Consider the following 57,671-nt stretch of genomic DNA (forward strand, 5'->3'; position numbering starts at 1 on the left):
TGCAGCAGCATTGGAAGCTTTTTTTGCAGTGCTCGATCAGTACACTCTGGCCGATCTACTACCAAAACAGAAACAACCTGCATTAATTAAGTTATTGGGTATCAGTTAATTAATGCTTATGCCAAGTCGTTAAATATATCGGAAGTGATGATCCCGCTTTTTTGGCGAATTTTTATAAAATCAGGAATGAATTCAAAGCTCACCAAAACACCACCAGAGGATTGGTTGGACAGCATCAGCTCGCCTCCCAAATGTTTAGCGCGCTCTTTCATGATGGCCAACCCATAGTGATTAATTTTTTCCGGCGAACCCGGAAGGCCACTACCATCATCTGCGATGGTTAAACTGATCGCTTGATCTGCATTTTGCCAAAGGCGGATATCCAAATTTTTTCCTCCACTGTGATTAATCGCATTTTGGCTAGCCTCTCGAATAATTTGCAGCAAATGAATCTCCTCGTTGGGCGTGAGGGGAATATTATTTAAGGCAAAATCAAGATGAATATTCATCGAATTCTGCGCACGTAACTGTTCTATACTGGATTCAAGCGCAACCTTTAAACCGCTGCCGTCAATTTTCAAACGGAACGTGGTTAATAATTCACGCAATTGACGATAGGCATTATTTAACCCTTCGCGCAGCTCACCTGCTACATCCTCCATAGTGATTTTATCTTCGCGATCAATGGCTTTATTGAGGCGAGTTACCTGGATTTTTAAGTAGGATAACGCTTGCGCAAGGGAATCATGCAATTCGCGCGCAATAGCATTGCGCTCTTGTAAAACCGCCAAACGACGCGATTGATCTTCATCGGTTTTTAAGCTCATACCAATCGCTAATTGATCGGTCGCTGATTGAATCAGCTGTTCCTGCCAAGGCGAGAGTAACTTTTGCTCATCCACACGACAAACAATCAACCCATAATGCCGGTCATTACGGGTTAATTGAAAACGATAAATAGCAGTTCCATCTGTTTTTTCTACGACCCCCCGACTGGATAAGCATTTCGAACAGTTCTGCTTTTTGCACAGCTCTGCATTAATTTCACTCGCCGGTTTTATTTGCAGATAAGGGCTATTGCCCTCAGTGGTCATTAAACATAATTCGAGGTTGGACACACCGATGGTTTTCCCTAAACGGGAAATAATTTCATCGTAATTAATACCCTGTGGGTTGTGTTCAATAATGAACTTGGCGGTTTCATATAAAAACTGCAGTGCACTATTAGACTGCTGCAATGCTTTGGTTTTTTCGTCTACTTGTTGTTCCAGATGATCATAACTATTAGCGATAGAGCGGCTCATGAGATTAAACGTGCTTGCAAGAACGCCTAATTCATCATTGCTTACAATAGGTATTTGATGACTGAAATCGCCTTGGGAAATTCGTTTAGCCATGGCGGTCAATTGATTGAGCGGCTGCTCTACTTTGACTCTCAATGAGTACATTACCACCGCCGATACTAACAACGTAGCAAACAGCGCAATTATCTGCACCAAACGAAAACCGCGCACCTTTTGTTCTGCATCCTGCTGAATAGTTTGTACCAGCGCATCCAATAATTGGATATGCTCATCCAACAAAACGTGTAAATTTTGAATGGTCAAAGCATTTTGATTTTGCTTGACCATGTTAAATGCTGGCAATAATTGGTCGCGCCAATTATCGGCCGCGCGGGTATATAACTCACTGATCTCTGGCTTCTTGTGCAAAAAAGGGATAAATACCGGGTTACTCCAAGTTTCATCAATTTTCTGCTGTGCACTGATCCATTGCGCCCCATCAGGAGTCTCATCTATTGCCAGCAAGCCCATGCGATAACTCTGCATACGCAAGGAGCCGGCGATATTAATAGCCAGAGAATCGTTTTCAGCACGCTCGGACAACCAATAGGAAATCAACATCGTGCTCATGCCTAATACAACAATTCCGGCAAGTGCCACGCTAATACGAACAATGATGGAGGATTTAGATGTAAGTGATTTCATAAGAGAGTTTTATTCAAAAAAAATATACCCACTTGTGAGTATTTATTTGCCCCCTACTAACCCATTAGGGAGAATTGTAAAAAAGGTTTTTTTAGCCGATAAGCTTTATTACCTAGTGCCAATTAAACAACAAGAGGCTTAATTATGAATACTACCAACACTAGCGGCTATTACGCCAAAGATATTATGAGCGACACATTATTAACCGCTTATGAGGGCTGGACAATCAGCCGTTTGGCAGACTTTTTTATTAATCGAAAAATTTCAGCCGCCCCGGTTATAGCGTCAGACCACGAATTAGTGGGCGTGGTCAGCGTAAGCGATGTATTCAAATTCAACAATCTCAACGAAGGGGATAAGAGTACTGCGTTGCGCAATCACTACCGGGATAGTTGTGGTCAGGATATCAATGAAGAAGTTCTACGCTCATGGGTAAAAGATGCTGATAAAAATTGTACCGTTCATCAAATTATGAATCATGAAGTCATTGCGATTGACCAAGGCGAATCAATAAAATCCGTAACAAAGATTCTTCTTGAACAACATATTCACCGCGTCTTTGTTACCGATAACAATAAAGTAGTCGGGGTAATTACGGCTATGGACGTGCTTGCCGTGCTAAATCAAGACTAATTTTTTCTTTTTTTGCAACAGTTTTTCGAGGCCGCCACCCGCACTCGGGAGCGGCCTTTTTCTTGGAGTACCTATTCTGTACTAAGGTTGATTTTCTCACCGCAGATGACCAGCCAATAAAAACAATAAAACCAATAAATTCAGCAACTTAGCAAACAAAATCAAATACTCATTTAGAGGTAGATCGACCACGTTCAAGCAATTTTCCCCGACTGGCAGGTGGCGGTTGAATGGCGCAGTATTCCAACATCAACCGTGAACCGAGCGCGCGCCATTAGCATAACGTCGTTGTATAGGTAATGGAGTAACGCGCACACTTTTAGGAGCTGCCATAGAATGAGTCATCTACTCGACAAATTACGTTTTTTTAAAAAACGTCAAGAACCCTTCGCTGATGGGCATGGCGTTACCACCGATGAGGATCGCTCCTGGGAGCAGGGTTATCGCCAACGCTGGCAGCACGATAAAATTGTGCGCTCAACTCACGGCGTAAATTGCACCGGCTCTTGCAGTTGGAAAATTTACGTGAAAGACAGCTTAATCACCTGGGAAACCCAGCAGACAGATTACCCGCGCACTCGCCCCGATTTACCTAATCATGAACCGCGCGGCTGCCCACGGGGCGCAAGTTACTCCTGGTATATTTACAGCGCGAACCGTTTGAAATATCCCAAAGTACGTCAGGCATTAATTGAGTTGTGGCGCGAAGCTCGGCAAGAATATTGCGACCCTGTACAAGCTTGGGCTTCCATTGTTGAAGATGAAACGCGTGCAAAAAAATATAAATCTCGACGCGGCTTGGGTGGATTTGTACGCGCGCACTGGGGCGAGGTTAATGAAATTATTGCCGCCTCCAACATCTACACAGCCAAAACTTATGGCCCCGACCGCATCAACGGTTTCTCCCCTATTCCCGCCATGTCGATGGTGTCCTACGCTGCCGGTTCACGTTATCTATCGTTGATTGGTGGTAACTGTTTAAGTTTTTACGATTGGTATTGCGATTTACCTCCGTCATCACCTCAAGTCTGGGGCGAGCAAACAGACGTACCCGAATCCGCCGATTGGTATAACTCCAATTACATTATTGTGTGGGGTTCTAATGTTCCCCAAACGCGCACGCCAGATGCTCACTTCTTATCAGAAGTTCGCTACAAGGGCACCAAAACCTGTGTCATTACTTCCGATTACTCCGAAGCGTCTAAATTTGGTGATACCTGGTTATCGCCGAAACAAGGGACAGATGCTGCACTAGGTATGGCTTTTGGCCATGTTATTTTAAAAGAATTTCACATCGACAACCCAAGTACTTATTTTACTAACTACGTAAAACAATATACCGATATGCCCATGCTGGTGTTGTTGGAACGGCAGGGTGAGCATTTAACACAGGGGCGGTTTTTGCGCGCTGCCGATTTAATTGACAATCTTGGCCAGGAAAATAATCCAGATTGGAAAACTATCGCGATCAATTCACAAACCCAGGAATTAATCAGTCCCAATGGTTCTATTGGTTATCGCTGGGGCCAAAGTGGCAAATGGAACCTTGAACAGCGCGACGGAAAAACCGGGACCGATGCAGATGTACTCTTATCGCTAAAAAATGATTGCGATGAAGTTTTGGATGTTGCTTTTCCCTATTTTGGGGGCAACGAACACGAATACAATTATTTCCATCACACGGACCACAGTGATATTCAACTGCATAAAGTACCTGCACGCAAAGTCGTACTGGCCAACGGGGAAACCGCTTGGGTGAGCAGCGTATTCGATTTAATGGTGGCCCACTACGGCGTCGATAACGGTCTGGACGATGTAAATGTCGCTAAATCATTTGATGATGACGCGCCCTACACTCCTGCATGGCAAGAAAAAATTACCGGTGTGCCGCGCGCCGATGTCATTCGTGTTGCACGCGAGTTTGCGCGCACCGCTGACAAAACCCACGGTCGTTCAATGGTGATTGTTGGTGCAGCACTCAATCACTGGTACAACATGGATATGAATTACCGCAGCCTGATTAACATGCTGATGATGTGCGGCTGTGTAGGTCAAAGTGGCGGCGGTTGGGCTCACTATGTCGGGCAAGAAAAATTGCGCCCGCAAAATGGTTGGCTGCCCCTTGCCTTCGGATTGGATTGGCAGCGCCCTGCCCGTCAAATGAATGGCACTTCATTTTTCTATAACCATGCCAGTCAATGGCGCTACGAAAAACTCGACATGAGTGAAGTAGTTTCACCACTCGCCAATAAAGAAAAATGGAGCGGTAGCATAATTGATTTTAATGCCCGCGCTGAGCGTATGGGTTGGCTGCCCTCTGCGCCACAGCTCGGCACCAATCCCTTACACATTGTTGCCGCTGCAAAAGCGGCCGGTAAAGCACCCAAAGAATATGTTGTCGAACAATTAAAAACGGGCGCAATTGAATTCGCTTGCCAAGACCCGGATGCACCGCAAAATTTTCCGCGCAACTTATTTATCTGGCGCTCGAATTTATTGGGCTCCAGTGGCAAAGGACACGAATATATGCTGCACCATTTACTGGGCACCAAACACGGTTTGCTCGGTAAAGATTTGGGTGCTGACGGAAAAAAACCGGAAGATGTGAAATGGCATCAAGAGGGCGCAGTCGGCAAAGTGGATTTGTTAGTAACGCTCGATTTCAGAATGTCCACTACCTGCTTGTATTCCGACATAGTTTTGCCTACCGCCACCTGGTATGAAAAAGACGACATGAACACCTCGGATATGCACCCGTTTATCCATCCGCTCACCAAAGCCATTGATCCGGTATGGGAGTCGCGCAGTGACTGGGATATTTTTAAAGGGATCGCCAAAAAGTTCTCAGAATTATGCAATGGACACTTAGGCGTAGAACAAGATTTTGTTACTCAACCGATGATGCACGACTCACCCGATGAACTCGCACAACCTTACGGCGTTAAAGCTTGGTGGAAAGGTGAATGCGAAGCCATTCCTGGCCTGACCATGCCCAATATGGTGGTGGTGGAGCGTGATTACCCCAACACCTATAAACGTTTCACCTCACTCGGACCACTGCTGGAGTCACTCGGCAACGGCGGCAAAGGCATTAAATGGGACACCAAAGAGGAAGTGGAATTTCTCGGTAAATTAAATCGCACCCACACCGAAGCAGGTGCACACCAAGGCAGACCCAAAATTGAAACGGCGATTGATGCCTGCGAAGTTATTTTATCACTCGCACCGGAAACAAACGGCCACGTAGCGGTGAAGGCTTGGGATGCCCTGTCAAAAATTACTGGTCGCGACCATACCCATTTAGCCAAACCAAAAGAAGATGAAAAAATTCGCTTTCACGATATTGTTGCCCAGCCGCGCAAAATTATTTCAGCGCCTACCTGGTCAGGCCTGGAAGATGAACACGTCTCTTACAACGCGGGCTACACCAATGTTCACGAGTTAATTCCATGGCGCACCATCACTGGCCGCCAGCAGTTTTATCAGGACCATGAATGGATGCGCGATTTTGGCGAGCAGTTGTGCTGTTACAAACCGCCGGTCAATTTAAAAACGATTGACCCAGTGATGAACCGTACACCAAACGGCAACAAAGAAATTATTTTGAACTGGATTACTCCGCATCAAAAATGGGGCATTCACAGTACCTATAGCGACAATTTGTTAATGCTGACGCTATCGCGCGGCGGCCCGATTGTGTGGATGAGCGAAATCGATGCAAAAGCGGCAGGCATTGAGGACAACGATTGGATCGATATTTTTAACGTGAATGGCGCAATTTCTGCGCGCGCCGTAGTGTCGCAACGTGTGCCGCAAGGCATGGGTATGATGTACCACGCTCAGGAACGCATTATTAATATGCCTGGATCGTCGCTCACAAAAACCCGCGGTGGCATGCACAACTCAGTAACACGCGCGATTATGAAACCTACACACATGATTGGTGGTTACGCGCAACAGGCTTACGGCTTTAATTATTACGGTACCGTCGGCTGCAACCGCGATGAGTTTGTAGTGGTGAGAAAAATGAAAGAAGTGGATTGGTTAGATACACCTTAACCCCACCCTAACCCTCCCCTCCTACAAAAGGGGTAGGCCCTGGGGGGATTCTTCCACAAAAAATTTCTCGAATTTACAGAGGCAAAAAAAATGAAAGTTCGTGCCCAGATCGGCATGGTGTTGAACCTGGATAAATGTATCGGTTGCCACACCTGTTCTATTACTTGCAAAAATGTTTGGACATCACGCGAAGGTGTTGAATACGCCTGGTTTAACAATGTAGAAACCAAACCCGGTATCGGCTTCCCCAAAGAGTGGGAAAATCAGGATAAATGGAAAGGCGGCTGGCAGCGTAGTGCGGATGGAAAATTAACGCCGCGCATCGGTGGCAAATTACGGGTACTTGCCAATATTTTCGCCAACCCGGACCTGCCGGAAATTGATGATTATTACGAACCCTTTGACTTTGATTACCAACACTTACACACCGCCGGAAAAAGCGAGCACCAACCTACTGCGCGCCCTCGGTCATTAATTACCGGCCAGCGCATGGAGAAAATTAATTGGGGGCCAAATTGGGAAGAGATACTCGGCACCGAATTTGCCAAACGCAAAAAAGACAAAAATTTTGATGACGTAGTACAAACTGAAATTTACGGTCAATTCGAAAAAACGTTTTTGATGTATTTGCCACGGTTGTGCGAACACTGTTTAAACCCGGCTTGTGTTGCCTCTTGTCCTTCCGGTGCGATTTATAAACGCGAAGAAGACGGCATTGTATTAATCGACCAGGATAAATGTCGCGGCTGGCGCATGTGTGTATCGGGTTGCCCCTACAAAAAAATCTACTACAACTGGAAAAGTGGAAAGTCAGAAAAATGTACGTTTTGTTATCCGCGCATTGAAGCGGGTCAACCCACCGTTTGCTCGGAAACCTGTGTGGGCCGTATTCGCTATTTAGGTGTACTACTGTATGACGCTGATCGTATAGCAGAGGCCGCCAGCGTCGCGAGCGAAAAAGATTTATATCAGGCACAGCTGGATATTTTCCTGGACCCCAATGACCCTGGCGTTATTGCGGCGGCGCAAGCCGAAGGGATTCCACAAGCCTGGATCGATGCTGCGCAGCGTTCACCGGTCTATAAAATGGCGGTGGATTGGCAAGTCGCACTGCCTTTGCATCCTGAATATCGCACTTTGCCAATGGTTTGGTATATCCCGCCACTATCACCCATTCAAAACGCCGCGCAAGCCGGGCATGTGGGCATGAACGGCGAAATCCCCGATTTGAAATCCTTGCGTATTCCCCTGCGCTATCTCGCTAACTTATTAACAGCGGGCGATGAAAAACCAGTTGAACATGCCCTGGAACGGATGATTGCCATGCGCGCTTATATGCGCAGCAAACATGTGGACGGTGTGCAGGATTTGGAGGTGCTTAAACAGGTTGGACTGGATGTAGTAACGGTAGAGGAAATGTATCGCTATATGGCGATCGCCAATTACGAAGACCGTTTTGTAGTACCCACCAGTCACCGCGCCTATGCCGAAAATGCCTACGATTTGAAAAACAGTTGCGGTTTTAGTTTTGGTAATGGCTGTGGCGATGGCAACAATGATGTGAGCCTATTCGGCACTAAAGCCAAAGGGGTTCGCCAAGTCATTCCCGTTTCGATTCAGGAGTAAGGCCCATGAAATTATTAACCGTTTTATCACTCCTGATGGATTACCCGGAAGACAACTCCGACGAGCTGATAGCAGTATTGCGTATAGGTATGCAGTTAATAGAAACACCTTCGCAACACAAACAACAAATAAACACATTTTTAGATGAATTTTTAAAATACTACGCACACACGTCGCTTCTGGATTTGCAATCGACTTATGACAGTTTGTTCGAGCGAGGACGCGCACTTTCACTGCATTTGTTTGAACATATCCATGGCGAATCACGCGATAGAGGTCAGGCCATGGTGAATCTGCAACAGCAATACCGGGATGCCGGTTTGGATATAGGAGTAAAAGAATTACCCGACTATTTACCGCTGTACCTGGAGTTTTTATCGACCCAGGGTGAAGAAAATGCACGTATCGGGCTTGAGGAAGTTGCCCCAATTTTGGCAGTACTGGCATGTCGCTTGGAAAAACGCAATAACCCCTATGCCGGATTATTTCACTGTTTGCTTTTGCTCTCGGGTGCGGAGGTGAATCTCGACGAATTACATGCGCAATTAGAGCAAGAAAAACGCGATGACACTCCCGAAGCTTTGGATAAAGTTTGGGAAGAAGAAGTGGTGAATTTCGGTGCAGAAAAAAATTCCGAAAGCTGCAGCAGTTCAACCATGCGCCCGACACCACAACAAAGCCGTGATCATGTTGAATTTCTCAATGTCGATGAACTAGTTAATCTACAAGCCAGTGCGCGGTAATAGGAGCAGTTATGAATTACTTGAATACTTTTTTATTTGGCCTCTACCCCTATATTGCACTTTTTATTTGTTTTATCGCGAGTTGGATTCGCTACGATCGGGAGCAGTACACCTGGAAGGCCAGCTCCAGCCAGCTACTAGAAACTAAGCAATTAAAAACCGGTAGCCGTTTATTTCATGTGGGCATCATAGTCGTTTTATTGGGTCATTTTGTCGGCCTATTAACCCCCGTTGAACTCTGGCATCTAGTCGGCATTCACGCTCATCACAAACAAATTATTGCAATGACGCTGGGTGGAATTTTTGGTGTTATTTGTTTCATTGGATTAACAATTTTATTGCGTCGCCGTTTATTTAATACTCGTATTCGAGCCACCAGCAGTAACATGGATATTGCGGTACTGCTACTACTCTATGCGCAGCTAATATTAGGCCTAGGATCAATTTTTATTTCTGCGCAGCATACCGATGGCGAAGAGATGTTGTTGTTAATGAGCTGGGCACAAAACATTGCCACTTTTGATCCAGCGCAAGCGGCAAGTGCAATTTTATCCGTACACTGGATTTTCAAACTTCACATATTTTTGGGCATGAGCTTATTTGTGGTATTTCCCTTCAGCCGTCTGGTTCATGTAGCAAGCGTACCGGTTAAATATATCGGCCGGAATTATCAAGTAGTGCGCAAGAAAGCATGGCGTTAATGCACAGCGTTTTTTACCGGTGTTGGAGAAAATTATGATTCAGGTTAATCACACTACAATTAATGAACAGGCTGTACTGGCCGAAATGCAATACCACCCGGCAGATTCACAGCGTGAAGCGATGATTAAAGCCGCCGAAGCGTTAATTATTAGCGAGCTGTTACGCCAACGCGCGGAACAACTGGAGTTGCAAGTAGGAGACAACAACGCAGAAGCCTCAGATGAAGATTTTATAGAGGCCTTACTTGCTCAAGAAGTGCAATTACCGACTGCCGACGAGCAGGCGTGCCAACAATACTTCCGCGCCAATGCCCAGCGTTTTATGAGTTCACCACTACTCGAATTGCAACATATTTTAATTGCTGCAGCACCAGACGATGAACCCGCGCGTATTACCGCAAAACAAGATGCTGAAGCCTTGTTGATAAAATTGCAATTGGGACAGGATTTTTCCCAGCTTGCACAAGAACATTCCGCCTGCCCCTCTAAACAAGAAGGCGGAGACCTGGGTGTTATCAGCCGCGGCCAAACCGTGCCTGAATTTGAACGGCAATTATTGCTCTTGCCAGTCGGTTTACATCATCAACCACTTGAAAGTCGCTACGGCTTTCATATTGTTAAAGTCAATCGCATCACCCCAGGCCAAGCACTGCAATTTGATGATGTAAAAACCAAGATCGCACAGTTTTTACAGGAGCGAGTTCGCCACAAAGCCATAGCACAATACATTCAGCAATTGATTAACGATGCAAAAATAGAGGGTTATGATTTTTCGGTACCAACATCAACGCTAATGCAATAAACCGTTTTAGCTTGCGAGGGTTACACCATGAGTTTAGAAACAGCACACGACTTGCTCAACAGAAGTCTGGGGCAACTAGCACGAAAAATTCCCGGCGCTACCGCTATTTTTCATCACCATGGATTAGATTTTTGCTGTGGTGGCAATAAAAGCCTGCTTCGTGCAGCGGAAGAGAAAAATCTGGACAGTGAAACTATTGCAAATGCGCTATTAGCAATTGCCAATAAAGGCGAAACACCTGCAACAGAAACAATGCCCTTGGCCGAGTTAATTGATTACATTCTGGAAAATTTTCATCAAGTACACCGCACTGAATTGCCTGAACTGTTGCGCTTGGCCAATAAAGTGGAACGTGTACATGCGGACAAACCCGACTGCCCCCATGGCTTGAGTGAGCATTTGCTACTGATGGCACAAGAATTAGAGCAGCACATGCAAAAGGAAGAAAATATTCTTTTTCCCATGATCAAACGCGGCACCGGCTCAATGGTGCTTGGCCCTATTAGTGTGATGCGCCACGAACACGACGACCACGGCGCGGCGCTGCGCGAATTGGAGCGGCTCACCAATAATATGCACCCCCCCATAGGGGCCTGCAATACCTGGCGCGCACTCTATTTAGGTTTGCAGAAATTGCACAATGATTTAATGGAACACATCCATTTGGAAAACAATTTGCTGTTTGTTAAACAGGAGAAGCAATTTAGTAAGTCGCAGCACAATTCAACTTGCTGCGGCAGCTGTAGTTGATATGAAAAAACCGGACACCACCAGCGCAATGCTCGACTTGGTGCAGCAGATACGTGCACATATCCCCTTTGATGAACTGGATGATGCACGTGTCTGCTCCGGTGCCTGTATTGGCTGTGCAAAAAATTTGCTGGAATATTTAGAGCAGGAAATTATTTATTGGGAATCCAGCCTTGCGCGCGGCGAAACACCCAGCCTGGGTGACATTAATAAACTGGCGCGCAGTGCCAAAAAAATTTACAAAGTGTTGCAGTTAAATAATCTAGTTTAACTATTTTCGCGTAATTACCCATTTGCCGTGAGCGATAAAATTCCACCTTGCTTATCAAATACCAAATACTGCTGAATCATACCGGTGTTGATGCCTGCAATCATGGCATCAAGTGGTTTATTGGCATCGGTGCTACTTGGCGCCTGCGCACCTGTTCCGGCGAGGCTGGCCGCAAATATTAGCGACCAATCCTGACCGGTTTTCGTCGCTTCAACGACTAGCTCAGTGAAGCTGGTAATTTCATCCGGCGTTTTATCCACACACATTTTCGGCGTAAGAAAACCGCCCGCCTTGGCATCGCCACCGGCCACCTCATCAATATCCACAAACACCAGCAATAAACGTTGCGCATCTGTTTGCGCGCGTGCTGCTGTTAAAAAATCATCAAAGTGTTCCATTGCTTAACCTCATTTTATTGCCCAATAGCACAATTTACGCATTACACGTTCGCGATGAAATACCCACTAAGGCTTAGCCACCCTCTTGCCACCCCCCCCTACCCCCTTGTGGGTAGCCCTGCGCAAAGCTTGATATAGATCAAATATCGAAGCCCATTCACACACTAGCCTTGCACCACATATAGATACAAAAGAAAAAATAAGTACTAGATATGGTGTTTTATGAAATTTATGCGCTTTGTGAATGAACAAGTTGTATGGCAGGAAGTACCTGGTGAAACCTCACTCGCCTACACCATTACTGGCTGCCCGCTGCGCTGCAAAGGCTGCCATAGCAGCGAGTATCGCAATCCCAAAGTGGGTGAACCACTCTATGGTGATTATTTCCAGAGCCGTTTGGACGCTTATCGCGGCCTGATTAGCTGTGTTGTCTTTTTTGGCGGCGAATGGATACCGGGTTTATTGCAGCCTCTGCTTGAACAAGCGCGGCGCGCCAACTTAAACACCTGTCTATACAGCGGTTTTGATCTGATACCCGATTGCTTGTTACCGCATTTGACCTATGTGAAAACCGGGGCTTGGGTTGCAGCGCGCGGCGGTTTAGACAATCCCAACACCAATCAGCGCTTTATCGATTTGCGCACAAACGAATTACTGAATTACAAGTTCCACACTAGCGCCAATTGTTAATCACACACTAGTCATTATTCATAACGAGGAGTTTTTATGCTGCGTCTGAACCCTGCCCAACTCAATGAAAAATTAGATTTTATTCAGCATTATTTGGCGGCAGAAAATGCAGCCGACGGTTCCACTATGGACGCCAATGCCAATGTGACGCAAAAAAATATTGCGACATTGGAGGCGGAATTAATGAAAGATTTTTTTGTACAAGTCAACCGCGAACAGGTGCGCCGAAAGATTGCGGAATTATTTGGTGATACTATGGCAGCAGAATATATCCGCCAGATTGAACAGCATGAAATTTATGTGCACGATGAAACCAGCCTAAAGCCCTACTGTGCATCACTCACCATGTATCCATTTTTGTTAGATGGATTAACTAAGCTGGGCGGTGAATCGCGCGCACCACAACACCTGGAATCCTTTTGCGGCACGTTTGTGAATTTTGTATTTGCCGTAAGCTCACAATTTGCCGGTGCCATAGCCACCGTCGAATTTCTCACCTACTTTGATTATTTCGCCCGCAGAGACTATGGTGACAACTACCTGAACACCCACACCAAACAAATCGCCAATCATTTACAACATGTGGTTTACGCGCTTAATCAACCAGCAGCAGCGCGCGGCTATCAAAGCGTGTTCTGGAACATTTCTATTTACGACCAACATTATTTTGATTCGATGTTCGGTGAATTTGTATTTCCGGATTTCACCAAGCCGGAATGGACTAGCGTTGCACAACTGCAAGATTTTTTCCTGCATTGGTTTAATGCCGAGCGCAGCAAAACCTTGTTGACCTTTCCGGTAGTGACAGTGGCGATGCTCACCGAAAATGGTCAATGTAAAGATCACTCCTTTGCCGCGTCTATTGGCTCACATCTGGCTCAAGGTAGCGCGTTTTTCATGTATCTTTCCGACAATGCCGATTCGCTCGCCTCCTGCTGTCGCCTGCGCAACGAAATTAGCGACCACACATTTTCTTACACACTGGGAGCTGGTGGAGTTGCAACTGGTTCGATCAATGTGATCACAATTAATATGAATCGCCTGGTACAGGATAAACGCGACTTACTCACCGAAGTGAAAAAAATTCACTGTTACCAAGTCGCCTATCGTCAATTAATGGAAGGCTATTTAGCCGCTGGCATGCTCAATGTGTATTCCGCCGGTTTTATCAGCCTGGATAAACAATTTCTCACAATCGGCATTAACGGCATGGTAGAGGCGGCCGAGTCGCAAGGCATTCGTGCCAGCAATAATCCACAATATATTGAATTTGTGCAAAATCATTTAAAAGTCATTTACAACGCTAACCGAGCTGCCAAAGAAGAATTTGGCTATCTATTCAATACTGAATTTGTTCCGGCCGAGAACTTGGGGGTTAAAAATGCCAAATGGGACAAAGCCGATGGTTATAAAGTGGAGCGCGATTGCTATAACTCGTATTTTTATGTTGTGGAGGACGATCATACCAACCCACTCGATAAGTTTATTATGCATGGCCGCGAGCTAATTGATTATCTTGACGGTGGTTCCGCGCTCCATTTGAATCTTGATGAAGCATTAAGTGCAGATGCCTACATAAATCTTATCAACATTGCGGCTAAAACTGGCTGTAATTATTTTTGCATCAACGTAAAAATAACTATCTGTAACCAATGCCAGCAGATTGATAAACGCACCTTACATAAATGCCAGGCTTGTGGGTCTGATGATGTGGACTATGGCACCCGGGTGATTGGTTATCTAAAGCGCATTTCCTCATTCAGTGCCGGACGCCGCAAGGAACACAAATTACGTCACTATCATTTAAGAAAAGCGAACACTGCTGCAGATGAAAATAAGAGGACAATCACTAACAAACCGCAATCGGTGCTTGCAGCGGTATGCGTATAAGATTGAAATCCCGAGCAAGTTGATCACCCAACAATAAAATCTCCTCAACCCTTTCTGCACCCGGTACCCCTTAGCCGGTGTGCAGTTTTTTATAGGAATAATCTAGCGATAATGCGCAACATATCCAGCAATTTGTTGTACGGCCGCACCGATACGCGGTGGTAATTGTGTATTTAACTCAATACTGGCCAATAAGTTTTTAATCCCCAAACCCAATTCAGTATCACCATTCATTTCCAGCCGCCGCTGAAAAAACAGCATGTCAGGATCGAGCCTCTGGGTTGCAATCAGCAACAGATCGTAACTGTTTGCACTAAAGCGCAGATCGGGTTCGGCCTGAGCGTCCGCCACAACCAGCTTATGATTGCAGTAGCGAACGCTAAATTGAACACCTATGTCCTTGACACAAATATTCAGTAATTTATTGCAAAAAAAATCCAATTCGCCTGCAGCAATTGCCTCGCGCAAGGCATAGTTAAGGCTGCGCGCCAGTGTCAATTGCTGCAGCCTGTCAGGCACCACGCGCGCAGCCCGACTCATTGCGCCAGGCAAATGTGGAATCACTTTTCGTGCGAGAGCTTCTACCCCTTTGCTTACCCTTTGTTGGTATAACATTTTTGCACCTCATGATCGACAATAGAGCTTTACCCATCATGACAAGCTAACACCAGGCTGGCTATAAACCATTGGAGGTAGGCGATGGAATTGTTATGCCCCGCAGGCAATATCCCTGCACTCAAAGCCGCCATTGAAAATGGTGCCGATGCGGTGTATTTAGGGCTGCGCAACGAAACTAACGCGCGTCACTTTGCCGGTTTGAATCTGGACGCCTTAAAACTGAAAGAAGCCGCACACTATGCGCACCAACACCGATGCAAGGTACATCTGGCGATTAATACCTTTGCGCACCCAGATACCTGGCAGCATTGGACAAGCGCAGTAGATGAAGCAATTGCTTGTGGAGTTGATGCGCTGATTATTGCTGACCTGAGCATTCTGCAATATGCCGCCGAACGCTACCCACAGACAGAACTGCATTTATCGGTACAAGCATCGGCAACTAACGCGGCCGCCATCGATTTTTATGCACAGCAATTTAATGTGCAGCGCGTGGTATTGCCTCGGGTACTGTCTATCGCACAAGTAAAAAATCTGGCGCGCTCATGCACCACGCCCTTAGAAGTGTTTGCGTTTGGCAGTCTGTGCATTATGGCGGAGGGGCGTTGCTATTTAAGTTCTTATTTAACCGGGCAATCACCCAATACATTTGGTGCCTGTTCACCTGCCGAATTTGTGCGCTGGGAAGACCGCAATGGCGTGTTGGAATCCCGTTTAAATAATGTATTAATTGATCGCTTTGGCACTAATGAAACAGCAGGCTACCCAACACTGTGCAAAGGCCGCTTTACACTCGCCGATGAACCCGGCTCAACGCCTTATCATGCATTGGAAGAGCCCACCAGTTTAAACACGATGGAATTATTGCCGGAACTTCTCGCACTGGGTATTCGCTCATTAAAAATTGAAGGGCGCCAACGCAGCGCGGCTTACGTCGCACAAGTTACACGCGCATGGCGCGAAGCCATCGATTGCTGCCGCGCCGACCCTGAAAAATTTTTAGTTAAAAATGAATGGCAAGCTGCACTCACGCAACTGGCTGAAGGCAGCCAAACCACACTGGGTGCTTACGAACGTCAGTGGCGATAAAAACAAAAGGTTTTATTATGAAATTTTCACTCGGACCGATTTTATATTTTTGGGATAAAAATAGCGTGCTGGATTTTTACCGCACTGCCGCCGAATCCTGTGTAGATATTATTTATTTGGGTGAAACCGTATGCCCCAAGCGTCGCGAATTGCGCCTGGAAGATTACATCGACCTTGCACACCAATTGCGTGAAGCGGGCAAAGAAGTGGTGCTCTCCAGCATGACATTGTTGGAATCCCCAGCAGATTTACGCGAGTTAAATCGCTACTGCGACAACGGTGAATTTTTAATTGAAGCAAATGACATAGGCGCCGTGGGTTTACTGAACGAGCGCGGGCTGCCTTTTGTGGCAGGCAATACACTCAATTGTTATAACCAACACAGTTTGCGCTATTTAATGAAAATGGGTATGCAACGCTGGGTAGTTCCCGTTGAATTACCCCTGCGCTGGATAAACAGTATGTTAGAGAGCAGTGAAATAAACGATGTACGCGAATGCTTTACTTCCGAACTGTTTGCCTTTGGGCACTTACCACTGGCTTGGTCGGCGCGCTGTTTTAGCGCACGTGCCGAGGGGAAATCCAAAGACCAATGCGATTTGTGCTGCAAAAAATATCCAGCAGGCCGAGCAGTAACCAGTCAGGAAGGCGAGACATTATTTACATTAAATGGTATTCAAACCCAATCCGGTTATCGACACAACCTCATTAACGATTTACAAGGGCTACAGCATACTATTGATATTATTCGTTTAAGTCCGCAAGAAAATGATACATTTTTGTGGCTGGAACGCTTTCAACAGCAATTACACAATCCAACAACATTTCCTTTACAAAAGCCTGACTGCAATGGCTTTTGGCATGATCAAGCGGGCAAGGAATTAATCATCGCTAGCACGGGAATCCGCTAAATGGAAAAAGGAATCGCCGTAGTATTGGCAGGTGGCCGCTCCAGCAGAATGGGCGGGCAACCTAAGTGCCTTTGCTCCTTGGGCGAGGAACGCATCATCGACTCATTATTATCAAGACTTACCCCGCAAGTAGATGAAATTCTTTTGAATATTGCCCCCGACTCTACACTGGCGGAGAATATTTTTAGACACCCCACACATAGGCCTGCACATATCAGTGTTGTTAAAGACCTATACTCGCCATTCTCAGGTCCACTTGCAGGCATCGCTAGTAGCATGCAATACCTGCGCGTGGCCAATTCAGCGGTGAACTGGTTGCTCAGTGTCGCTTCTGACACACCCTTTATACCCACTGATTTGTATAGTCGATTCTTGCAAGCAACAACGCTACACAATAATCACGTTTACGTCGCAAAACACAATCACCAACAGCAGTATGTTTTTGCACTCTGGAATATCTCACTTCTTCCGCAACTGGACGCAATTTTACGCTCAACTAAAAAATACCGAATGCAAGACATATTGCGTCTACTGCAAGCAGTCACCGTTGATTTTTCTAACAGTGAGGAAAACGCTTTTTTTAACGTTAACACTCCTCAGGATTTAATTGCAGCACATTCAATATCAGCGCAATACAAAGACCCTTCAGACCTACCCCGTTATAGGTAGCGGTTACCCACTCAAACCGCCCCGCACCGATAGCAAGCCTATAAGGTGCACAGTACACTCCTATTGAATGACATGCAGTTATTTATACTCGTGTTGTGAATTATTGGTATCACTAGGAGATTAATTATGGAAAAAAGTGAATACAAATCCTGGTCAGTTGTAATCGCCAGTACGTTTTCATTTACCATTTGTTTCATGATTTGGATGGTGTTCGCGGTTATTGGAATTCCTATCAAAGAAGCATTGGCACTCAATGAAACTGAATTTGGTTTACTGATAGCGATGCCTGTGCTAACTGGATCTTTAATCCGCCTACCCATGGGCATGTGGACCGACCGTTTTGGTGGAAGAATCGTATTCTTTATTTTGATGCTTTCAACGGTGATTCCGATTTGGCTAATTTCTTATGCAACTGTCTATTGGCAATTTCTAGTTTTGAGTTTATTTGTGGGCGTCGCGGGTGGTTCATTTACCGTTGGGATTGCCTATTGCGCTCGCTGGTTTAAAAAAGAGCGCCAAGGCTTGGCAATGGGAATATTCGGTGCAGGCAATACCGGAGCAGCTGTTACCAAGCTAGTTGCACCTTTGATAGTAGTAGCGTATGGCTGGACAATGGTTCCCAAAGTTTACGCCGTGCTTATGCTAATCACAGCGATTTTATTTTGGTTTTTTAGCTTTACTGATAAATCCCACAGCGCGGCTAGCAGCATCACTATTAAACAACAACTTGCAGTATTAAAAGATCCACGGGTATGGCGCTACAGTCAATATTATTCAATTGTTTTCGGCGGTTATGTGGCGCTCTCGTTATGGATGACAAAATATTACATCACCGAATACGGCTTTGATTTAAAAACAGCTGCACTCCTGGCCGTTGCATTTAGTTTACCCGGCGGCATGCTGCGCGCATTGGGTGGATACTTCTCTGACAAATTTGGGGCTCACACAGTAACTTGGTGGGTGCTTTGGGTATCGCTCGTGTGTTTGTTTTTTCTCTCCTACCCGCCCACAGAAATAGTAATCACCACCATTGATGGTCCTAAAAGTTTTCACCTCGGTTTGGGAGCAATTACCTTCACTATTATTATGTTTACCATGGGCATTGCTTTCGCAGTAGGCAAGGCATCGGTATTTAAATATATTTCTGATGATTACCCAAATAATATTGGTGTTGTTTCCGGAGTGGTAGGTTTGGCTGGCGGTTTAGGTGGATTTATTTTGCCTATTTTATTTGGTGCGTTAGTCGATTTAACCGGAGTCCGCTCATCCGCATTTATGTTTATGTTTGGCATTATTTGGACCTCGCTAATGTGGATGTACTTTTCTGAAGTACGCCCTGTACATGCAGAGCGTGATTTTTATCGAATTCCTGGAAGTGAAAGAATTGCCCTGACAAGAAGAGAAGTGAATTGATATACATCAATCATTGCTTGCAATAAATTTCTATACTGATTAACACTATTTACTACCGCGCTAGCGAGGCAGAAATGAATAAGAAAGATGCGAACTTACCATTGGTGTATTCCTGTTCTGGCTGTTCTAATGTTGCTCAGCTCGCAAATGATCTTGCCGTCACCCTTGACCGAGAGGGACATGCACAAATGTCTTGTATTGCTGGCGTAGGTGGAAATGTAAAAAACCTGGTAAAAACTGCAAAATCTGACCGGCCTATTTTGGCTATTGATGGCTGCAAAGTCGCCTGCGTAAAAAAAGTATTGGAGAGACACCGTATCGTTCCTCAATGGCACATGGAATTAACTGAATTAGGAATCAAGAAGCGTGACCATGAAGCCTGCAGCCCAAGCGATATGTACAAATCGCTTGCGGCTGCACATAAATTGTTATCTTCAATCTAGCTGTGGGGGTATAGCAAAATGTTTAGGTTCCACTACACAACTTTTTTGCGAACCGAACCGATAGGGCAAACCGCAATACATGTTTCATGTTCATAATAATCTTTACATAGAATGCAAATATCCGTACTCACTTCATAATGTTCTACACCCATAGCGATGGCTTCGCTAGGGCATTCAGGGACGCACATATCGCAGTTGATACAACTATCATCAATCCAAATAATATAATTAGTTATTCCCGGTGCCATCACTAGAAGCTCTCTGCAATCAACATTGCATACTCAATATTGAGCAAGTAATGATCAGGGATAGAATCAGGCAAAGAAACACACACTATATGACCAGAACCCGGCGCAACGTCTATTGATTTTCCCTGAAGCTGATAGATGTGTTCCAAGGTAAAACCTATATTTCCTTGCGGCGTCATCAATAGACACTTATCTCCTATTTGGAATTTATTTTTTACATCAATAATTAATTGGCCTGAGTCGCTACGATCAATAACTTCACCTACAACCTGCTGCATTCCGATACTAAAATTACGTGTGTAATTCTGCATTTCCTGATGTTGATGACGTCGCAAGAAGCCTTCGGTATAGCCTCGGTTGGCCATGCCTTCTAACTCTGAGAGCAAATTATTATCAAACGGTTTACCGCTACCTGCATCGTCAATTGCACGCCGGTACACCTGCGCTGTACGTCCTACGTAATAAGCGGATTTGGTGCGCCCTTCAATTTTTAATGAATTCACACCAATCGCCACTAATTTTTCTACCAATGCAACCGCACGCAGGTCTTTAGAATTAAACAGATAACTGCCATGTTCATCTTCCTCCAGCAAATACTCTGCTTGTGGATCACCCGCGCTGGCCACAAATATCGAGCGCGATGCCTCCGGCTTTTCATTGACACTATAAGACCAGCGGCAAGCATTGGTGCATGCGCCCTGATTCGGATCGCGCTTGTTCATATAGTTTGATATTAGACAGCGCCCGGAATATGCCATGCAGAGAGCGCCATGCACGAACACTTCAAGTTCTATCTCCGGGCAGCGCTGTTTTATTTCTGCGATTTCGTCCAACCCTAGTTCACGAGACAAAATAATTCGGGATATTCCCAGTGCGTGCCAAAACTTTACTGCAGCCCAATTCATAGTATTAGCCTGAACTGAGAGATGTAGTGGCACCGAAGGAAATGCTTCGCGCAACAGATGGATCACACCTGGGTCGGAAACAATTAATGCATCTGGGTTAAGCTCCACGACCGGGGCGATATTTTTTATCAGATCATTAATTTTTGCATTATGGGGTAACAGGTTTACCACTACATAAAAGCGTTTATTTTGGTTGTGAGCCTCGGCAATACCAATTGCCAAATTATCCAATGTAAATTCGTTATTGCGTACGCGTAGACTATACCGCGGCAGCCCTGCATAAATCGCATCAGCACCATAAGTAAACGCCACGCGCATCGCTTTTAGGCTTCCAGCAGGTGATAGCAATTCTGGTAGTATCATAAAAAATCCACAAATAAAAAAAGTGGAGAGATTAAATTATATTTACTGAATATTATTTGATTTAGCGCAAGCTTAATCGCCTCACGCTAGCGAGAATGCATACCCAATAGGAGGTATGCCGCAACCCTATTTACGGCAATTACAACTCCAGGGAATACTAACTACCATTGATAAACGCCGAGCTTAATGACCTAAGGTCATCCCGATTATGGAATTAAGCCAATGGGTTTTTTTGGAAACGAAAATGCCTCCCGGATTTGGAAAGGTGTTTTATGTTGGTTGAAAATCCACTTACGGATACATTTGCGCGCGCATTTACCTATTTGCGGTTGTCGCTAACCGAAAAATGTAATTTTAGTTGTAGTTATTGCCTACCTGATGGCAGTGAATGTCACTCAATGAACGATGATTTAACACTCATCGAGATTCGTCGTTTAGTCACCGCATTTGCCTTATTGGGAACGCAGAAGATTCGCCTGACCGGCGGTGAACCAAGTTTACGTCGCGATCTGTGTGAAATCATCAAAACGTGCAAAGGTGTTACAGGAATTAATTCAGTAGCACTGACTACCAACGGCTTTCGACTGGAAAAAGATGTGGCTACCTGGCGAACGGCTGGGTTAGATTCACTTAATGTCAGTATTGATAGCTTGCGCCCGGAGATGTTTCAACTGATCACTGGCAGCGGAAAACTGCGCAGTATTTTAGCAGGCCTTGATCAGGCTCAGGAACTTGGTTTTAACCAACTCAAAATTAATACTGTGTTGCTACGCGAACAGAATGCCCGCGAGCTGGACGATTTTCTTGCATTTATTAAAACCCGCAGAATTACCCTTCGTTTTATTGAGTTAATGCGCACTGGCGACAACGCGGATTTTTTTGCCCGCCAACATTTAAGTGGTGAGAGTATTCAACAGCGTTTGCTAAGTGAGGGATGGACGCAAAAAATTCGCAGCGCTAATGCTGGACCCGCCAAAGAATTTATCCACCCGGATTACCTCGGCTCTATCGGCCTGATAATGCCCTACAGCAAAAACTTTTGTGCTGATTGCAATCGCCTGCGGGTTTCCAGCAAAGCGGAATTGTATTTATGTTTATTTGCCGAGCAACATCAATCCATGCGCGCATTATTACAAAGCGATGACCCGCAACCGCTGATGAATTTTTTGCGCGCCGCACTACAACATAAAACTGCCAGTCACGATTTACAGAACCAGATCACCGGTTCAACCCGTCACCTAGCCATGATTGGCGGTTAATTTTTCTATAGATAGCGAGTGTATTATTTATGGGCCACCACACCACAGAAAATATTTTACCGCTAGCGATTGCAGTACTGACCGTATCTGACACCCGCAGCATTGCCAATGACACTTCCGGTGCGGCTTTAATTGAGCGACTACAAGATGCACAACACCAACTCGCCACACGCGCTCTGGTCATCGACGATATTTATCAAATCCGAGCCCAGTGTTCGCAGTGGATTGCCGACGAAAAAATTCAGGTGATTTTAATCACCGGAGGGACAGGTTTTACCGGACGCGATTCAACCCCGGAGGCCATGACCCCCTTATTTGATAAAACTGTAGAGGGTTTTGGCGAATTATTTCGCCAGATTTCCTATCGCCATATAGGTTCTTCCACTATTCAATCTCGCGCGGTAGCTGGGCTTGCAAACAATACGCTGATTTTTTGCTTGCCCGGTTCCACTAACGCTTGCAAAACCGCCTGGGATGAGATTATTAAGTACCAACTAGATTCCACTCAAGGCCCGTGCAACTTCGTTCCGCATTTAAAAATGACCGCACGTGCTGCTTGTGAAACTCGAGGATAGATAATTTTTATGCTCAATAATCATCTGCACACTACCAGCCAATTACCCACCCTCACTCATCTCGATCACACTGGCGCTGCCTGCATGGTGGACGTGAGCGATAAAAAAATCTCCAAACGCATCGCGGTCGCGAGTGCGATTGTGAGCACGCGCCCCGATGTGATTGAACTGATCAATAATGCCGGCCTGAAAAAAGGCGATGTATTAACGGTGGCGCGTATTGCGGGCATTATGGCGGCAAAAAAAACGGCTGATTTAATTCCTCTCTGTCACCCACTTGCGCTATCAAAAGTCAGTGTAGAGTTTGATTGCAATGCTTCAGTTGGGGCAATATTTATTCGCAGCCGCTGCGTTACTAATGGTCAGACAGGCGTGGAGATGGAAGCACTAACGGCTGCAAGTATTGCCGCACTGACTATTTATGATATGTGCAAGGCCGTAGATAAAAATATGGAAATAAGCAGCATTTATTTGGAGCAGAAATCCGGAGGCAAAGGCGGCGACTGGCATAAGGATAATCGACATGATTAAAGTATTCTTTTTTGCAGAACTACGCGAAAGACTCCAGTGTGCTGAATGCTTTGTTACCGACTTTTACGGTACCACAGTAAAATCCCTACTTGAGCAATTAATCGCCGATCACCCTGAGTGGGAAAAAATATTTTCAGAAAAAAAAATACTGATTGCCGTTAATCATGCAATGGCGAACGTAAATGCTAATATCGTCGCAGGTGATGAAGTGGCTTTTTTTCCGCCGGTCACCGGTGGCTAGAGGTAAATAATGATTTTCACCATTCGCGTACAAACCGAGGATTTTGACCTAAAAACCGAATACGATTCACTTAGAGCGATCAGTGCACCTTGCGGTGCTGTGGTGTTGTTCACCGGTCTAGTACGTGACTTTTTACCACCGCAACAACTGGTCGATTTGACCTTGGAACATTATCCGGTGATGACTGAACACGCATTGCATAAACTAGTTGAACAAGCACGTAGGCGGTGGCATTTGTTAGGGGTAACTATTATTCATCGTACCGGCAGACTTATGCCGGGTGATCAGATTGTCATGATTGGAGTTAGCAGTGCACACCGAGCCAGTGCATTTGACGCGGTGCAATTCCTGATGGATAAGCTCAAAACAATTGCTCCTTTTTGGAAAAAAGAAACTATAAAACGCTATCCGAATAGCAAACTAGAGTCCTATTGGGTTTCAGCCAAAGACAGTGACGAGCAACTCGCCCAGCGCTGGTAAATCTCCCCCCCCCAGATTACCCCTCCTAACTGAAGTTTAATGGTTGTACGAGTTTCGGACGTTATTTTCAATTATGAATATAAAAAATATTTGCTATCTATTTGCAGCGCTAATCTTGTTATCTAGCAACGACACGCTATCTGACGATAATCTTCAACGAATTATTGGTATGGCAAAGGATTACTGCGGATCATGCCATTCAATGCCGAACCCTAATGTAGCCCCCAAAAAAAGTTGGCCAAGAATAATTGAGACCATGAATGAAATTGCCTTAAAGAAATACGGGAAGGCAATCATAGACGCTAATCAAACGCGGGATATTACGGCATTCTATTATGGCACTGCACCTGAAAATTTGCCCGCCCTGCCTTACAACAAACCGTCAGACAGGCTGACATTCAAACAGCATGTAGTTGGCGCAACTCAAGGTATGCCCCTTATCACCAATATCAAACTGGCAGCTATTAATGGCAGTAAGAATCCCGATTTTATAGTAAGTGATATGAGCAATAATGCGGTATTTTTACTATCAAAAGATAACGGAAAATGGAATGAGCAAAAAATTGCTGACATAAGCACATCTGTTTACGCCGATATTATTGATTATGATGGTGATCTTGATAACGATATGCTTATTGGAGATATTGGCGTTCTTCCGTATACCGATAAACAGGTAGGGAAAATTTTTCTACTCAGAAAAAAAACCGGCGGAACATTTTCCAAAGAAATGCTTATGGATGGCATAGGCCGTATTGCAGAAGTCAGAGCCATCGACGTAGATAAGGATGGCGATCTTGACATAATAGTTGCAGCCTTTGGAGGAGGTAATAGCGGTGAAATATTCTGGTTAGAAAATCAGGGTAACAACAAGCATGCAAAACGAAGCCTATTAAACGTGACCGGTGCACTCAACATAATTCCTTGGGATATAAACAACGATGGGCACATGGACTTCATTAGCCTCATATCTCAAGAGCATGAATTATTTATGGCTTTTATTAATCAAGGCAACAAACAATTTACTCAAAGTGTGCTCGCACGCGGCCCACACCCCATGTTTGGCTCCACCAGTATGCGCTTGGTTGATTTGGATTTAGATGGCGACATGGATATTTTGTTTACCAATGGCGATGCTTACGACACTCAAAATGATTTAAAACCGTATCATGGCGTTCAGTGGTTAGAAAACCTTGATGGTAAAACATTTAGATACCGCGATATAGGCAGGTTTTATGGAGTAGCCTTGGCACTAGCCGGCGATATGGATAATGACGGCGATTTGGATGTAGTGGCGAGCAGCTTTATGAATGATTGGAATGATCCAAAACGACAAAGCATGGTTTGGTTTGAAAATGACGGCAAGCAGAACTTTATTCAACACGACCTTATCGCCAAACCAGCGAGCATTGCATCATTTGAATTAGCCGATGTCACCGGAGACGGATATCTGGATATTATCGCCGGTAGCCTTAGGTTGGATCTTTTATTTAAAATGAATAACTCAAGTGATAAAAGTAAAGACGCAAAGCCAAGTCCTACACCAAGAATTGTGATTCTTGAAAATATGGGGAGAAAATAAAAAATTAGCTGCAAAAAATCAGCCTCACCCTAAAAACATCTTTCCTCCGGCAACCAACAGTACCACCGCCATTACTTGGCGAATAACGGTAACACTAAAACGTTTGCTGCCGAATTCCGCACCCAACCAGCCACCCAATATGGCGGCAACTGCCCAATAGCCAATGCCCTCTGGCAATACCGGATGCATGGACATGACCCCTAGCAAGCCCGCTACGGAATTTACCAAAATAAATACTGCGGCTACACCCGAGATTACGCGAGTTTCCCCCCAACACAGAAATAACAATAGAGGGCTCAGGAAAATTCCCCCGCCGACACCGACTAACCCCGACAAGAACCCAATAATTAACCCCGCACACATTAACAACCATTTTTTTGGTGCCTGTATTTTTTGGGTAGGCGCTTTTTTAGCAGTTAAAAACGAATGGAATGCCGCATAAATTAATACAGCACCCAGAATAGGTTTGTAATAATCACTTGGAAGCGTTAGTCCGCCACCGAGATAAGCGCAGGGAATAGAGGTGATAATTAATGGCCACAGCAGCGACCAGGAAAATGCATCAGTGCGAATATATTTAGTACTGGCGATAGTGGCGACTAAAATATTTAACGCAAGTGCGGCCGGTTTCAAACTTTCCGGGGCGAGCCCTGCAAGCGCCATAATTGCAATATAGCCAGAGGCACCCGCATGTCCCACTGAAGAATACAAGACGGCCGCAAAAAAAATACCGCAAGCAATTAACAGCGATAGTAAATCCAAAAAAACCTCACCGTAATTAGCGAATAAAGCTATCGAAAGGGATAACGGTGACCGTTTCACCTGGCAGTACTGTCCCCCGCTCTGCCTCCAGGCGAATATAACAATTAGCCTTTGCCATACTGCTTAACACGCCAGAGCTTTGCGAGCCGGCGCTAACGACAGTATTCACACCTTGCTCACTCGCTAAAACTCCTCGCTGAAAATCCATTCGCCCAGGATGCTTTTTAAAGGATTGTTTTGCGATAGCATTCAGTTGCACTGATTCAACCGATTTCTCACCCGCTAGATATCGCACCGCAGGCACAACAAGCTGATGATAAGTGACCGCAGTTGAAACAGGATTGCCCGGCAACCCAAAGAACCAACCTGCTCCTAAACGGCCAAAAGCAAAAGGTTTTCCCGGCTTCATCGCGACTTTCCAGAAGTCAATTTGGCCTAACTCTTCCAATATTGTTTTGGTGTAGTCCGCATCACCCACGGAGACCCCACCGGTAGAAATGACGACATCAGCCCATTGTGCAGCCTGCATAAACGCTGCGCGAAGACCTAGCAGATCATCGGCGATAATACCGATATCTTTTATTTCGACGTTTAATCGTTGCAAGAGTGCGCATAGCAAAGGGCGATTGCTGTCATAAATTTTATCCTCGTCGTGCGCACTGCCAAGTGACAATAACTCGTCGCCCGTAGATAACACAGCGATACGCAACTTCCGCCAAACCTTGATGCGCGCAATCCCCAGCGATGCTAGCAAACCAATATCCAGCGCACTTATACGATGTCCTTTACTCAGAACTTCACTGCCCTTTTTTATATCGTCACCGGCGCGACGAATATTTTCGCCTTGCACCACAAGTTTGTTCAGATGCAGTGTTTGAGCAGTACGCGTAACATTTTCTTGCATCACCACGGCATCGGCACCACCTGGAATCATCGCACCGGTCATAATGCGCACAACTTGCATTTTACCGAGCGCCGACTGCACACCCTCTTGCTCTGTAAAGCGAAAGGGGTGCCCAGCCAGAGACTGACCAATCACATCAAACACAGCACCTTCAGTTTGTGCATCACCAGTACGCAGCGCATAGCCATCCATTGCAGAGTTATCACTGGCAGGAACATTAATGCTTGCCAACACTGATTCAGCGAGCACCCGATCCAATGCGAATGCCAATTCAACCCACTCAGCTTCCTGCACTGGAGTTAATTGTTGGTGCATACGCAATAACGCGTCATGTACTGATAACAACCCAGGCTGTGAACAACAATCCATTAGCATATCTCTACTGAAGATTAGTTTTGTTGATTAATCATCCACACGGCTGCTTCTACGCGTGAGCGCAAATGCAATTTTTTCAGCAAATGTTTAACGTGCACTTTGACTGTGCCATCTGAAATATCCAATTCGCGGGCAATGACTTTATTACTCATGCCCTTGGCAATTAATTTCAGAATTTCCAATTCACGCTGGGTAAGACTGTCGCTACCCACAGCACCTTTTGTGGTGGGATTGCGAATGGCGGTGGCCAGTACCTGCGTGACCGCTTCACTCAACACCATTTTGCCGGATAAGGCGCGTTCGATTTGCACCAGCATATCTTCCGGTTCCATGTCTTTTAGCAAATAGCCATCTGCACCCGCTGAAATTGCACTGAGCACATCCTCATCGGCATCGGACACAGTGAGCATCACAATGCGCGAGGTGACACCTTCATCGCGCAAATGGCGTAGTGTTTCCAAACCATCCATGCCCTGCATATTCAAATCCAATAAAATTAAATCAGGGTCTAGTTCACTCGCCAATTTAATCGCATCTTTGCCATTGCTCGCTTCGGCTACGACTTCCATCTCACCCGACAGTGTTAAAAGTTGACGCAACCCTTTACGCAATAAAGGGTGATCGTCCACCAACATAATGCTCGCGGCCGTTTCTGTCACAAGACTCTCCTCAATATCAATACATCATCATCTGCAGTTTAACTGCTTACAGAACCTAAGGGCAGCGCATGCCCCTTTGTGGGTAGATAGATCAAACGCACCTACCCCTATTGGGCAGGTCGGGTAACACTTCTAATACCCCAACTTAACACTGAGGTTGAATAGTTTCCATGTCTGCGCAAAGCCATAGTGATACTTGTGGGAAAACAACTTTTTGACCGAGGGCTTCACATGTCTGACCTAAAACAATGGGAACCGGAACAGCAAACGTTCTGGGATTCACGCGGGAGAGCAATTGCCAATCGCAATTTGTGGATCTCAATTCCAAGCTTACTCTGTGGCTTTGCCGTTTGGATGCAGTGGAGCATTATTACCGTGCAAATGCTGAATCTTGGCTTTCCCTATCAGGCCGGCGATTTATTCAGCCTCGCGGCAATTGCCGGTTTAACCGGAGCGACACTCCGCATTCCAGCAAGTTTTTTTATTCGCTTGTGCGGTGGCCGCTACACCATTTTTTTAACCACCAGTTTATTGATGCTACCTGCAATTGGAACCGGTCTGGCTTTGCAGGATCAAAACACGCCGTTTTGGGTGTTCCAATTAATGGCGCTGCTCTCCGGAATTGGCGGGGGTAATTTTGCAGCGTCTATGTCTAACATCAGTTTTTTTTATCCTCGTAAGCAGCAGGGATTAGCACTTGGCCTAAATGCCGGGTTAGGTAATTTCGGTGTGACCAGTATGCAAATTCTGGTACCGCTGTTTATGACATTTGGCGCCTTTGGCGCATTGGGTGGCGACCCAATGGTGTTGAAATCTGCAAGCGGCACTTTAATCGGTGCCATCCCTGCGGGTACCGAAACCTGGATTCAAAACGCGGGGTTTGTCTGGTTACTGCTGCTCATCCCACTCGCTTTTGCGATTTGGTTTGGTATGAACAACATCAACACCGCAGAGGTAAGTCCCAATCTGGCAGGCGGAGCGCCGCGCTCTTTTGCGATCATTATCGCAATGATGTTAATTGGCTTCGCAACCTCGGCGCTGGGGCTGTGGCTAATCATGCCTGCCAGTGTCAATGGCTCCGGCTTTGGGATCCCCAAAGAACTGGTACTGGTGCTGGTATTGTTTGCCACAGTGATGTTACTCAAAGCGCTACCAGGGACTATTCGCACCAGTCTTGATCGCCAATACAAAATTTTTAACAACAAACACACCTGGGTAATGAGTGTGTTGTATGTGATGACTTTTGGCTCATTTATTGGTTTTTCAGCAGCCTTCCCGCTGTCTATTCAAGTCATTTTTGGTTTTAGTCATGTAACTATCGATGGAGTGATGACCCACAATACCCTCAACCCGAATGGCCCAAGCGCTCTGACTTACGCATGGATCGCCCCCTTTATTGGCGCACTCATTCGCCCGGTAGGAGGTTGGGTATCTGACAAGTTTGGTGGTGCACTGGTCACACAAATGTGTGCGATTGCCATGGTTATTTTGTCGATAGTTGCGGCTTATTACATGCGCATGGCCTATCAATCCGCCAGCCCTGAGCAGTATTTTGCGCCCTTCTTTTTAGTGTTCTTGGGTTTGTTTGCCGCAAGTGGTATGGGTAATGGTTCAACCTTCTGCTCCATCGCCAATATTTTTCCTAAAGAACAAGCGGGCCCGGCACTGGGATGGACCTCTGCGGTAGCGGGTTATGGGGCATTTTATATTCCGCAAGTATTTGGCGAGCAAATCAAAGCTGCCACACCGGAATATGCGATGCTGGGTTTTGCGGTATTTTATCTGGTGTGTGTGTTACTAAACTGGTGGTTTTATTTACGCAAACAGGGTGAATTTTATAATCCCTGAAAACCTTACAACCTTGAGCAGGTAGTGCAATCCAATCACTATTGCACCCCCTGCTCACCCCCCAAAAAATATTACCGACTAAATTACCTTGGAGTAACGAATTGTTGATGCGTTGTTAAGGTACTCATCAAACACCATACAAATTCTACGAATAAGCAACCGCCCCGCATTGAGAACTTCAATGCCCTCATCGTCAATGCTGAGTAACCCATCATCAATCATTGGTTTTAATTGCGCTAACTCTTTAGCAAAATGACTGCGCGAATCCAGGCAAAATGCACTATCAACAGCAGCAAAATTTAAATTGAAATGACAAATCAACTGATTAATTACAAATTGTCGCAAAAGATCTTCGCCGGTTAATTCGATACCTTTAATAAAAGGGATTGCACCCGAGTCAATTGATTTTTGATAATGTTCAACGCGTTTTGCATTTTGTATATAAACGTTGCCGAATGCGCTAATCGCAGAGGCGCCAAAAGAGAGCAAATCACAATCTCCGTGTGTGGAGTAGCCCTGAAAATTTCGTTGTAACTTTCCTGCTCTTTGTGCTTGTACCAAACTATCATCCGGTTTTGCGAAATGATCCATGCCAACATAAATATACCCAGCGCCCTGCAGACGCTCTATCGCCATATACAAAAGTTCAAGTTTTTGCTCTGCTGAGGGAAGATCACGCTCGTTAATTAATTCCTGGCTCTTAAAAAGATGCGGCATATGGGCATAATTAAATAATGACAGGCGGTCGGGCGAAAGCTCGATCACTCTATTTAATGTTTCACCGACACTGGTCAAAGTTTGCATTGGCAGGCCATAAATTAAATCCATACTGATCGAGCGATACTCTTGTTGGCGTAGTGCCTTTACCAAGGCGCTTACATCTTCAACACTGTTATAACGATTTACTGCTTTTTGAACCTGAGAATCAAAGTCCTGCACACCCATACTGACTCGATTAAAACCAAGTTTACGTAAATGCCCCATAGTGTTAGTCGATACGCGTCCTGGATGAATCTCGATGGAGTACTCACCTGCGTCATCATCCAGCAATGTAAAGTGCTTGCGTGTCGCAGCCATCAGCCAAGACATTTCATCATCACTGATAAAAGTGGGGGTACCACCACCCCAATGTAATTGAGTTACAAGTCGCGCGGAATCAAATAACTCTGACTGCATCGCCATTTCCCGCTCCATACGCTCCAAATAAGGTTGCGCACGGCCTTTATTGTTAGTAACTACTTTGTTGCATCCACAATAAAAGCAAAGGGTATCGCAAAAAGGAATATGAAAATAAAGCGACAGCGGCCTTCCGCTCGCGTTACTCCTCTCAACCGCCGCTTTAAAATTGGACGCAGAAAAGCTTTCACAAAATTGTGGCGCGGTAGGATATGACGTATAACGCGGCCCGGTTAAATCATATCGTCTAATAAGATCCAAATTCCATTCAAGTGGAGCCTGAAAATAAGCCATAAAACAACCTTGATATCTGGTAACTCTAGTGCAGAGCTATTTGTGAGAAATAGCTTTTCAGCATACGCTTTTTATAAAATAAGCGATTGACATGTATCAATTTATTGGGCATGGGCACGCCGGATAATTTGATACATTAAAATTTATTTGATCCGAACCAATTTTATTTTGAAAGTAGCTTGGGAGTGTCAACTAGAGCCAGGGAAGTCAAACCTGGAGGTTGGCCAAACAACAAAGCAAGATCTGCTGAGACACACGGAAGATTGCGCCATCTTGTGGCTTAGCCTGTGCATTTATTGCCGATAATGGTGAGGATTGCTGGCCATCTTGTGTGTCATGCGAATTCAGCGGGTAAAGTTTTGATTCAAGCGGCTATGCCAGCTATCAGCTATCAGCTATCAAAGAGGCAATCATTAAACTTAATCTTTCTAGTGAGCCACCTGCAAATCCGACACTTTAACGTTGGAAGCAACTTGTATCGCAAAGCCCTTTATTTGTGGTGGTTGACGAAAATCAACATCCAGGCCTTTTTGCAGTACACGCGCGCGTCGTTTTTGATATTAACTCTGATACAAACAATACTGTTTCATATGTTGATCCTGCAGCTAACAACCTCAGGGCGCGGTAATGACCCAACCTCTAACCGAGTTTGTAAAATATTACGAGCAACTAGCTGGAACCGCTTGGGCAGGACTGCAGATTATTCATTATTAACAAAAAAAGCAGTGGTCATCATGCCTAACAGGCACAAATGCCATCGGCATTCGAATACTGATTATATGAAAACCCACCAAAAATCAGCTAGTTAGATATGCCAATTAATGGGTGATTATTTTCTAAAGTGTGTCATTTTATGATCCTGGACGCTTATGAAACATCCAAATAGGGGTGTGGAAACTTGGTTTTAGAATTAAAAATGACATTTTTTGCTTCAAATACTGTGTCAATTTATGAGTGAACCGACAGGAATTGCTGCAATTGCATCAAATGTATGTACGTGAATCGAGCAACCCTTGTAAACCATACACTGGCTCTCTTAATCTAGAACACTCAACCGACTTTCCAAGTTAATACCTTTAACCTACCCTCACTGTAAATCACCCGAACACTCCCATACAGCTTAGGGCAGTGTTCCGGCTCTTCTCCCGAATTTATGTTTGACAGCCACAAACTCTTTCGAGCGAAAAATAAGTCTAATTCGCTGTTTGCTAAAATATCGAAAAACCTTTCAAGTACCGTATGTCGCCACTCGCAACTAGAAAACACCAAGCCTGACAGCCACAACTTGCCTGATGGTGACACTTCAGCATTTTGTTTGAATGCAAACAAGCCGGATTCCCTTAAAAAATCAACTAGTTCCAAAAATCGTCGCTGATGATTTCGGTAAGTTCGGGTATGCAGTGTTTTTGGAATCAGGCCCCATTCGATTTGCAATTCTTGTTGTACTATTAAGTTTGGGCAATCGTTGCACTCCGATCGAGGATTGGGTTCAAAGTTTACCCAATAGTAATTTTCAAAACCTACTGGATAACGACGCCATTCGCATGGTGTATTGTGCAAACTAGCAATTTTTTGGCGATAGAGAGTAAATCGCTCTAAAGGTTTTAATGATTGTGCCTTTATTATTTTATAAGCTTCGTAAGTCGCCAAAAAAGTGTACCTATTAATGATAGGAAATATTTCTGCACTACCTTTTTTAGAGAACGGTTTAACGAGTAATTTAACTGGTAAATAGTCTGCGACTAAATATGACAGAGGAGCTGGAAGGTTTTCTATACAGCACAACCGCCCCAACCAATATTTTAGGTCTTCATTATGGGGATCCTCATAATTCAAATTGAACCATATCTCATCTTTTTGAAATTTTTTAATTTTTGAGTGCACGCCATTAATCCACTTTACCAATATCTTGGCGTAACCAAGATGCTCCTGAGACGAAACACAAGAAAGTGAAATGAATGGCCAATGCAAACAATTTTTTGAAAAAAGCTCAGTGAATGCTTGATAACGATATTTTGCACGCATTCGTCTGAGTGGAATAAGATGGAAAGGACATCGCTCTAGCCAAACCAAATCGTTAAGATAACTGTGATAACCCTCGCAGATACATCTCGGGCAATATTGAATTATTTTTTTATCAACCGGGGGCGAATTTAATCTATAACTTCCCATATTTTCCAGATCGGGTAGACCATCAAATGTTGCTTCAACCAAAACGGTATCTTCACCTAAGATCTGGGCGACGTACTCAAGATATTCGTTTCGGTTATCGAATGTACGATCCTTGAAATCTATATATTTATCGAAATTTCGCGGAACAATCCCATTCAACGCGCAAAAGTTTGCCGTGAAGGAAACCATCGACTCATAGGGGCGCAACCTGCCCGGCCACCAATTTATATTGTTGTTACTGAACCTGGCGCTTGGCCGTCTGTATGGGATTGAGCGAGGCAGTTCCAGCATTTACGCTAAAGCAGATATCGCTTTCAGGTGACCGACATACCCCGTATCGGCGATCATTTCAGTCCATGACGAGAAACTTGTCACCTTTCCCCATTCACCACCCTCAGCTAATCGCCATAGCGCTTCCTCTATACTTAGCGCTATGTGTTTCATCGGAAGCCCTATCTCCATGAATGTGGATAATGCACTCTTGTTTGTCTTTGGAATCAAATCACACAAGGCTTGCCAAAAAACTTCGTGACAGTCGGCAAGTCGATTACCGAGAGAAAAATTATCAGGACTAAAGTACTTCACGTAAGAAAGTCCAGAATCAGCCGGCCATTCTGACTCCCGATCGTACCCTTCAAGAACAAATTTTAACTCGTCTTTATCACGTATCCCGTGAAAGCGAGAATTTGCCACCAGAAATCTCGCTGAAATATGCGCGTTACCGGTCTTAGCTAAATAGTCGTGTTGATAGCCGATTTGTTGTGTTCCTATTGAAAAAACACTCAAGCGGATCCCTTGATAGTCTAAATGATTTTGCAAGCCCAACAGCCATCGCCACTCCTTCACAGTCATGTCGTGAGCTTCGTCAATTATTAACACAACGTAATTGTTGTGCGCGGATCTTGCTATGGAAATCATTCGACTCAATACTTCATCACGGTATTTGGATTTAGTCTTAACTATTTTTTCTCTGCGAATATAAAACCCGAAGCTAATAAAATTTCGTACCAGAATTCACTTTCGGTAACCTGCATATCGTTTCGACGAATCCATATTACCAGTGGAATTAGTGCTTTAAATCGCTCGTGTAGTGCGTCGCTAACGAACCACTTTATCGTGCGAGATTTCCCGTATCGAGGTGGGCTATAGAAATAACCACCGGACTCTTTTCGATTAATCCAGTCTCCAACAGTTTCAATAAGTTCATCCATGGGAGGGGTATAAATTGCGTACTCCTGCATTGCTATAGGGTGCGCGGGATCAATGTGAGGCGGCATGGTGAGTCGCATGCGTTAGTCCGCCGCTTTCCTGTGAGCAGGCAGTGGCCTCTTTCGTGCGCTTTTTTTCACACCCTCGCCGTGGCTTTCACCATTTCTCTCGCTCACCTGGATGTTGTCAGACACTTCAGGAATTATGGAAGCGGCGACTTCTGTCAAAACCCTACGAGCCTCCATATAGGCAGGGTGAACCGGAAGTTTGGCGTTCGTCTGTGACTCATAATAATCCATGAATGCTTCTACAGCATCTTGCCCAGCTGATATACGTAACTTCCCGGTGCTTATCAGGGAGTGAACTGCGTTACGAACTTCTAGACTATGTGGCAATCGTGACCAAGGCGATCTTACAGTAAGCAGACCTAAAGGCTGTCCATCTTGTGTCGACGCCATTACTATACGAATATCGTCTTCAAGATGAGTGATGATCCAAATTTTTTCCCCAACTAAATCATGTCTCTGTGCCAATATATTGCTGCCATAACGTCCGTGCTGAAAATTGATAAAAGGCAATCTACCTGATTTGTAGCCTCCCAAGACTGTACAAAGCTTTCTATATGAAACGACGTGCATAACCGAACTTTGGTCTGCGTATCGCTTCTGTTTTTCCTGCAAAAACCGAAACTTAAAATACTCTAAGGGAGTGCGCCCACCTAAACTGGAATGCGGTGTCGCGTTGTAATTCGCTATTAAGACATCCAGAAGTTCTTTTGCATACTCATATTGAAACTGGCTGGTCAACGCTATTTCTTCTGGATTTTTTGCAGGCTTCGTTTTGGGGCTGGATCCAGTCGTATTTCCTAGCTGTTGAAAGCCCCAAGATCTAAGTGACGGAAAAATGCTTCAATGAATGGCCTGTCATCTTTATTCCGCCGAACGGAAAAGCTATTTTTTGGGTGGAGTAACTTTGAACCAACAACATTTTCTAAAACTTTTTCTACCGTCTTGCATGTTTCTGCAAGCGCTCCGTCAACACTAGTTTCATCCCAACACAATCCGACATATTCCTCCGAGACAGCTGAAGGGAGATTTGCATTAAATAGATATGCATGATCCCCAAAAGTAATTCTTGGTTTTTTCCAAACAGTTAACGCCATCTTAATCGCGCGTAAGACATCAATCTTAGAGACTTCCCTCCGCATACTGAGATGGTAACCAAGCACTGCTCGAGAAACGATTTCCATTATCACCACTACCCATAGCCGGTGAACGATTTTATGTGCATGCCCTCCGGTAGGCTGAGGAATACTAACGCTGAAACGGCCATCTATTTTGTGAGCATCCATCTCCACCCTTTGAAAGAAGTGTTCTACTGGTCTAGCATTACCATCACCTGATGATAACTTTTTTAAAGCATCCACACCGCCCGTGATGAGTGCTGCTTTTGAAGGGTGCTGTTCATAAAGACTCTTAATGTACTTACTAATTGTCACGTACCCTAGTTTTTCAGTGTTGAAGGGCCATGCGTTTTGCTCTTCCAATCCGAGAATCCTCAATTCCCTCAAAAACCAATGAAAATGGTTCACATTGTTGCGATTCACAAGACCTAACTTGGTAGCTTTAGAAGCATTAAGAATTCGTTTTTCAAACTTTTCACGGAGTCCCGGATACTGATTGAAGAGCGATTTGAGAACACCAGCAGAGCCAAAGCCAAACTGATCGATTTGAATTTTTTGTTTCCGTTGATATCCATTTATTCGCAAATTAGGTATCAAGCCCCGCCAGCCCCATACCTCTCCGTCAGGATGGGTGGCCATACATCGGTTTTTTATCAGCTTATATGTTTGAGACAACGATAACCCAGCTTCAGATTTAATCACCTCATCCGTAGCTCCCTCAAAATATAAGTTTACAGCTTGCTTGCGAGCAGTATACGAATCATAAATAGCACCGGAAAAAGCGCCCTCGTCCGGGAACTTCCAGTTAGCGACCCCCAATGCCTCAACGGTAACTCGTTTATTTCCGCGAAGAGCCATACCTGGCCTCCTGCTGCAATTAGGATAGAGTTATCACCGAATATTGGTCTTACCCACAAAAAGTAGACACCCTAACTATGCAGCCAAGGCTGTCATTCGTTCAAACTCTGCTGGTGCAACATAACCAATACTGGAATGCCTGCGTAAGCGGTTATAAAAAATTTCTATGTATTCAAAGATACTCGATCTAGCATCTTCAATCGAGTGGAATTGCCGGGTATAAATCAACTCAACCTTCAGGCGACTGAAGAAGGACTCCATCGGCGCATTGTCCCAACAGTTCCCTTTGCGACTCATACTCGGAATGGCGTCATGACACCGCATAAAGTCAATATATTTTTGGGCACGATACTGGACACCTCGATCAGAGTGAATGATTAGCCCAGGTTTGACATCCCGGCGTTCAAATGCCATACGTAATGCATCAGTAATCAGCGCCTCCGTCATGCTGGTATCCAGCGACCAACCAACAATACTGCGCGAGTACAAATCCATCACTGCCGCCAGATAGAGCCACTGTTTTTCAACCCAGATATACGTAATATCCGTTGTCCATTTCTCATTGGGTTTGCTCGCACCGAAGCGACGCCAGAGTAAATTCTCCGATACATTATGCATCGTCAACGCATGGCTTCCATAATTAAATGCTTTCCCGTTGTGGGCCTTTAAACCTTGTAATTTCAGCACATTGGCAACAAAGTTAACTGAACAAGGCTGACCTATTGCATGCAACTCTTTAGCGATTCGCGGTGCACCATAGCGCGCCTTGTAAGTCGCATAAGTATCAATTATCTGGCGTTCACGGCATTCCCGTTGCAGTTGTCGTTGACTCTTTTCCCGATCAATCCAGCGATAATAACCACTGCGAGAGACAGACAGCACACGACACATCAGCGATACAGGAAAAGTCTCCCAGTGCTCACGAATTAACGCGTACTTTACTCGTGCTGGTTCGCAAAGTACGCAGCTGCCTTTTTTAAGAAGGCTAGCTCTTTTTCCAGTTCTGCGTTTCTTCGTTTTAGCTGACGTAACTCATCACTTTCATTTTTTGAATAATCAACACCAGCAATAGAATTAAATTGTTTTTCAGAAAGGCGGGTAAACTGACGGCGCCAGTTATAGATCTGTTGTGCGCTAATTCCAAGATCGCGGGCAACAGATGCAGTAGTGTTACCTTCCTTCTCTGCACGTTTAACTGCTTCACGGCGAAACTCTTCGGTGTAAGCTTGTGTTTTCTTGCGTGCCATAATGAGCACCTCCATATAGGATTTTCTAACTATACAGGGTGTCTACAGTTGGTGGGTAACTCGGATATATAACGCCCAAATTTTGTTGTAAAGTACATATATTTTCTTATTTTAGTTAAAAAAATATCAACTAAATTTAACAATATGAATTTATTATTCTTTTAAATATCAATAGGTTAGATGTAAGTAAAACTTCCAACGTTTAGTTGCATGAACGCGTGCCCTTCCGCCAGATGTACCAGCGGTAAAGGTATGCACGAGCGTTGATAGAGTTTAGAAATAGGCATAACTTTAGTTAAGTGAACACCTATGGCAAAAACTCTATCGGATAACTAACAGTGACTGGAGCCCCGGAGGTAGGCGGGAATGTAAACAGCTTAATTCGGCTCATTATTCTTGCTTCCAGGGCCGGATTATTCAAATCACTTGAAACTACTTTTACAGCAGCAACTTTGCCATTGGGCAATATGGTTAGTTGAAAAACAACTCGTCCTTTGAGGGTGGAGTTTTTTCGCCGCTCACGCTCATAAAGTGAATAAAGGCTCGATCTGTTTTTGTCAAAAACTCTTGTTAAGTCTTCTGGTGCACGCCCACCTGCTTGGCTAGTAGTATTAGTTGTAGCAATACTTTCTTTTTCAGCTTGCTCAGTGGCAGCTGTGATTTGTTTCCCGCTGTCTCGTTCTTCTAGCTTTGCCTTATTACTATTTGCGGTAATTTTTTCTGCATCGACAGTATTATTTGACGCGGTTGATTCAATCTTAATCGTATCGTGACTGGCGGCTGGTGCTGTAGCTGTGTTGGTACGCAATTTTGCCCGGACACTACTGCTAACATCACTAGTGTCAGTTAGTTCGCTCATCTCACTGGCTAATGCAAGTAAGCCACTTTGTTGCGCAACTTCTCGGGCTTGTTTTGCAGTTTCATCCAATGGTTTTTTATTTGCCTCCGATGGACGCTTCCGCTCTACAGTAACTCTGGCAGGTTGTTCTGGTTGAAGCTGTTGTGTCTGCAGTTTTCTTGGCAACACAATAGGCTTCGATTCTGGCGGAGGCACCGGTATAACTTTTTTAGGTCGCTCAGCGATAAAGTTAGCAATGCGGTCTGGAACTTTAGTTACCAAACGGCGCTCTGGTGCGGGTACCTTAATAAAAGCGACAACAACAGCAAGGACGATAACGGATAAAAAAACTACTAATGTGATCCATTTAAAATGATCAGATACCGTAGGCTTTGGCTCCCATTCAAGCGCAAGCTTTTTATAATTAATAACCTCTGACATCCTGAATCCGTAGTTAGTTTTTACGAAATGTTACATCTTTGGAATTGCTTTTTGCACGGCGGCAAATGCAATTTTTGTGTAATTTGATTGCTGACAACTGGTGAGCACTTTTTGAATTACCTCGTAAGGTACATTTTCGTCACTCATGATCGTTATCCGTCCATGTTGCCCGGTTTTCTGGGATTTAGCCTGTGCATGAAACTTCAATTCTTCTATTAACGTTGGGATAGTATTGTCTTGGCTGTGAAGTACCGCATTTACTTTTGCAACACTAACACCACTTAATAAAATATCCTTTTGGGTTATAGCAACAACCAAAGTATCCTCAGGTGCGAGCGTAGATTTAGATGTAGGTAATTTTAGGTCTTTGTTTGTCGGTAACTGATGCGTATTAGATGAGCTTACCAATAGGAAAAAAACCAGAATCGTAAAAATATCCATTAATGCCACAAGATTCAGTGGTGGAATTTTAAACTTTTTATGATTTCTCTCCATTCGACGAGCGCGACGTGACATTTTCATTGTGCGGACTCATTCACTGGTGTTGAAGGTACTTCTGATTCTGTAGCGATCGGCACAATATCGATATCCCCACTGATTGAAATATTCGGAAATAGCTCAACAGATTCAACAGTTGCTAAATTAACTACCTCCATACTCCGCACATGATCCATTACTTCTATCATCGTTTTATAGGTGATTTTGGCTTCAAATAGTAACAACATATCTCGCTCTTCCGGAAAACGAGATTTTATTTCCAGCATTACCTTTGAAAAAAGGTTCCAGTCATCTGGATTATTATTGCGTTCAATTTTGTGGATTAATCCAAGATTTGCATCCTGGATATCAAAGCTGGCTTCCCTGACAACAAGTTCTAGCATTAGGTCAATCTTCTCTGCAGAATTTTTCTGGGCTTGGTCTAATACAGGAAGATTTAACTCTAATACCGTCATTCTGGAAAACACAGCTGTGACCAATAAAAAAGGTACCAGCATTACCATGAGATTCATAAATGCAGTGATATTGAGCTCAACCACATCATGCATATTTTTCTTACGTATAAATTTCATTATTTATTCGTCGACCATCAAATTGGAGCATTTTACTGCCGCCATTTCTATAGTATCTACTAACTTGCTGGTACGTGTTGCGAGATACGAATGGATAAGCAATAAGGGAATTGCGACGATCAAACCGAATGCCGTTGTGTTCATCGCAACCGAAATGCTTCCCGAAAGTAAATCTGCTTTCTCTGCTGGATCTGCTTCTGCCACAACAGCAAATGCATCAATCAGGCCTATGATAGTACCGAGCAGACCGAGCAGTGTTGCTACGTTAGCCAAAGTGGCAAGATAATGCGTACGCTCTTCTAACAATGGCACTACTTCCATTACACCTTCTTCCATTGCAGATTCAACAATTTCTCGTTTTACCGTAGGTTTCGCGCGCGCAAAACCATATGAAAGTACCACAGCGAGTGGACTCTTGGATTCACTAATCGCACTTTCCGCACGAACTAAATCGTTTGCTTTTAGCATAGGAACAATAAGCTTCCAAAGTTTGTTAGTTGCGCTTGACATTCTCGATAGATAAAACAGTCTATCAGCCGCAATCGCCAGACCTATTGCCATTACAAAAAGAATGGGATACATAAAATTCCCACCGGTTTGAAAAAATTTTACTAATTCCATAAACCAACCTTTCACTCTTATTGAGAATAAATAAAGAAAAATAGTCCAATAGCTAGATTATTGAATCCGCTCTATTGACGTCGATATTTGTATCCAAGGATATAGTCTTTGATCCGTTAAATTCGCTATCCATCTGATCTATTAGCTGCCTCCGTCTGGTTCGATATACTTCCATAGAAATACGGTGCTCGTAGTGAGCATTAGCTAATTTTTTGATTGCCTCAATATATATATTTTCCACCAGAATTTTCCATACTTAAAATATATGTAGCTAATTTTGAATTTCACGTAATACACGAAATCCGGTAAATGGATCTGCACGCCCATCATGGGGTGATGATTTATTAAAATTACATTCGTCCATGTCTGTATCAAATGATCCGCCAACAACAGAATATGTTCCGCCCGGCAGTAGCACCCACTCTTGCGCGTTGCCTAAATGATTTACAACCCCCCACAGGTTTTGCTGGCCGAGGGAAGTTTTATTGAGTGAACTACCTTTTTTAATCCCGCGTGAGTTCAGTTTACAGTTGCGATTTGGATCGGGAATACTATTCGTTGATTTAGCAGCGTATTGCCACTCTGCTATCGTAGGTAAGCGATAGTTACGCCCTGATTTATTGGATAACCACTCAAGGTAAGCGGAAGCATTGTTAATGCTGATATTGGTGACGGGTGTTGCAGGCTCTTGTTGATTTTCAATACTACATTTACCACTCTGCTGACAAAACTCATTCATTTCATCTACTGAAACTTCATATTTTCCAATTGCAAAAGCTTTAATGCTGCCTCTACCTGGGATAACTACCATCATTGGTGCTTTGGTCGCACCATTGAGTCTATCGCGACAACTACTTCCCATACCGCGAGCACCGAGACCAGCTAATGAAATGCTACATGGGTCTTTTGCTGCGATTGTAATGCTCGCCAGCAGGCTATTACCTTCAAATAATCGTAGTGCTTGCCTTTTAATAACTTCAGCGCGATCTGGAAATGTCGCACCAATTTTTTTAATGCACAATGCCATTGAGGCAACAATACTTGGCTCTTCTTGCTTATACCTTATTAAATTCAATGAGCGCAGTTTTGCAACAGCAATTTCAAAGTCGCGCATATCAATAGTGCTATTGCACATCAGTGGTTTATTGACATTAGCGAGCGCCGCTTCAAAGTCGGAGTGTTGTTTTGCCTGTACTTTTTCTTCTTGCAACTTTACTTGCTTTTCTTTTGCTAATCGTTCCTGTTCGATCGCGATTGATACCTGTTGCTGTTCACGCTCTATTGCCTGACGCTCACGTTCCGCCAAGGCGGAATTTATTTTTTCCCCAAGCTCTGCCAATAAGGTTTGATTGCCAGCATATCGAATGGCATTGGTATGCCATAACTGTGCATTATCCAATTCATTTTTAACTAAGACTTCTTTGATTTTTTGTAGATAAAGTTTATAAAAACTATCTTCTTGCGTGATCAACCATGGATCGGTCTTGCCTAATAGTTGACGTAATTCTTGTATTTCAAGCCATACTTGATTTTCCCATTCTAAAGAAAAACTGGCTTGTGCATAAAGCTCCGCTATTGCTTTCTTTTTCATCTCAAGGCGCAACTTCTGTTCAATTTCATTGCGTACTTGATCTTCTGATAAAGTAATTGTGGGAGCAGGTTTAAATTGATAATAGGCACCTACAGCGCCACCCAATAATAGAACTGTAAATAAAAAGAAAACTCCTGCCCGGCTGGCAGAGCGAGTAAACTCCTGCCAAAAGAGCTCCACTGATTGGGTTCTATCTTCCCGATCAAATGCCAATGCGTGTTCTATTGCTTTCCACTGACGCTTGCTTAAACCAGAAATTTTCTTTGGCTTGAGTTTCTGGCGTTTAGCTTCATCCGCATGCACCCGGTTAAATGGGTGGGATCCGGTAAATAGTTCATATGCAATACACCCCAATGCATAGATATCATCGCGCACATCAGGATTTTTTCCTTCAAGCATTTCCAAACTTGCATAAGCAGGAGTCAGTGCGCCGAGGTTCCCCGCATCAAATACAGTGCGGTCATCAACACTTTCTTCGCGATGCTCAACTTTAGCCACTGCGCGTGCGATACCAAAATCAATAACTTTAGCAATGCCTTTACTATTAACAAAAATATTTCCGGGTTTGAAATCTGAGTGAATAATATTTTGTGCATGTGCATAAATTAATGCTGCACACATACCTTCAATAATTTTAATAACTTCCGGGTGAGGTAACCCAACAGAACGATACTGTGCAATTAATTTATCGAGCGGTTTTCCATCTAGGTATTCCATCGTCATAAAGACCGTATCACCATCGCGGTCAAAATCATACACAGTGACAATATTCGGATGAGCTATACGCTGGGTTTTGCGTGATTCACGCTGGAGTGCAATAAACGCTTCAGGATGTGCTTTAAATTCATCAATAAGTACTTTGATAGCTACATAGGGGTCGCGGTCCTGGGCTTCGATTTTAAGCAAATCCTTAGCTTTATAGACAACACCCATCCCCCCTGCACCAAGAAGCTCTTCTAATACGAAACGTCCTTTGAGTACAGTGTGTTCATCAGCGATGCCTTGCAGTGTGAAATTATTATTTTGTTGTTCAGAATATGGGGTACCGCTAATGCGAGTTTTTTCATCCTGCCCAAAGTTATCCGCATGCATAGGATTAGGATTAACTTTTTGTTGAGGTATAAAACGGGTTTTATCGGAACTTGGTGTAGTATTTTTTGGTTTCGATAATTGGATGCGTGTTCTCTCGTCATCCGTAATAGCGGTTTTTTTCATCGGCGCAAAACGAGTTTTATCCTCCTCGCTCGCATTCGCGGTAAGTGATGGTTTTATTTGAGTTTTGTTTTCGATTGAATCATTCATTGTAGTGTTACCGCTGTCCTATTTACCCGGTCTTGCCCTATCCCTGCGCGCTATCTGCAGCAGACACTCTACCTGGATTGCCTTTAACAACAATCACAGAAACATTATCCCTGGCGCCTTGTTCCAGCGCTTTTTCAACCAATTCATCGGTGCTTTGCTGCACATCACGAATCTTCATTGATTCTATTATGGCTTCATTACTTATAGCATTGTAAAGACCATCACTGCATAACAAAAAACTGTCGCCTACCTGTGTCGTAAAAAGAGTCATATCAACGTAAAGCGGTGTTTCAACGCCTACAGCGCGAGTGATGACATTGCGATTGGGATGATTTTCACTGGCTTCTCTTGTAATTAAACCAAGTTCAATCATTTCTTCCAGTTGGCTATGATCGCGCGATAGCTGTATCAGCTGTTGGTTACGCATACGATATAGCCGTGAATCACCGACCCATAAACAAGCGCCAATTCTTCCTTTGATAACCATAACCACCACGGTGCTACCCATAGTGCTTCCGTCAAACATGATTTGCGCATATTCCAGCATTAGCTGATTAACTTCGAGTAAACAATCCTCGATTACATCAACGCAATCGCCCAAACTTGTTGAGGCGCTAAGCGCTCCAAGTGCATCAACAATTTTGCTACTGGCAATGTCACCTACCTTATGTCCACCCATACCGTCAGCCACGGCCCACAGTCCAACTTCTGGTTTTGCGAGAACTGCATCTTCATTAATTGTGCGTACGCAACCTACATCCGTTCGCACACCGCTTACCCAACTGATCGGGCGTCTATAGGTTGTATCTGTCATTAACAGGATCACCGGAAATTGGAGACTTAGATTGACGTTGAATGAGATTTAAGTTGATAAGGTTGGTGCCAACCTCTTGCTGCCCATTGTCCGTCTAACATCGCCGCTATACCGCGCAATTGAGGCAACCCGCGGGTATAAAACAGACAAGGCTCTACCACTTGCGAGCCGTAAACAGTAGACCATACGGAATAGCTAACCAATTGCTCTTTACAAACAGCATCCATTAAAAATGGAAATGTGCTTTCTACAGGAGCCGCATCCTGTTCTAAATGAATTAGCGTACCTTGTTTTTCCAGCGACGCAGTACCCGTCATATAAGCTGACTTTACGTCAAGTGTGTGTTGATTGAGCTCCTGAGTAAGATCATCTATTTGCAACTGGCCCGCTAAAGCTTTTAATGCTATTTGTTCTATTGCTTCAAACCAGGTGTTTTGTTTAATTACATTGAATGAATTAGCATTTGCGTTGAGGCGCACTGCAACTGAAAATGGAAAATAACGACCTACACGATCTACACTAGGCAGTACAATTCCTGCCCATTGGTTTCCATCAATCACTCCATCAGATAATACAAAGCGCCAGATTGGACTAGTGAGATAAACGTCGAGCCAGGATTCACCAATTTGTTCTTGCGAGCTTCCCACAAAACCTTGTAGCCACGCATCCCAAGCGTTAATGAAATTGCTCGGTAAGTTACGATAGATAAAATCACCGTGTGCCGGCAATTTACCAAACAAACCCACGGAATTGGCATTGATCATTTAAATTGACTCCGGACAGCGGAACGATTCAAGTAAATCGTTTTTAAATGGATTATGAATGCTGGTCGCACGGCCTTCATAAACGATTTGTCGTGTATGTGCTGCCGCGACATCCATGTCATGTGCAAAGGTAATCAAATAAATATTGGATTGTGGCGTAGACTGAATTTTGGATGCATCCAATAAACGGAACCACGCCCAAGGGCCGGTATAGGCTTTATCAAATTGCGTGCCGTTCAAATCTTCGAAAATAACTCGAATACGACGGGAATCATTTTGCCCAGACCAGGTCACCGGCTTCCAAAATTTAGGGCCATGGTTATAAGTTAAGCGTTGATCACCCAAATCAAGAGTAAATACAGCATCGTCTTTATTCATTGTGAAAGGACGTAACTCTAAACTGATACTGGGTGTTTCCGGATTTTGCCGAAAAAACACATCGCGAATATTCGCTGCTCGCTGCAACTGATTAACGGTTGTTGAGGAAAACCCGATACTGTAGCCATCAACAGTTCTATTGGCCCAATTTCCACGTTTATCAATAAAGGGTTCAACAAACTCTTTTACAAATTGATCCACTGTACCTTGAGGTTTGAAAAATCCACTAAAGTCTAACAATGCGAGTTCATCTGTAGCGGCACGATTCAGTGGATAGCGCCCTGCCAAACCTTGCGAATAGGTTTGATATACACGGGCACGCCATTCTTTATTAACGTATTGGTGCGCTGAGCGCATAATCACTTGCCATGCCTCATCAGATAAAGCGGTTAGCCAACGCTGGAGAGGTTCGGGGGTAGATTTCGCATAAGCACGTAATGCCGTCACCGGGTTGGCTGCACCACTTTCGTAACGTGCTTTTGCAATCTCGAATGATTTTTGTTCTATATCAGGAGATAGCGCAATTTCTTGCACAAATATTTTTAAGGCTTCCAATTGTTGCATGGTGGAAGTAATTGGAGCTGGCCCACGCGATGATTGTTTGATGAGGGCATGTAAATCGTTAAAGCGCTTGTCGACGATCGTTCCTTCAACTTGGTTAGCAAGATAACTAACCGTCTGACCTGCGGCACCCGTAGAAATTTTATCTGCTGCTGCATCAAGCAATGGCGGAGTGAGCTGGGTATTGGTTTTTGCAACATCCAATATAGAGAGCACAGGAGAGTAAGCCGGGTCGACAAACGTTGACAATGCAGTATTTAAGTCACGCAAATTACTAAAATTCGCAACATGTAATGAGTTATGTATGGTCAGCCATACATTGCTGTAATCTGCAAAATAAAAGTTCTTAACCTGCTCGCTGATTACTTTTACATCGCGATTAACAATTGCTTGATTATCACCTCCGCCTAGTACCCATTCCTCGTCTGCCACATCAGCGAATAATGCTGAGTTGGGAGAGAGATCCAAGCTTTGATAACCCTGAATCGTAAACAGTACAGGAATTGTAAATGCAGATTGATTTTCACTATTCAGTTTAAATGTGGAGCGCACAGCCTCCCCATAGAAATTAAGCACATTCACTGTTTGATTAAATTGTGGGTCAGTTTTAATTCGGCTATAAATTCGTTGCGCAATCGGAATTCGCAATAAAGTTCCACGCGTTTGTGTAACCAACGCCTCATTTAATACTGAGGAGGGGATGTCGTTAATTAATAACCTATTGAGATGTTTTTGCAGTTCAACGCGATGAATACTGTCAGCGCCATATAATTTATCCCATTTGGTTTCGAACCATTGTTTAACAAGTGACTCATCCATATGTTCAAGTGAATTAAACATGACGTAGATGCGAAATGTTTGATACAAATCGCCTTCTGGATCGCCTTGTTGGATTACCCGCTCTAAAGTGCGTAGTAATTGTGGTAGAAAAACGGTTTTTAATTTTTGTTCATATAAAAGATCGGCTTCTTGATCCACGCGATCATCATACAACCCCATACTACTTAACCATGGATGAGACTCTTTGTCATAAACGCTGCTTGCGCTGGCAAGAGCATTCAGCGCAGGCAGGGCAGCACTGGCCTCGGTATTCCAGCTGCTGATTTTTTTCTCTTCATCCTTAAAGTTTGCAATCTGTTGTTTTACTTCGCTCATATACAGATTATTGCGCGTAACACTGCCGCTCCATAGCAATACAATTGACAAGGTTACCGCCGCAATTCCTGCATAAGCAGCATTTTGCGACCAACGAATCACGCGCTCATAACGCATATTAGTGCCGACTAATTCAGACTCTGGAAAAATAACCTCACGAAACAATCGGGCAATAAAAAAACTTTTCCCACGTTGATTAGTCGCCTGCGTAGCTTCACGCGCAAAACCAAAGTTTGCAGAGACAGATGTCATTAAGCGGTCAATAGGGGTTCCATCTTGCGTACCGCTTGAGAAATAAACACCACGTAGATAGGGTTGGAACTGAAAACGATTTTGGGCAAACGTGCGTTTAACAAATGATTCCGCCATTTGATAAAGATTTTCCATTTGCAATGGAAAGCTCTCAATCGCCGCGCAACGCTTAACATCACGTTCCTGTTGCATCCGCCAAATAACACGGTCATGCAATCGCCGCGATAATTTTTTAAATTCTTGACCTAAGAAATCAAAATCAGGGCTTTGCGATGGTTTGGGCGCGTTAGGTAGGGATACACCCCATACCTGTTCACGCTCTTCTTTACCTAAGTCTTCAAAAAATTCGCTGAAACCAGAAACGAGGTCTGATTTTGTAAAGAGTAGATAAACAGGAAACCGAATTTCCAATTTATCCATCAATTCATCCAGACGGGTTCTAATCGTTTTGGCGTGCAATAAACGCTCTTCTTCGGTTTGCAGTAACAAATCCTGAAGACTAATCGCCACAATAACACCATTAACCGGACGGCGACGGCGATTACGTTTGAGCAAAGTTAAAAAGCCTTCCCACGCTGAACTATCAACAACCTTGTGACTATCCTGGGTTGTATAACGACCCGCCGTATCAATCAATACGGCCTCATTAGTAAACCACCAGTCGCAATTACGCGTACCACCAACACCTTGTAATGCACCTTTCCCGAATTGATCGGCGAGCGGGAATTCAAGTCCGGAATTGACTAACGCTGTTGTTTTGCCCGACCCTGGCGGGCCGACAATAATGTACCAAGGCAATTGGTAGAGCGCTTTCTTCTTTCCTTTACCAGTAAATTTTAATTTGTTCAGGGTATCAAGTGCCTGATGAAAGCGATCATTAATCTGTGCAATTTCATCCGCTGCTTGCTCTGATGCAGAATCAGTCTGCGCATAGGAATTATTTTGCTGTAAATCAGTAACCAAGGTTCTGTTACTGCGATTTGTCATCATCTGCAAGCGTAAATTATTTAATCCCCAGAGAATAATTGCGGCCATGATAAGTAAGAGGCGAGTCATCGGACTCGCCAATGGTGCTTGATTTTCAGAACCAAATTTAATCTGTGGGCCGGCGAACCAAATCAGCAATGCGACAAGTACTAGGCCGATCAATGAGATCACTACCGGGTGAGTAAAAAAACGACCAATTTTCTTCATATAATCCTGAGCATTATTCAGTAGTGCCTTGGCACATGATCAATATATATCCGAGGAGCTATCGGTATGCGAATAGAGACGAAAACACTATATAAAAAATATTCAGTTATTTTTTTCTTCAACAAGTTCGGCAATATCATCTGCTACCGGGCTTGATGATGCATAAAGCCAATAGCGTAAACCGGAATAACTAAAAAATAGAATGGTTGCCATAAGCGCAACGACAACCCAGAGCGGTATATACTCGGTTAAAGGATTACGAGTCCGCCCCAAACCACTCCAGGTGGGTGAAAGGCTGCGTTCATAGTCACCACGTTGACGGCGAATTATTGAAAATAATTCATCGCGCATCTGATCAAGTGCCTCTCTGCCACGATTCATAAGCCTGTACCTGCCCTCAAAACCCAAGCTCAGGCAAACATAAAAAAGCTCAATAACATCAAGATTTTCGGATGGCGACTGGCGAAGACGATCAAGTATTAAAAATGATTTTTCTCCGCCAGAGGTTTCTCCATGGAACACACTGAGCAGAGTGCGTTGTGCCCATGCACTTTCAGTCCCCCAAGGGGTATTTAATACGGCTTCATCCAACACGGAACACATTAAATAACGAACAGATAACTGGACTTCCTGTTTGAGTCCTAAATCTCGCAACTCATTTTCCAGTTTTTTAATTTCATTAACTAAACGCTGATGCAAGCCTCCAACGTCAGGATGACTGACTGCGCTACGGGTTTTAGCAAATACTGCAATCAACGTAGAAGCTGCACTAATGATAGGGTTTAACCCACAATCTGCTTTAAAGTTTGTGCTGCCAGAATCGGAGAGAACATAACTAGCAACAGGAGCAGAATTGTATGCACCTTGTGATTTATGCTGTGCAGAGACCTGCCCCATTTCAGGATTGGGATTTCTCGCCCCGGGCATTGGACGCATAGAGGTGCGATCACCTCCTGGCATCGGCTGTTTAAAAACGGTTTTATCTGAATCATCCGTAGACATGCGGCGCTCCCTGAAGTAACAGGTTAATTAAAATTTATTGGCGGATAGCCCAAAATTCCATCTCAATTCCGGGGAAATCACCACCTAAATGCAGTGCAAAGCCACCTGATTGATTAAGCTCTTTCCAGAAATCACTGTGCTTATCTAATTCAAAATACGTATACCCGGAGCGAAAAGGAATTTGCCGAGGGGCAACAGGTAATGGCCGAAGCATTATGCCTGGCATCGCAGCATTAACCAGCTCACGGATACGCTCAACCGGCCCAATTTTAATTTGCGCGGGCAACCGTGAACGAACAGCTTCCTCTGGAATATCGGCACGCACCGCCAATATAAAACTGGCAGTGTTTAATAATGATCGATCCATAATTTCCGAAACGCGAATGCCATATTTTTTCTCAATCAATTGCAAGGAGATTGCAGTCTGCTCGTAAACCATTGATAGATATTCACGCAGGGTTGCCAATACGGGTAAAAATGTCTGTTGCAAATTGTCATGTAAATAAACGGGAAATTCCGGCGGCCTTTTCGTTTTGGTGACAAACGTAGCCAGCTCGCCCGCAAGTTGCAATAAAACTGCAAACAACTCCGTAGGATGAAACCCCCTTAGGGAAGCAAGGTGATTAACGTAAGGCTCGGCACGATTGATAAGTTGCAATAACATATAATCGGCAATCTCAGCGGTACCGCCTCTGCGAGCATCAGCTAAACGCCCAGCAATTGACTCACCTCGATGATGCAGTAATCCACCCAATTCAGTAATGAAGCTGGTGAGTTTGAGGCTAGCGCGGCAATCGAGACAAGTGGCCAGGAACTGTTCGTCTAAAATTATATTTTTATCATCGCGGGCTTCAGCGATCCGGATAAACGCAATGCATACGTAGCCGCTTAAATCATCAGTGTCCAACATCAATCGCAAACGCAGTTTCGCAATGTCGATAGCATGGTCTTCCCCACCCTCTTGGGTAACATCACGTACTGCTAATTCCGTTGGGTAGTATCTTGCCAAACCCTGAGTATTATTTTTTGATAATACATCAACTGCACCTGGTCTTTTGACTGGGACGGCTAAATATACAAGGGTATTGTGCAGCCCTGTTGGCACATCAATAACTGAAGGAGATTCGTCGGTTGCGGGAAAACTAAAAGGAGTTCCATCAGGAAATATTCCACTTGCCCTGAGCAGGGAAATTTTACCCAGCTTTAACAACTGGTGGTCAATTTCAAACTCCTGCAAGCCCCACGCATTGCTACCATAAGCAATACACTTTCGATCAATGTATCGCTCTATATATCGATCTTGTTGTTGAAAATGTTGGGGATTGAGAAACATTCCCTCTGACCATACCACCTTACTATCTAACGACATACGAATCCCACCGAATCATGAAGCAAAAGGCTTAAAAAATTATTTTTTTGCCAGAGAAATAGTTCTTCCAGAAATCTTAATAATTGCTTTATTTCTAATAATGTTATTTTCTGTTACCGGAAATATAGCTTTATATGTGGAACCAGGATACTGAGAAAATTCAGCATATATAGCAATTATTTTTGTACCAGGTTCAAGCACAAAACTTTCAGTGCGCGCACTACCTGGAAGCAGAGGTTTCAACACTTGTTTACTGACAATATCGCCACCAAAAATTTCCATATCCCGCTCATAAATATCGATAAAATCAGCTTTATCAAAAGCAGCTGCAGATTTTAACTGATAAAAGCGAACGAAGACGGGAGACGGTCGAGACTCATCATCCGGGTTGATATCAGATGCAATCTCAAATGTAAGTTTTAAATCTGTATCCAGATTAAGAGCACCTCCTACGCGGCTCTTTGACGAGCTGCATCCGCTCATAAAAGCAGTAGCGCTGAAAAAAATCATAATTGCCAAGGTACGGGAAAAGAAAACGAAAACTGAATCACTTAACGTAAGTTTATTGCGCATTATTGCTTATCCTTTTTTCGAGCTGCCGCCAGACGGCGTAATTGATCCTCATAGGCGCTGACAAAGTCGCTGCCAAATAAATGCTGAAATGAAGATTCCATATTGTCAGTAAAACCAGCGTAATAGTCTGTATAGCTACTCCAATACTTTGCCTTCTGCATACCAGGGATTACGCCTCCTCGCCCCTGTTTGTTAAAATTTTTCTCCAAATTATCCGGGTTAAACCGCTCCATCATCCGCTCAAATCCTTGACGTATTCCGCCAATCATCGCGACCTGATGCTCAGCGATTTCTTGAAATCCCTCTTTAAATGCTTCGACAGGCTTTTTATAGGAATTAGATTTTTTTAGAAACATATTTTCCAATGCGTCATCAACACTGACTGAAAACTTTAACGGATTATTTTCTACCGGCTGAATCGTTGTTACATTCATGCGGAATTCGTTTTTAATACTTGTTCGGGAACGTAGAACGCCCATCATTCCTTCTACGATTTCGCGCATCAGCTGACCGCTCATTGTTGCAATGTCAGCAACCTCAGCCTCTGTAAGGCGCGAAGAATCCAAACCCATTGCCTGAATAAAAGAACAATCAGCTAGCGTCGTATGAGGTTGATGCGATGATTCAATAGCCCCCTTCACGACATTGACAGGTACTTGAGTCGGTGATGGCTCGGGAACTAGTGGTGGCGTTGAGGTAGAAAGGATTGGCTCAGCTACCATCAAACGCTCTGCAAGTGGTTGACGATCACTCCGTGGTTTCGGTAATAGCACATCAGCAGAACGATTAATTGGTGCGGTTTGAAAAGTATTTATATCTGTTGTGGGCGCTGTAATCTGAGGACCTGTTTTTTTACCCAAGTCAGAAAAATCATCTTCCCAATCCTCAGGAATTAAATTTTCCCTCAAGGCATTAGGCCAAACTACCGCTTGATCCATGCTTTGTGACATATCCAATTGGGCGAAATCAGGTGTTGAATACTGTGGCTCACCGCCAAAGATGTCATCTATCGATGTGCTGATAATAGCGGGATTGGCGCTTGCAAAATTAGCCGGTGATTTTTGTACTCTGGCTGCTTTATCCCACATTGCCAGTGGATCAAGCGGCTGCTCAAATAGGGGAGCCGCTTCTGGAATAGACCCATGACCAAATGGTTCATCGAAAATATTTGCTACAGGAGTGTTACCAAAGAGCGGTTTATTATCAAATGGAGATGCGTTAGCCGTAGCTTCAATGACAGAGACGGAGAAACTGTAATCACCAATGTCAAAAATATCACCATGGGCTATACGGGACTTTACACCTCGCCCTATCGGCTCAGGGGCGCCATTGAGAAAAGTACCATTAGTACTTCTGTCGAGTAAATAATATCCGTCGGCGATCCACAAAATTTCACAATGGCAGGAGGATAAAAATTTCTCGGGATCAGGTAGTGCCCAGCTGTTGGTGTCGGCCCTACCAAAGGTTCCCCCTTGCTCATCAAATAAATGACTAGTTCTGGATAGGGAAACGCCTCCCGGTGTTTTCACCAAAGTAACCTGTAACGCCATTTGACTTTCACCCTTAACGATCCATCAGGAGTAATACTTAAATTTCAATAAGTTATGATAATTTAATGCCCGCATCTCTTTTCAATTGCCGGACTATTTATCAAAAGTGCAGATGGTATCATGGCATCAAAACCACATACTACCGCTAGAATTGTGACGCAATTCGCCCTATGGAGTATAACTTTTGGTGTCAGTTCTTAATTTATGGCCGCGTTTGTGCTAGCGTGTCGAGCCTCGAAGCAAGAATTTGGAAACTACAGCAAAGTAATATTGTAAATAATAGTTTTTCAGATGTGGCATCTCACAACACAGCCATGTCAGGTTCGTTTTTGCAACTGAAAAGGGATATGAACTTAATGGCATCGTCGCCTATTTTAGATTTTTCCAGCCTTTTGGCCCCCATCTCTAGCGAGCAGCCTACCGGAATCGACTTGCGGCTCGACTCTTCGCCTATTTCTAGTTATCAGACAATAAAAACTGCGCGTTATGCGGCACGCGACGCCGAAAAAAACAATTTGTATAATGATTCCAATGGCGATGCAGACGAACACTGGCGAAAAATAATATCCTTGGCTCCTATGTTATTAACACGTGAGAGCAAGGATCTTGAAGTCGCCACTTGGTTAACTGAAGCCTTAATTCGTCGTCATGGATTTCAAGGATTGAGAGAGGCTTTTTTATTAATAGAAGGCCTCATTGAAAATTTTTGGGATCATCTCTATCCCTCGCCTGATGAAGAGGATGGGATTGAAACACGTATATCACCTCTCTCTGGACTCAACGGTACGGCAAATGAAGGTGTGCTCATTGCCCCCATTAGACGGGTTCCATTCACAGAAGGCTACACACCTGGTCCATTTGCTTATTGGCAATACCAACAGGCTGTTGAGCTGGAGAGAATTACCAACGAAGATACGCGCCATAGTAAGGCTGAAAAGCTCGGGTTCACTTTAATTGATATAGAACGCGCGATTGAGGAATCAACTCAAGAATTTATAGTTGATCAGTTTGATGCTATTGATGAAGCAATTAGCTGCTCAAAAAGAATAGAAAAAAACCTCGACCAGCTCTGCGGCTCAGAATATGCACCCTCTATGCGCGCGATTATTGGCGCGCTGGAAGAATGTCGCGCAGCACTCAATCATATTGCCAAGCATAAACTTCCCGCTACAGTAGAGGCTGAACTTGTCATTGAAGCCACTAACATAGCGACAGGAGCAGACGACCGCACAAAACCAGCCGTTATTAACCCGCTAAATACCTTCACATCTCGCGAAGCAGCGTTTAAACAACTGTTGGATATCGCAAAATTTTTTCGCACCACCGAACCACACTCCCCTGTGTCTTATGCGCTTGAAAAAGCCGTAAAATGGGGCAATATGCCGCTTGACGAATTGATTGTTGAGCTTATTCCTGACTCTTCGTCACGAAAACATTTCAGTGAACTCACTGGTGTTAAAACTAATGAAGATTAACCAAACCACACCTAGCCAAGAGGATTAGGGATTATGTCCGATAGCATCCACGATAAACTTAAACGCGTCAGAAAGCCTCGTGTTCATATTACTTATGATCTCGAAACAAACGGCTCTATCGTAGAAAAGGAAATTCCTTTTGTGATGGGCGTGATGGGCGATTATTCAGGCGATAACACTGAAGGTAAAAAGGCGTTGAAAGATCGCAAGTTTTCGCAAATTGATCGCGATAATTTCAACGAAATCATGACCAAAGTAAATCCCCAGTTACGAGTCAAAGTAGAAAATCTTCTTGAAAATGACGGCAGTGAAATGACCGCCAGTTTAGATTTCAAAACTATGGAAGATTTTGAACCACATAGAATCGTAGAGCAGCTTGAACCACTGAAAAAGCTCATGGATACACGCAACAAACTCAGAGACCTGTTGACCAAAGCAGATCGATCAGAAGATCTTGAAGCAATTCTTGAGGATGTATTGAGTAACACTAACGCACTGTCATCGCTATCAAGTGAACTCGGCGTAAGCAAAAAAGAGGAATAAACATGTCTAGTAAAGAACAATTAGAAGGCCTACAAGCAGAAGCACAAGTTGCCGAATTGAGTTTTCTTGAACAGGCGATTAGTGCCACAAAACAGACATCGCGCGATGAAACAGAAGAGCTTCTGAGAACCTTAACTAGCGAGGCAATGAAAGGTACTGTCAAGTGGGATAAAAACTTGTCGGTTACGATAAACGCTGCCATTAAAGCTATCGATGATGCCATGTCCAAACAACTGGCGGCAGTCATGCACAGTGAAAAATTCCAAAAATTGGAAGGCTCATGGCGCGGACTCAATTATTTAGTCAGCAATACTGAAACAAGCTCTCAACTCAAGATTCGCATGCTCAATATCAGTAAAAAAGAACTGGGCAAAGATCTGGAAAAAGCTGTTGAATTTGATCAAAGCCAAATTTTTAAAAAAATCTATGAGAGCGAATTCGGTACCGCCGGTGGCCAACCCTATGCCGCACTGATTGGTGATTATGAGTTTTCAACTCATCCGGATGACATTTCCCTATTATCTAAAATGTCGAATGTTGCAGCAGCAGGTTTTTGTCCATTTTTATCCGCCGCATCTCCCAAAATGTTCGGTTTCGATAGCTTTACCGAACTGTCAAAACCGCGTGACCTCGAAAAAATCTTTGATTCTGCCGAATATATCCAATGGCGCAGCTTTCGCGATACGGAAGATTCACGTTTTGTTACTTTGGCTATGCCCAGAGTTTTGGCGCGTTTGCCATATGGCCAATCCACAAAACCCGTAGAAGCCTTTAATTACGAAGAGCTGCCAAGAAGTAACGATGGTCGTCATATTGAAACTGATCACGATGATTATTGTTGGATGAATGCCGCTTATGCACTGGGCACTACACTAACAAAATCATTCGCTGAAAATGGTTGGTGCACCGCCATACGTGGTGCTGAAGGTGGCGGTAAAGTTGAAGGACTACCAAGCCATACTTTTGTTAGCGATGACGGCGACACAGATCAGAAATGCCCAACCGAAATCGGCATCACAGATCGCCGTGAAGCAGAACTCAGTAAATTAGGCTTCTTACCCATGTGCCACTACAAAAACACGGATTACGCTGTTTTCTTTGGCGCACAAACAACTCAACGTCCGAAAAAATTTGATGACCCAGATGCAACGGCAAATGCGGCTATTTCTGCAAGATTGCCATATATCATGGCAACGTCACGTATTGCACACTTTCTCAAAACTATGGCACGCGACAAAATCGGTTCTTTTATGGAGCCGGGTGAAGCTGAAGTATGGTTAAACCGCTGGATCAGCAACTACGTAAATGGCAGCGAAGGTGCGAGCGCAGAAGCCAAAGCTCAATATCCATTGCGCGAAGCAAGAGTTGAAGTGAAAGAAGTCCCCGGCCAACCAGGGGTTTATAATGCAGTTGTACTTATGCGCCCATGGTTACAAATGGAAGAATTAACCGCATCACTACGATTAGTAGCAAACATTCCAAAAGCAGGTTAATAATTTACGGGCTATTAAAGTAAAGAGGGGAATACTAATTCCCCTCTTCCTTATTCAATAAATGGATTATTGTTGTGTCAGCTCTTAACCATCAAGGTACATCGATAGATAAATCCCACGATG

Annotated in this window: 53 protein-coding genes, 1 pseudogene and 1 riboswitch (2 of these 55 running past the window's edge); of the genes and pseudogenes, 27 read left to right on the plus strand and 27 right to left on the minus strand. The window is 44.2% G+C overall.

Going from position 1 to position 57,671, the window contains the following annotated elements:
* A protein-coding gene (locus tag NNX04_RS21420) for an Rrf2 family transcriptional regulator (RefSeq protein WP_261948487.1) crosses the window boundary here: on the plus strand, positions 1 to 109 show its final stretch. The gene continues 329 nt to the left of window position 1, outside the view; only the last 109 of its 438 coding nucleotides appear in the window; the start codon falls outside the window, past its left edge; its stop codon occupies positions 107 to 109.
* A gap of 7 nt (positions 110 to 116) precedes the next feature.
* Here the strand turns inward: NNX04_RS21420 and NNX04_RS21425 are convergent, their stop codons facing one another.
* Entirely contained in the window at positions 117 to 1,988 is a 1,872-nt protein-coding gene (locus tag NNX04_RS21425) for a histidine kinase (RefSeq protein ID WP_261948488.1), read from the minus strand.
* A 144-nt stretch (positions 1,989 to 2,132) separates the two neighbouring features.
* Between NNX04_RS21425 and NNX04_RS21430 the strand changes: the two genes are divergently transcribed.
* From NNX04_RS21430 to NNX04_RS21465, 8 genes are all read left to right on the plus strand, one after another.
* Entirely contained in the window at positions 2,133 to 2,621 is a 489-nt protein-coding gene (locus tag NNX04_RS21430; RefSeq protein WP_007645524.1) for a CBS domain-containing protein, read from the plus strand.
* A 336-nt stretch (positions 2,622 to 2,957) separates the two neighbouring features.
* Positions 2,958 to 6,680, plus strand: a complete 3,723-nt coding sequence (locus NNX04_RS21435) for a nitrate reductase subunit alpha (RefSeq protein ID WP_261948489.1) — start codon at positions 2,958 to 2,960, stop codon at positions 6,678 to 6,680.
* Between the two features lie 90 nt (positions 6,681 to 6,770).
* On the plus strand, positions 6,771 to 8,306 hold the full coding sequence (gene narH, locus NNX04_RS21440; RefSeq protein WP_007645526.1) for a nitrate reductase subunit beta: 1,536 nt from the start codon (positions 6,771 to 6,773) through the stop codon (positions 8,304 to 8,306).
* Positions 8,307 to 8,311: 5 nt separating this feature from the next.
* Positions 8,312 to 9,049, plus strand: coding sequence for a nitrate reductase molybdenum cofactor assembly chaperone (gene narJ / locus NNX04_RS21445; RefSeq protein ID WP_007645528.1), 738 nt, complete (start codon positions 8,312 to 8,314; stop codon positions 9,047 to 9,049).
* An 11-nt stretch (positions 9,050 to 9,060) separates the two neighbouring features.
* Complete coding sequence (gene narI / locus NNX04_RS21450; RefSeq protein ID WP_261948490.1) at positions 9,061 to 9,750, plus strand: respiratory nitrate reductase subunit gamma; 690 nt, start codon at positions 9,061 to 9,063, stop codon at positions 9,748 to 9,750.
* Positions 9,751 to 9,784: 34 nt separating this feature from the next.
* Positions 9,785 to 10,552 (plus strand): peptidylprolyl isomerase, encoded by a 768-nt coding sequence (locus NNX04_RS21455; RefSeq protein WP_261948491.1) that lies wholly within the window; start codon positions 9,785 to 9,787, stop codon positions 10,550 to 10,552.
* Between the two features lie 27 nt (positions 10,553 to 10,579).
* Positions 10,580 to 11,302 (plus strand): iron-sulfur cluster repair protein YtfE, encoded by a 723-nt coding sequence (gene ytfE, locus NNX04_RS21460; RefSeq protein ID WP_261948492.1) that lies wholly within the window; start codon positions 10,580 to 10,582, stop codon positions 11,300 to 11,302.
* A gap of 1 nt (position 11,303) precedes the next feature.
* Complete coding sequence (locus tag NNX04_RS21465) at positions 11,304 to 11,573, plus strand: hypothetical protein (RefSeq protein ID WP_007645537.1); 270 nt, start codon at positions 11,304 to 11,306, stop codon at positions 11,571 to 11,573.
* A gap of 14 nt (positions 11,574 to 11,587) precedes the next feature.
* On the opposite strand, the gene NNX04_RS21470 is transcribed toward NNX04_RS21465, so the two are convergent.
* Positions 11,588 to 11,971: a hypothetical protein gene (locus NNX04_RS21470; protein ID WP_261948493.1), complete on the minus strand. Its 384-nt coding sequence runs from the start codon at positions 11,969 to 11,971 to the stop codon at positions 11,588 to 11,590.
* A 222-nt stretch (positions 11,972 to 12,193) separates the two neighbouring features.
* On the opposite strand from NNX04_RS21470, the gene nrdG reads away from it, so the two are divergent.
* Both nrdG and nrdD read left to right on the plus strand, forming a co-directional pair.
* A complete protein-coding gene (gene nrdG, locus NNX04_RS21475; RefSeq protein ID WP_261948494.1) occupies positions 12,194 to 12,661 on the plus strand; it encodes an anaerobic ribonucleoside-triphosphate reductase activating protein in 468 nt (155 codons plus the stop codon).
* Between the two features lie 36 nt (positions 12,662 to 12,697).
* Positions 12,698 to 14,551 carry an anaerobic ribonucleoside-triphosphate reductase gene (gene nrdD / locus NNX04_RS21480; RefSeq protein WP_261948495.1) on the plus strand — a complete coding sequence of 618 codons (1,854 nt, stop codon included), beginning with the start codon at positions 12,698 to 12,700 and terminating at the stop codon, positions 14,549 to 14,551.
* 102 nt (positions 14,552 to 14,653) lie between these two features.
* Here nrdD and ubiT read toward each other — a convergent pair whose 3' ends face one another.
* Positions 14,654 to 15,166, minus strand: coding sequence for a ubiquinone anaerobic biosynthesis accessory factor UbiT (gene ubiT / locus NNX04_RS21485; protein ID WP_261948496.1), 513 nt, complete (start codon positions 15,164 to 15,166; stop codon positions 14,654 to 14,656).
* An 84-nt stretch (positions 15,167 to 15,250) separates the two neighbouring features.
* Here ubiT and ubiU point away from each other — a divergent pair, with 84 nt between their 5' ends.
* The 5 genes from ubiU to NNX04_RS21510 all read left to right on the plus strand — a co-directional run bounded on the left by ubiU (position 15,251) and on the right by NNX04_RS21510 (position 19,694).
* A complete protein-coding gene (gene ubiU, locus NNX04_RS21490) occupies positions 15,251 to 16,258 on the plus strand; it encodes a ubiquinone anaerobic biosynthesis protein UbiU (protein ID WP_261948497.1) in 1,008 nt (335 codons plus the stop codon).
* Positions 16,259 to 16,275: 17 nt separating this feature from the next.
* Positions 16,276 to 17,169: a U32 family peptidase gene (locus tag NNX04_RS21495; protein ID WP_261948498.1), complete on the plus strand. Its 894-nt coding sequence runs from the start codon at positions 16,276 to 16,278 to the stop codon at positions 17,167 to 17,169.
* Entirely contained in the window at positions 17,170 to 17,838 is a 669-nt protein-coding gene (gene mobA / locus NNX04_RS21500; protein WP_261948499.1) for a molybdenum cofactor guanylyltransferase MobA, read from the plus strand.
* A gap of 126 nt (positions 17,839 to 17,964) precedes the next feature.
* The gene (locus NNX04_RS21505) at positions 17,965 to 19,251 is read left to right on the plus strand and encodes an MFS transporter (RefSeq protein ID WP_261948500.1); all 1,287 of its coding nucleotides are present in this window, start codon (positions 17,965 to 17,967) and stop codon (positions 19,249 to 19,251) included.
* Between the two features lie 74 nt (positions 19,252 to 19,325).
* Positions 19,326 to 19,694, plus strand: coding sequence for a putative zinc-binding protein (locus NNX04_RS21510; RefSeq protein WP_261948501.1), 369 nt, complete (start codon positions 19,326 to 19,328; stop codon positions 19,692 to 19,694).
* 32 nt (positions 19,695 to 19,726) lie between these two features.
* Here NNX04_RS21510 and NNX04_RS22930 read toward each other — a convergent pair whose 3' ends face one another.
* Positions 19,727 to 19,942, minus strand: a complete 216-nt coding sequence (locus NNX04_RS22930; RefSeq protein ID WP_410004098.1) for a 4Fe-4S binding protein — start codon at positions 19,940 to 19,942, stop codon at positions 19,727 to 19,729.
* A 2-nt stretch (positions 19,943 to 19,944) separates the two neighbouring features.
* The gene (locus tag NNX04_RS21520; RefSeq protein ID WP_261948502.1) at positions 19,945 to 21,210 is read right to left on the minus strand and encodes a U32 family peptidase C-terminal domain-containing protein; all 1,266 of its coding nucleotides are present in this window, start codon (positions 21,208 to 21,210) and stop codon (positions 19,945 to 19,947) included.
* 163 nt (positions 21,211 to 21,373) lie between these two features.
* A riboswitch (molybdenum cofactor riboswitch) is annotated at positions 21,374 to 21,494 on the plus strand.
* Between NNX04_RS21520 and moaA the strand changes: the two genes are divergently transcribed.
* The 6 genes from moaA (at position 21,483) to NNX04_RS21550 (ending at position 25,875) form a co-directional block, all read left to right on the plus strand.
* Entirely contained in the window at positions 21,483 to 22,469 is a 987-nt protein-coding gene (gene moaA, locus NNX04_RS21525) for a GTP 3',8-cyclase MoaA (RefSeq protein WP_261948503.1), read from the plus strand. (Overlaps the previous riboswitch by 12 nt.)
* Positions 22,470 to 22,498: 29 nt before the next feature.
* Positions 22,499 to 23,044: a molybdenum cofactor biosynthesis protein B gene (moaB, locus tag NNX04_RS21530; protein ID WP_261948504.1), complete on the plus strand. Its 546-nt coding sequence runs from the start codon at positions 22,499 to 22,501 to the stop codon at positions 23,042 to 23,044.
* 9 nt (positions 23,045 to 23,053) lie between these two features.
* Entirely contained in the window at positions 23,054 to 23,575 is a 522-nt protein-coding gene (gene moaC, locus NNX04_RS21535) for a cyclic pyranopterin monophosphate synthase MoaC (RefSeq protein ID WP_261948505.1), read from the plus strand.
* Complete coding sequence (locus tag NNX04_RS21540) at positions 23,568 to 23,816, plus strand: MoaD/ThiS family protein (RefSeq protein ID WP_007645560.1); 249 nt, start codon at positions 23,568 to 23,570, stop codon at positions 23,814 to 23,816. The genes moaC and NNX04_RS21540 overlap by 8 nt, the downstream gene beginning before the upstream one ends.
* Positions 23,817 to 23,825: 9 nt before the next feature.
* A complete protein-coding gene (locus tag NNX04_RS21545) occupies positions 23,826 to 24,296 on the plus strand; it encodes a molybdenum cofactor biosynthesis protein MoaE (RefSeq protein WP_261948506.1) in 471 nt (156 codons plus the stop codon).
* 73 nt (positions 24,297 to 24,369) lie between these two features.
* Complete coding sequence (locus NNX04_RS21550) at positions 24,370 to 25,875, plus strand: FG-GAP repeat domain-containing protein (protein ID WP_261948507.1); 1,506 nt, start codon at positions 24,370 to 24,372, stop codon at positions 25,873 to 25,875.
* A 24-nt stretch (positions 25,876 to 25,899) separates the two neighbouring features.
* On the opposite strand, the gene NNX04_RS21555 is transcribed toward NNX04_RS21550, so the two are convergent.
* The 3 genes from NNX04_RS21555 to narL are packed head-to-tail and all read right to left on the minus strand — an operon-like array spanning position 25,900 to position 28,575.
* Positions 25,900 to 26,637, minus strand: a complete 738-nt coding sequence (locus NNX04_RS21555) for a sulfite exporter TauE/SafE family protein (protein WP_261948508.1) — start codon at positions 26,635 to 26,637, stop codon at positions 25,900 to 25,902.
* A gap of 16 nt (positions 26,638 to 26,653) precedes the next feature.
* Positions 26,654 to 27,910 carry a molybdopterin molybdotransferase MoeA gene (moeA, locus tag NNX04_RS21560; RefSeq protein WP_261948509.1) on the minus strand — a complete coding sequence of 419 codons (1,257 nt, stop codon included), beginning with the start codon at positions 27,908 to 27,910 and terminating at the stop codon, positions 26,654 to 26,656.
* 20 nt (positions 27,911 to 27,930) lie between these two features.
* Positions 27,931 to 28,575 carry a two-component system response regulator NarL gene (narL, locus tag NNX04_RS21565; protein WP_007645575.1) on the minus strand — a complete coding sequence of 215 codons (645 nt, stop codon included), beginning with the start codon at positions 28,573 to 28,575 and terminating at the stop codon, positions 27,931 to 27,933.
* Positions 28,576 to 28,806: 231 nt separating this feature from the next.
* Here narL and NNX04_RS21570 point away from each other — a divergent pair, with 231 nt between their 5' ends.
* Complete coding sequence (locus NNX04_RS21570; RefSeq protein ID WP_007645577.1) at positions 28,807 to 30,423, plus strand: hypothetical protein; 1,617 nt, start codon at positions 28,807 to 28,809, stop codon at positions 30,421 to 30,423.
* A 78-nt stretch (positions 30,424 to 30,501) separates the two neighbouring features.
* On the opposite strand, the gene hemN is transcribed toward NNX04_RS21570, so the two are convergent.
* From hemN to tagH, 19 genes and pseudogenes are all read right to left on the minus strand, one after another.
* On the minus strand, positions 30,502 to 31,893 hold the full coding sequence (hemN, locus tag NNX04_RS21575; RefSeq protein WP_261948510.1) for an oxygen-independent coproporphyrinogen III oxidase: 1,392 nt from the start codon (positions 31,891 to 31,893) through the stop codon (positions 30,502 to 30,504).
* A gap of 1,050 nt (positions 31,894 to 32,943) precedes the next feature.
* Positions 32,944 to 34,107 (minus strand): hypothetical protein, encoded by a 1,164-nt coding sequence (locus NNX04_RS21580; protein WP_198284832.1) that lies wholly within the window; start codon positions 34,105 to 34,107, stop codon positions 32,944 to 32,946.
* Positions 34,108 to 34,356: 249 nt separating this feature from the next.
* Positions 34,357 to 34,917 (minus strand): hypothetical protein, encoded by a 561-nt coding sequence (locus NNX04_RS21585; RefSeq protein WP_261948511.1) that lies wholly within the window; start codon positions 34,915 to 34,917, stop codon positions 34,357 to 34,359.
* Positions 34,918 to 35,357: 440 nt separating this feature from the next.
* Positions 35,358 to 36,080 (minus strand): hypothetical protein, encoded by a 723-nt coding sequence (locus tag NNX04_RS21590; protein WP_007645585.1) that lies wholly within the window; start codon positions 36,078 to 36,080, stop codon positions 35,358 to 35,360.
* Between the two features lie 59 nt (positions 36,081 to 36,139).
* The gene (locus tag NNX04_RS21595; RefSeq protein ID WP_261948512.1) at positions 36,140 to 37,315 is read right to left on the minus strand and encodes a hypothetical protein; all 1,176 of its coding nucleotides are present in this window, start codon (positions 37,313 to 37,315) and stop codon (positions 36,140 to 36,142) included.
* Positions 37,316 to 37,390: 75 nt separating this feature from the next.
* Positions 37,391 to 38,254, minus strand: a pseudogene (locus tag NNX04_RS21600) (IS3 family transposase); the annotation flags it as partial.
* A complete protein-coding gene (locus tag NNX04_RS21605) occupies positions 38,254 to 38,562 on the minus strand; it encodes a transposase (RefSeq protein ID WP_007646377.1) in 309 nt (102 codons plus the stop codon). The gene NNX04_RS21605 and the pseudogene NNX04_RS21600, both read right to left, overlap by 1 nt.
* 307 nt (positions 38,563 to 38,869) lie before the next feature.
* A complete protein-coding gene (locus NNX04_RS21610; RefSeq protein ID WP_261948513.1) occupies positions 38,870 to 39,841 on the minus strand; it encodes an AgmX/PglI C-terminal domain-containing protein in 972 nt (323 codons plus the stop codon).
* 30 nt (positions 39,842 to 39,871) lie between these two features.
* Positions 39,872 to 40,363 (minus strand): ExbD/TolR family protein, encoded by a 492-nt coding sequence (locus NNX04_RS21615; RefSeq protein WP_261948514.1) that lies wholly within the window; start codon positions 40,361 to 40,363, stop codon positions 39,872 to 39,874.
* Complete coding sequence (locus NNX04_RS21620) at positions 40,360 to 40,911, minus strand: ExbD/TolR family protein (protein WP_261948515.1); 552 nt, start codon at positions 40,909 to 40,911, stop codon at positions 40,360 to 40,362. Before NNX04_RS21620 ends, NNX04_RS21615 begins: the two co-directional genes overlap by 4 nt.
* Positions 40,912 to 40,914: 3 nt before the next feature.
* The gene (locus tag NNX04_RS21625; RefSeq protein ID WP_261948516.1) at positions 40,915 to 41,532 is read right to left on the minus strand and encodes a MotA/TolQ/ExbB proton channel family protein; all 618 of its coding nucleotides are present in this window, start codon (positions 41,530 to 41,532) and stop codon (positions 40,915 to 40,917) included.
* A 271-nt stretch (positions 41,533 to 41,803) separates the two neighbouring features.
* Positions 41,804 to 44,425 carry a bifunctional serine/threonine-protein kinase/formylglycine-generating enzyme family protein gene (locus NNX04_RS21630; RefSeq protein WP_261948517.1) on the minus strand — a complete coding sequence of 874 codons (2,622 nt, stop codon included), beginning with the start codon at positions 44,423 to 44,425 and terminating at the stop codon, positions 41,804 to 41,806.
* Positions 44,426 to 44,462: 37 nt separating this feature from the next.
* A complete protein-coding gene (locus NNX04_RS21635) occupies positions 44,463 to 45,239 on the minus strand; it encodes a PP2C family protein-serine/threonine phosphatase (protein WP_050977125.1) in 777 nt (258 codons plus the stop codon).
* A 26-nt stretch (positions 45,240 to 45,265) separates the two neighbouring features.
* Complete coding sequence (gene tagF, locus NNX04_RS21640) at positions 45,266 to 46,003, minus strand: type VI secretion system-associated protein TagF (protein WP_007645601.1); 738 nt, start codon at positions 46,001 to 46,003, stop codon at positions 45,266 to 45,268.
* Positions 46,004 to 49,543 carry a type VI secretion system membrane subunit TssM gene (gene tssM, locus NNX04_RS21645; protein ID WP_261948518.1) on the minus strand — a complete coding sequence of 1,180 codons (3,540 nt, stop codon included), beginning with the start codon at positions 49,541 to 49,543 and terminating at the stop codon, positions 46,004 to 46,006.
* 102 nt (positions 49,544 to 49,645) lie between these two features.
* On the minus strand, positions 49,646 to 50,545 hold the full coding sequence (gene icmH / locus NNX04_RS21650; RefSeq protein ID WP_198284833.1) for a type IVB secretion system protein IcmH/DotU: 900 nt from the start codon (positions 50,543 to 50,545) through the stop codon (positions 49,646 to 49,648).
* A gap of 34 nt (positions 50,546 to 50,579) precedes the next feature.
* A complete protein-coding gene (tssK, locus tag NNX04_RS21655) occupies positions 50,580 to 51,914 on the minus strand; it encodes a type VI secretion system baseplate subunit TssK (protein WP_040393502.1) in 1,335 nt (444 codons plus the stop codon).
* A gap of 39 nt (positions 51,915 to 51,953) precedes the next feature.
* Positions 51,954 to 52,487 (minus strand): type VI secretion system lipoprotein TssJ, encoded by a 534-nt coding sequence (tssJ, locus tag NNX04_RS21660; protein ID WP_007645609.1) that lies wholly within the window; start codon positions 52,485 to 52,487, stop codon positions 51,954 to 51,956.
* Positions 52,487 to 54,037, minus strand: coding sequence for a type VI secretion system-associated FHA domain protein TagH (gene tagH, locus NNX04_RS21665; protein WP_261948519.1), 1,551 nt, complete (start codon positions 54,035 to 54,037; stop codon positions 52,487 to 52,489). The genes tssJ and tagH overlap by 1 nt, the downstream gene beginning before the upstream one ends.
* A 224-nt stretch (positions 54,038 to 54,261) precedes the next feature.
* Here tagH and tssA point away from each other — a divergent pair, with 224 nt between their 5' ends.
* From tssA to tssC (NNX04_RS21685), 4 genes are all read left to right on the plus strand, one after another.
* Positions 54,262 to 55,512: a type VI secretion system protein TssA gene (gene tssA / locus NNX04_RS21670; protein WP_261948520.1), complete on the plus strand. Its 1,251-nt coding sequence runs from the start codon at positions 54,262 to 54,264 to the stop codon at positions 55,510 to 55,512.
* Between the two features lie 33 nt (positions 55,513 to 55,545).
* On the plus strand, positions 55,546 to 56,055 hold the full coding sequence (gene tssB, locus NNX04_RS21675) for a type VI secretion system contractile sheath small subunit (RefSeq protein ID WP_040393503.1): 510 nt from the start codon (positions 55,546 to 55,548) through the stop codon (positions 56,053 to 56,055).
* 2 nt (positions 56,056 to 56,057) lie between these two features.
* Positions 56,058 to 57,548, plus strand: a complete 1,491-nt coding sequence (gene tssC / locus NNX04_RS21680; RefSeq protein ID WP_007645617.1) for a type VI secretion system contractile sheath large subunit — start codon at positions 56,058 to 56,060, stop codon at positions 57,546 to 57,548.
* A gap of 74 nt (positions 57,549 to 57,622) precedes the next feature.
* On the plus strand, positions 57,623 to 57,671 hold the 5' portion of the coding sequence (gene tssC, locus NNX04_RS21685) for a type VI secretion system contractile sheath large subunit (protein ID WP_261948521.1). Its footprint extends 1,478 nt past the window's final position; only the first 49 of its 1,527 coding nucleotides appear in the window; its start codon is at positions 57,623 to 57,625; its stop codon lies off the right edge, out of view.

The organism is Cellvibrio sp. QJXJ, from assembly GCF_024452345.1.
Classification (GTDB): Bacteria; Pseudomonadota; Gammaproteobacteria; order Pseudomonadales; family Cellvibrionaceae; genus Cellvibrio.

What these genes read in the sequence shown, in the direction of transcription:
- NNX04_RS21425 (WP_261948488.1), bottom strand. Translation starts at nt 1,988, where the DNA reads ATGAAATCACTTACATCTAAATCCTCCATCATTGTTCGTATTAGCGTG.
- NNX04_RS21430 (WP_007645524.1), top strand. Translation starts at nt 2,133, where the DNA reads ATGAATACTACCAACACTAGCGGCTATTACGCCAAAGATATTATGAGC.
- NNX04_RS21435 (WP_261948489.1), top strand. Translation starts at nt 2,958, where the DNA reads ATGAGTCATCTACTCGACAAATTACGTTTTTTTAAAAAACGTCAAGAA.
- narH (WP_007645526.1), top strand. Translation starts at nt 6,771, where the DNA reads ATGAAAGTTCGTGCCCAGATCGGCATGGTGTTGAACCTGGATAAATGT.
- narJ (WP_007645528.1), top strand. Translation starts at nt 8,312, where the DNA reads ATGAAATTATTAACCGTTTTATCACTCCTGATGGATTACCCGGAAGAC.
- narI (WP_261948490.1), top strand. Translation starts at nt 9,061, where the DNA reads ATGAATTACTTGAATACTTTTTTATTTGGCCTCTACCCCTATATTGCA.
- NNX04_RS21455 (WP_261948491.1), top strand. Translation starts at nt 9,785, where the DNA reads ATGATTCAGGTTAATCACACTACAATTAATGAACAGGCTGTACTGGCC.
- ytfE (WP_261948492.1), top strand. Translation starts at nt 10,580, where the DNA reads ATGAGTTTAGAAACAGCACACGACTTGCTCAACAGAAGTCTGGGGCAA.
- NNX04_RS21465 (WP_007645537.1), top strand. Translation starts at nt 11,304, where the DNA reads ATGAAAAAACCGGACACCACCAGCGCAATGCTCGACTTGGTGCAGCAG.
- NNX04_RS21470 (WP_261948493.1), bottom strand. Translation starts at nt 11,971, where the DNA reads ATGGAACACTTTGATGATTTTTTAACAGCAGCACGCGCGCAAACAGAT.
- nrdG (WP_261948494.1), top strand. Translation starts at nt 12,194, where the DNA reads ATGAAATTTATGCGCTTTGTGAATGAACAAGTTGTATGGCAGGAAGTA.
- nrdD (WP_261948495.1), top strand. Translation starts at nt 12,698, where the DNA reads ATGCTGCGTCTGAACCCTGCCCAACTCAATGAAAAATTAGATTTTATT.
- ubiT (WP_261948496.1), bottom strand. Translation starts at nt 15,166, where the DNA reads ATGTTATACCAACAAAGGGTAAGCAAAGGGGTAGAAGCTCTCGCACGA.
- ubiU (WP_261948497.1), top strand. Translation starts at nt 15,251, where the DNA reads ATGGAATTGTTATGCCCCGCAGGCAATATCCCTGCACTCAAAGCCGCC.
- NNX04_RS21495 (WP_261948498.1), top strand. Translation starts at nt 16,276, where the DNA reads ATGAAATTTTCACTCGGACCGATTTTATATTTTTGGGATAAAAATAGC.
- mobA (WP_261948499.1), top strand. Translation starts at nt 17,170, where the DNA reads ATGGAAAAAGGAATCGCCGTAGTATTGGCAGGTGGCCGCTCCAGCAGA.
- NNX04_RS21505 (WP_261948500.1), top strand. Translation starts at nt 17,965, where the DNA reads ATGGAAAAAAGTGAATACAAATCCTGGTCAGTTGTAATCGCCAGTACG.
- NNX04_RS21510 (WP_261948501.1), top strand. Translation starts at nt 19,326, where the DNA reads ATGAATAAGAAAGATGCGAACTTACCATTGGTGTATTCCTGTTCTGGC.
- NNX04_RS22930 (WP_410004098.1), bottom strand. Translation starts at nt 19,942, where the DNA reads ATGGCACCGGGAATAACTAATTATATTATTTGGATTGATGATAGTTGT.
- NNX04_RS21520 (WP_261948502.1), bottom strand. Translation starts at nt 21,210, where the DNA reads ATGATACTACCAGAATTGCTATCACCTGCTGGAAGCCTAAAAGCGATG.
- moaA (WP_261948503.1), top strand. Translation starts at nt 21,483, where the DNA reads ATGTTGGTTGAAAATCCACTTACGGATACATTTGCGCGCGCATTTACC.
- moaB (WP_261948504.1), top strand. Translation starts at nt 22,499, where the DNA reads ATGGGCCACCACACCACAGAAAATATTTTACCGCTAGCGATTGCAGTA.
- moaC (WP_261948505.1), top strand. Translation starts at nt 23,054, where the DNA reads ATGCTCAATAATCATCTGCACACTACCAGCCAATTACCCACCCTCACT.
- NNX04_RS21540 (WP_007645560.1), top strand. Translation starts at nt 23,568, where the DNA reads ATGATTAAAGTATTCTTTTTTGCAGAACTACGCGAAAGACTCCAGTGT.
- NNX04_RS21545 (WP_261948506.1), top strand. Translation starts at nt 23,826, where the DNA reads ATGATTTTCACCATTCGCGTACAAACCGAGGATTTTGACCTAAAAACC.
- NNX04_RS21550 (WP_261948507.1), top strand. Translation starts at nt 24,370, where the DNA reads ATGAATATAAAAAATATTTGCTATCTATTTGCAGCGCTAATCTTGTTA.
- moeA (WP_261948509.1), bottom strand. Translation starts at nt 27,910, where the DNA reads ATGGATTGTTGTTCACAGCCTGGGTTGTTATCAGTACATGACGCGTTA.
- NNX04_RS21570 (WP_007645577.1), top strand. Translation starts at nt 28,807, where the DNA reads ATGTCTGACCTAAAACAATGGGAACCGGAACAGCAAACGTTCTGGGAT.
- hemN (WP_261948510.1), bottom strand. Translation starts at nt 31,893, where the DNA reads ATGGCTTATTTTCAGGCTCCACTTGAATGGAATTTGGATCTTATTAGA.
- NNX04_RS21585 (WP_261948511.1), bottom strand. Translation starts at nt 34,917, where the DNA reads ATGACTGTGAAGGAGTGGCGATGGCTGTTGGGCTTGCAAAATCATTTA.
- NNX04_RS21595 (WP_261948512.1), bottom strand. Translation starts at nt 37,315, where the DNA reads ATGGCTCTTCGCGGAAATAAACGAGTTACCGTTGAGGCATTGGGGGTC.
- NNX04_RS21605 (WP_007646377.1), bottom strand. Translation starts at nt 38,562, where the DNA reads ATGGCACGCAAGAAAACACAAGCTTACACCGAAGAGTTTCGCCGTGAA.
- NNX04_RS21610 (WP_261948513.1), bottom strand. Translation starts at nt 39,841, where the DNA reads ATGTCAGAGGTTATTAATTATAAAAAGCTTGCGCTTGAATGGGAGCCA.
- NNX04_RS21615 (WP_261948514.1), bottom strand. Translation starts at nt 40,363, where the DNA reads ATGAAAATGTCACGTCGCGCTCGTCGAATGGAGAGAAATCATAAAAAG.
- NNX04_RS21620 (WP_261948515.1), bottom strand. Translation starts at nt 40,911, where the DNA reads ATGAAATTTATACGTAAGAAAAATATGCATGATGTGGTTGAGCTCAAT.
- NNX04_RS21625 (WP_261948516.1), bottom strand. Translation starts at nt 41,532, where the DNA reads ATGGAATTAGTAAAATTTTTTCAAACCGGTGGGAATTTTATGTATCCC.
- NNX04_RS21630 (WP_261948517.1), bottom strand. Translation starts at nt 44,425, where the DNA reads ATGAATGATTCAATCGAAAACAAAACTCAAATAAAACCATCACTTACC.
- NNX04_RS21635 (WP_050977125.1), bottom strand. Translation starts at nt 45,239, where the DNA reads ATGACAGATACAACCTATAGACGCCCGATCAGTTGGGTAAGCGGTGTG.
- tagF (WP_007645601.1), bottom strand. Translation starts at nt 46,003, where the DNA reads ATGATCAATGCCAATTCCGTGGGTTTGTTTGGTAAATTGCCGGCACAC.
- tssM (WP_261948518.1), bottom strand. Translation starts at nt 49,543, where the DNA reads ATGAAGAAAATTGGTCGTTTTTTTACTCACCCGGTAGTGATCTCATTG.
- icmH (WP_198284833.1), bottom strand. Translation starts at nt 50,545, where the DNA reads ATGTCTACGGATGATTCAGATAAAACCGTTTTTAAACAGCCGATGCCA.
- tssK (WP_040393502.1), bottom strand. Translation starts at nt 51,914, where the DNA reads ATGTCGTTAGATAGTAAGGTGGTATGGTCAGAGGGAATGTTTCTCAAT.
- tssJ (WP_007645609.1), bottom strand. Translation starts at nt 52,487, where the DNA reads ATGCGCAATAAACTTACGTTAAGTGATTCAGTTTTCGTTTTCTTTTCC.
- tagH (WP_261948519.1), bottom strand. Translation starts at nt 54,037, where the DNA reads ATGGCGTTACAGGTTACTTTGGTGAAAACACCGGGAGGCGTTTCCCTA.
- tssB (WP_040393503.1), top strand. Translation starts at nt 55,546, where the DNA reads ATGTCCGATAGCATCCACGATAAACTTAAACGCGTCAGAAAGCCTCGT.
- tssC (WP_007645617.1), top strand. Translation starts at nt 56,058, where the DNA reads ATGTCTAGTAAAGAACAATTAGAAGGCCTACAAGCAGAAGCACAAGTT.